The organism is Micromonospora lutea, from assembly GCF_016863535.1.
Taxonomy (GTDB): Bacteria; Actinomycetota; Actinomycetes; order Mycobacteriales; family Micromonosporaceae; genus Micromonospora; species Micromonospora lutea.
Genome location: NZ_BOPB01000005.1, coordinates 168,503 through 226,173, shown reverse-complemented (window position 1 = coordinate 226,173; position 57,671 = coordinate 168,503). Strand labels below are relative to the sequence as shown.

The following is a 57,671-nucleotide window of genomic DNA, read 5'->3' as shown; positions in this document are numbered from 1 at the left end:
GCAGCAGGTGCGTGGTCTCCGGGTGGCGGTGGTCGACGTCGATGCGGACCGGCGTGTCATCGTAGGTGGTCTGCCACAGGGTGCGGGCTGCGCCGAGCATGCGACGGGCCGAGGTCTCCCCGACACCGGGCAACGCCTGAAGGGACGCGCCGACACGCAGCACATCCTGCACGGTGGTGATTCCCGCATCGGCCAGTGGCCCGAGCCGGAACCGGTCACGGGTGACGGTCCGCAACGCCTCCACCGGCATGTCCCGTACGACCCGTCCCACCTCGACCTGCCTGACCTTCTCAGCCGCTGCCCGGGCCGCCGAGCGGTACGAGGCCTCCCCCGCCACGACCTGCTCGATGGTCGCCAGCGCCGCCGGCAGAGCCGCGAAGACCGACCGCTCCACCAGCTCGGGCTCCGGGCCGGTCCGCTCGGCGAGGAGGGCGAAGCGTAGGACCGGGTCGAGCAGGTCGTCGATGCTCGTCCGAGCCGACTCGACGGATGCGGCATGGACGCGGAGGTGGGCCAGACGCTCGGGGCCGGCGGTGGCGATGACCTCCGCGTGCCGGTGACGCAGGAACGTGGCCGCGGTGACCGCCGACTGTTTCCGTGCCGGCCCGGTGAAGTACCGGCGTACGTCGAGCATGGGCGCCAGGTCGACGACGGCGCTCGGCGCATCGTCGGTGAGGAGGCGCAGCAGGGCACGATCGGCGGCCGTCATCGCCGGGAGCAGGGCGCGTTCCCGTAGTCGCCGGGCCGCGTCGCGGTCGCCCTCCCGCAGGGCGAGTACGCGCCACGCGGCGTGGCCGGCTCGGTCGACCACGACACTGCGGGTACGCATGGTTTCCTCGGCACTGCTGGCCGCGTGCTGGACGGCCTGGTGCCGGTCGCGCACATCCTCGGCGAGTTGCCTCCATCGCCTGAAGTCCGCCACAACACGACGCAACTCGTCCCGCTCACCCCGCCCCACACCCACCCGGTCCCGATACCCGCCTCCCTACCCCGCCATACCGCGTCACGCGATCATGCAGTTGTGGCACCTGCCAAAGTGGTGCATTCACCGTATTTCTGGTGCCACAACTGCATGATCAGCAAAAAGGGGGTGGGGGCAGGGGTTGCTCGATGGTGTTGGCTCGGCGAGCGGTGTGAGGTGCGTTACCTGTGCGCGTGTCGGGAATCAGGGTGGCGGTGCGGGGTTGCAGGCAGATATGACCATCGCACCACGTCCCGCCCGCTCCTTGATGCTGCGGGAGACCTTCCGGTGAACGGCGTCGACATCGCCGACCCGCCACCGGCGTCGCTGATGCCGGGCGACCTAATGAGCTCCCGTCAGCGCCTACGCCTCATTCTCGTCCTCGGCTCGCTGATCGCGGTGGGCCCGCTCACCATCGACATGTACCTCCCGGCACTGCCCTCGATCGTCGACGACCTCGACACCACCTCGTCGGCGGTCCAACTGACGCTCACCGGCACCCTGATCGGTCTCGCCCTGGGACAACTGCTGATCGGTCCGCTCTCGGACGCCGTCGGCCGACGTACTCCGCTGATCGCCGGCACGGCGCTGCACATCGTGGCCTCCGTGTGTTGCGCCCTCGCCCCGAACATCGCGGTCCTCGGCACGCTGCGGGTGGTCCAGGGTCTGGGCGCCGCGGCGGCCGCCGTGATCGCCACGGCCGTGGTCCGCGACCTGTTCAGCGGTGCGGCCTTCGCCCAGCTACTGTCCCGTCTGCTGCTCGTGATGGGTGCCGCCCCGATCCTCGCGCCGACCCTCGGCAGCGAACTGCTGCGGTGGACACAGTGGCGGGGTGTGTTCGCCGCTCTCGCGGTCTTCGGCGTACTGCTGCTGTTGATCGCGATGCTGGGCCTGCCGGAGACGCTGCCGCCGTTGCGGCGACAGCGCGGCGGTGTGCTGCCTACCCTCCGGCTGTACCGTTCGCTGCTGCGTGACCGCGCCTTCGTCGGGCTGGTGCTGGTGGCCGGGCTGGCCATGGCGGCCCTGTTCGCCTACGTCGGTGGTTCCTCGTTCGTGCTGCAAGGGCAGTACGGGCTCGACGAGCAACAGTTCGGGTTGGCCTTCGGTGCCGGGGCGATCGGGTTGATCGCGGCCACCCAGGGCAACGTACGCCTGCTGCGCCGCTGGTCCCCGCAGCAGATCCTGCTGACCACCCTGATCGTGGGTTCCGCCGCCAGCCTGGTGCTGCTCGGCCTCGCCGCGACCGGGATCGGTGGCCTGGCGGCCCTGCTCGCCGCACTCTGGGTGGTGCTCGCCACGGCCGGTCTGGCCCTGCCGAACGCCCCCGCGCTGGCCCTGAGCCGGCACGGCGAGGCGGCGGGTACCGCATCGGCCCTGCTCGGCGCGGTGCAGTTCGGCATCGGTGCGATCGCCGCGCCGCTGGTGGGTGTGTTCGGCACCGGTGCCGTGGCGATGGCCCTGGTGATCGCCGGTGGGATCGTGTCGGCGCTGATCGTGCTCCTTGTGGTGGTCCGCCCCGGCCAACTCGTCGTGCCCGACTCGGCGGAGGCGGTGACCGTCGTGGCGCACTGAGGGGTGTCGCGCCGCCGTCGGTGTCGGAGGTCTGCCCTACCGTACGGCGGCGTGAACGCAGTCCAGACGTACCGTTATCTCGCCCCCTCCACCCTGACGCAACGATCGCTCGCCTTGCAGACCAGTGGTGGTCCGACGCCGAATCCCCGTTTCTTCACCGGTTTTCTCACCACCGGGCAGGCGGCTGCGGTGGGTTTGCTGGCCGTGGCCGAGGTGGCCCGCACCCGCTACCACCGGCCGGTCACCCCGGCGAGTCTGGATCCGGTGGTCACCGGCAGCCGTGACCGGCTCCGCTTCGAGTCCTTCTCCGGGTGCTGCGGGGTGTACGCGCGGCTCGACGCGTTGCCCGAGGGTCTGGATGGCGATGTCGCCGAGCACGGCACCACCAACGTCGACGTGAACAATCCGCTGCGCGAGGCGCTGGCCCGGGTGAGCGGTCTGGACCCGCTGCACCTGTCGGTCGGTCCCGACGACCTCACCGTCTCCACGTTGGATGGTGCGGTGGTGGAGAAGAAGGTGCCGCTGCCGGTGCGCTGGCTGCGTGGCTTCGCCGAGGTGCAGGTTCTGGCCGCCCGGTTCGAGCCCCGGGCCGAGCTGCCGGCGACCGAAGCCGCCGCCTTCCTGCGTCGGCTGCCCCGGGGCGGTGACCGGTCGGTGCTCTGGGTGGTGCCGGCGGGCCGGTCCCTGCGGCTGACCGCCCGACCGGTCGCGGGGGCGGTCTGCCTGGCCGGGGCGGGCCGGCTGGTCGCGCTGCAACCGATGCTGCGCTTCGCGAAGACCCTCCGGGTGTACGGCCCGACGGTGGCACCCGGCTCCGGTCCGGCCCCGAGCGTCTGGGAACTGGACACCGGCGCGCTGCGGCTGTCGCTGACCCTCTCCCCCGAGCCGTACCGCGGCTTCTCCGGTGAGGGCGCCGTTCTCGCCGCGCTCGCCGGTGACGATGTCGTCGACGACGCCAACCTCATCTCCGCCCTGCTCTCCTGGGATCCGACCATCGACACCGATCGGCTGGCCGAGCAGGCCGGCATCGACGCCGACCGGGTACGTGGCGCTTTGGCCCAGCTCGGCACCGCCGGTCGGGTCGGCTACGACGTGGCCGACGCGGCGTACTTCCACCGGGTGATGCCGTATGACGCGGGCCGGGCCGAGCGGGACAATCCTCGGCTGGTCGGTGCGCGGGCGCTGCTCGACGCCGGAGCGGTGCAGCGGGACGGCACGGCGGCGACGGTACGCAGCGGCGATCAGGTGTACCGGGTCCGTCAGCTCGCCGATGGCGGGCTGACGTGCACCTGCCCATGGTGGGCGAAGCATCGGGGGCAGCGTGGGCCGTGCCGACATGCCCTGGCCACCCGGATGCTGATCACCGAGCAGGTCGAGGAGCCGGCATGAGGCACACGGAGGACACCATGCGGCGTCGGCAGGAGCTGGCCGCCGGCGGCACAAGCGATCTGTTCGACCTGGTGGACAGGGGTGCCATCGACGCGGTCGCGGCGGCGCTGCACGGGTTGCCGGAGCAGCGCCGCCGAGAGATCGGCGTCGAGCTGACCGCCTGGTTCAAGCAGCACGAGCGGCGCACCTGGTGGTCGGCCGGCACCGGGACCGCCCTGGCGATCGCCGTGGTCGGTTGTCTGCCGACCGCCGCCCAGGCCGCGCAGATCCTCGGTCGTCCCTCGGTCAACCCGAATGGTCGCCTCGCGGCCGAGCTGGTCCGCGTCGTCGCGCAGGAGCGGGGGGTCGACTGGCTCGTCGACCTGGCTCATCGGATCGCGGCCCGGTTCCGTCAGGACACCTGGGTCGGCCGCTGGCATTTCGTCGCCACGCTGCTGCACCACGAGGGCGGCGAGCCACCGACGGACGACGTGTCCGTGCAACTGTGGTTGACCGCGGTGGAGTCCCCGGCCCAGTTCCACCAGGGTCAGGCACCCCCGGTGGTGGACCGACTGCGCGACGATCCCTTCCTGCCCGTCATGCTGCCCCGGCTCTTCGAGGTGGACGGCATCGGTAACCAGATGATGTTCATCGCCGGGCACCGCGACTGGGACGACCCGGGCCGGCCCGCCCTGCCGGCCGCCCTGGCCCAGCTCGCCGCCGAGGGCGTGGTCGACCGGTTGCTCCTGCTCGACGGTTGCCTCAGTCGGCTGCTGCGCGGCGACCGACCCGTCGCGCTACGCGCCTTCACCACCCTGCTCGACGAGCTCGCACCGACCGACGCCGAGGTCACCGCCCGGGTCATGGACTATCTGCGGCTGCTCGTCGACGCTCCCGCGTCGGTGGCCACGATGGCGCAGAAGACGCTGCGGAAGCTGCCCGAGCTGGAGCTGGAGTCGGTCCTCGACGCCTCCCGCCAGATGCTTACGCGACCCGACAAGACGCTGGTCAAGGCTCAGCTCGGCTGGCTCGACCGGCTCGCCCGCCAGCACCGGGACCGGGCCAGCGAGATCGCCGAGGTGATCGCGGTCGCCGCCGAGCACCCCGCCGTGGAGCTACGGGAGCGTGCCGTGGCGCTGGCCGCCCGGCACGGCTTCGACCCGGAACCGGGCGGGGCGGCGCCGGCGGTGACCCGGCCACGCGGCGACGACCTGCCCCCACCTCCCCCACCCGCACCGGCATCCGCGCCCATCACCGACCTGGACGAGTTGACCGAGGAGGTCGCCGCGCTGCTCGCCACGCCGCAGCAGGGAGTTGCGCTGGAGCGGATCCTCGACGGGCTGGTCCGGCTCGCCACGACCGACGGAGACCGGATCCGCACCGCGCTCGGCCCGGTGATCGAACGACGGCACTGGTCGTGGGCGGACCACCGCTCCGATCCACTGTGCCTCTGCGGCATGGTGGTCGAGGTGTTCACGAGCGCCGGTGCCGGCCGCACCGACCGGCAGCGGGAACGGTGGAGCAAACTCCTCACGGCGACACACCGGGCCGACGCGACACCGGAGCTGGTGGTCACCAATCCCCATACGCCGCCGGTCCACCGGCTGTTCCGCGCCCGGCTGGTCGAGATCGGCGCGTACCTCAACGAGCCGGGACGACCGGGCCTGCTGGCCACTCCCACGTCGACAAACGGGCTGCTCGACCCGATGACGCTGGTGGAACGGCTCACCGCGCTCGGTGATCGGGAACCGGGCCACTGGGATCTCACCCAGGCGCTGCTGCGGTTGCCGGCCGACGTCGACGAGTCGATCGCCGACAAGGCGGCGGCCCTCGGCACGGCAGCCGGCCTACGGCTCGCCACCTGGTTGCGCGACGGCGGCCTGCCGCGGCCGGTCGTCCGGTCCCGCACCGTCAACCAGAGCAGGCGGCACTGGGCGTACGCGCACATGCCGGCCGAACGGATCCTGGCCGAGCTGGCCCCGCCCGCCGGGACAGTCGACCGGTACGGGCTGTTCACCGCACCCGCCACCCCACTCAGCGGCGACCACGCCGGCTGGGTGCACCTGTGGCCGTCGATGTTGCCCGGGCATCGGGGCATGGTCACCGCGTACCTGCTGCCACTGGTCGCCGGTGCCGCGGACATGGACGAGCGTGGCGGCGCCGCGGTGCTGCCCCTGCTCGCCGAGATCGGTGGGCCGGGCGGGGTGGCCCTCGACCTGGCGGTGGCCTACGGCCTCGCGGCCCGACACGCCCCGGACCGGGTGGCGGCGCTGGACGCGTTGCTCGCCCTGGCCGCCGCCGGTGACATCGACGTGGCCGGCATCGGGGAGCAACTCGGGGCACTGGTCGCCCGGCAACTGGTGAAGCTGTCCCGGGTCGGCGAACCGCTACGCGACGCCGCGCAGGCCGGTGCGCCACTCACGGTGTGGCGGCTGCTGGCCGCCGCGCTCCCGGCGGTGCTGGCCATGCCCACCGCACCGCGCGGCCTGCCGGAGCTGCTGACCGTGGCGGCGGAGACGGCCACCGCGACCGGCGTACGCATCGAGGTGCCCGGCCTGGCCGACGTGGCCGGGCGGGGCGGGTCCGGCCGCCTGGTCACCGAGGCCCGCCGCCTGCACCGCGCACTCGACGCGGCGTGAGCCGCTGATCGACGGTTCGCCCGTCGCACCGGTCGACGGGCGGGCCGGGCGGTGGCAGGGGCCGGCACGTCAGATCCTGGCGACGGTGATCGCCGTCGCCAGGATCTGACGTCGTGAAGCGGTATGGCTCGGATGCGGGGTCAGGCGACCGAGGCGGGGAACCTCTCCCAGACCCGGTGTGCGGCCATGAGCTGCTGGACACCGGCCAAAACCTCACTCGCGGCGTCGCCGGTGACCACGCCGGACGTGCCGAGGACACCGGTCTGCTCCAGGGCCACGACGCCGGTCCCCCACGCGCCGATGGCCTTGGCGTGCCGCCAGCACTCCTCGACCATCAGCAGCACCCGAGGGTCGACGCTGGCCGAGCCGGTCGCGCCCGCCTTGGCGTCGCGGGCCGGCAACGCGTCCGGTGCCGGCGCGGGTGCCGAGGCGAGCAGGAGCGCGTCGAGTTCGACCGAGCGGCCGGTGGCGAAGCTCCGCTGCGCGGGCAGGTCGCCGATCGTGCCGCCGTGCGGCGCGATCAGCAGCGGCACCATGTCGGCGGCGAAGATCGCCTCGCGGGCCGCCCGGACGCTGTCGAGGTCGGCCTCGGGGCCGACGACGATGCCGACCATCCGGCCGTCGGCCGGCCACTCCCGCCCGACCTGGGACAGCGCGGGGCTGGGCTCGACGTCGGCCAACGGCACGGTCGGCTCCGGCGCGGGCAGACCGAGGCCGGTGGCGACCTCGGCGCAGAGCACCGGGTCGATGTTGGCCAGGCACTGGAGCTGACGTTCCTTGATCGCCTGGTGGTAGCACTTGCCCAGCTCGAAGGTGTACGCCCGGATGATGTGTTCCCGTTCGACCGGGGACATGCTCAGCCAGAACAGGCGGGCCTGGCTGAAGTGGTCGTCGAACGAGACCGGATTGGCGCGCACCTTGGGGGCCTGCGTGACCTGCACCGGCAGGTCGACGAAGGGGTGGTCGTCGTCGCCGGCCGGGAACGGGTTGCCACCGTCGAGGGAGTTCGGCCGGTACGGTGCCACCCCGGCGTGGACGGCGTGCTGGTGGAAGCCGTCGCGCAGCATGTCGTTGACCGGGGCGTGCGGCCGGTTGATCGGGATCTGTGCGAAGTTCGGCCCGCCCAGCCGGGTCAGTTGCGTGTCGACGTACGAGAAGAGCCGGCCCTGCAGCAACGGGTCGTTGGTGACGTCGATGCCCGGCGGCAGGTGCCCCACGTGGAAGGCGACCTGCTCGGTCTCGGCGAAGAAGTTCCTCGGGGTGCGGTTCAGGGTCAGCTTGCCGACCGGCTGTACGGGTGCGAGCTCCTCCGGCACGATCTTCGTCGGGTCGAGCAGGTCGATGCCGGCGAACGTCTCCTCGGGGGTGTCGGGGAAGACCTGGAGGCCGAGTTCCCACTCGGGGAACGCCCCGGCCTCGATGGCGTCGTAGAGGTCACGCCGGTGGAAGTCCGGGTCGATGCCGCCGAGCAGCTGGGCCTCCTCCCAGACCAGGGAGTGCACGCCCAACTTCGGCTTCCAGTGGAACTTGGCCAGCGCCGTCTCCCCGGCGGCGTTGACCAGCCGGAAGGTGTGGACGCCGAAGCCTTCCATCGTCCGGTAGGAACGCGGGATGCCCCGGTCGGACATGTTCCACATGGCGTGGTGCTGCGCCTCGGTGTGCAGCGAGACGAAGTCCCAGAAGGTGTCGTGCGCGCTCTGCGCCTGCGGGATCTCCCGGTCGGGGTGGGGCTTCCCGGCGTGGATGATGTCGGGAAACTTGATGGCGTCCTGGATGAAGAAGACCGGCATGTTGTTGGCGACCAGGTCGAAGGTGCCCTCGTCGGTGTAGAACTTCGTGGCGAAGCCCCGGGTGTCCCGGACGGTGTCGGCCGATCCGCGCGAGCCCAGGACGGTGGAGAAGCGGACGAAGACCTCGGTGGTCCGCCCCTTGGCCAGGAAACCCGCCCGAGTCACCGCCTCGGCGGTGCCGTACGCGGTGAACTCGCCGTGGGCACCGGCACCCCGGGCGTGCACCACCCGCTCGGGGATGCGCTCGTGGTCGAAGTGGGTGATCTTCTCTCGCAGGTGGTGGTCCTGGAGCAGGACCGGTCCTCGCGGCCCGGCCTTGAGGGAGTGGTCGGTGTCCCGCAGCCGCGCGCCCTGCGCGGTGGTGAGGAAGGCACCCTGCTGGCCGTAGGCGGCGGCCGGCGCGCCGGTCTCCGCCCCGGTCGGCGTACGGGTCTGCGGGGCACCCTGTTCGGGTTTCGGCGGCAGCGGTTCGTGTGGCGTCGTCGGCTCGTCGAGGGGCGGCGGGGCGCTGCCCGGTGCACCGGGCACCTCCGGGGTGAGGGCGTCGGTCACTTTCTCCGCCGCGGCCTCCACAACATCCTTGACCGCCTTGGCGGGGTTGCGGGCATTCATGTTGACGGGTACCTCCTGGGACACGAGAGCCAGATGCCAGGGCGGTACCCGGAGCAGACCGAGCAAAACGGAGCGAATCGAGCGGATGTGGGTAGCCTCGATCACTCCGGCCGCAGCTGCTCGTAGTACGCCTTCATCGGCGGGTGGTAGTCGTCGAACGCCGGCAGCGCCGTGCCGTCGCGGGCAGCCACCAGGCAGTCGAGGTAGTACTCCCAGCCCGGCCCCACCTCACCGATGCCGGTGGTGTCGACGAGGTGGTGGACGAACCGCAGCTCGGTCCGCTCGCTCTGTGGGGTCAACAGCAGTTCCAGCGCCCAGTGGCCATGGTCGTCGCGCATGGTCACGGCCAGCCGCCGGGGTGGCTCGCACGCGTCGATCGTCATGTCGGACCAGGGCGCGCCCTCTTCGAGGGCCATTCGTACCCGGATGGTACGGCCGGGCGCGGCGTCGCCCTCCCAGGGGCCGAACCATCGTGCCGTGCGTTCCGGCTCGGTGAGGCTGGCCCAGACGTCGTCGATCGCGGCGGGGAAGGTACGGGTGAGGACCAGGTCGATGCCGTCGTCGACGCCGAAGAGGCGGCCGGTGGGTGTGCGGCTCATGCGGTGCGCTCCTGTGGGTTGGAGGGCGAGTCGCCGGTGCGGCGGTCGCGGCGGGCACGGAAGACCTCGGTCTCCAGGGCGTCGAAACGGCGTTCCCAGAGGTCGGTCCGGGTGAACTGGGTCAGCCACCGCGCCAGGTCGGCGAGCCGGGTCGGGTCCAGCTCGTAGCGGCGCTGGCGGCCAACGACGGTGTCGCGGACCAGACCGCTGTCGCGCAGTACGCGCAGGTGCCGGCTGATCGCCGGTCGGCTGATCTCGAACTGCTCGGCGATGCGCCCGGCCGGAAGCCGGCGCTCACGCAGCAGTTCGAGGATGCGTCGCCGGACCGGATCGGCGATCGCGGCGGCAATGTCGTCCACGATTGAAGCGTAACCCATCGGTTACGCTTTTGTCGGTCAGCTCGTTCGACGGGCGTGCACGCGTTCGATGGCACCGTGCGTCAGGCGCTCCGAGGCCACCACCGTGAGGTCGAGCTGGCGCACGACGTCCAGCGGACGTCGGGTGTAGTGCTCCCCCTGGGTCGGCACGCTGACCAGGTCGACGAGATGCTGAACGGCGCGCAACAGCACGTTGGACGCCACGACATGATCGGCGAGCAGCAGGCTGCCGCCGGGCCGCAGCACCCGCACGAACTCGGCGAGGGCGGCCCGCTCGTCCGGAACGCAACAGAGGGCGAAGGTGGACACCACGGTGTCGAACCGGCCGTCGACGAACGGCAGCGCGGCGGCATCCGCCGGCAGCAGCGTCATCTCGCGACCGAGCCCGACGGCCCGCTGTCGGGTGACCCGCACCATCCGTGGACTCCAGTCGACCCCGACGAGGTCCACGTCGTCGGGGTAGTACGGCAGATTCAGGCCGGTGCCGACGGCCACTTCGAGAGTGGATCCGGTCGCCCGCTGGCACACCCAGCGCCGGCTGTCGGCGAGCAGGCGTCGCTCGACCGAGGCGACCTTCCGGTCGTAGCTTGCCGCCTGACCGTCCCAGTACCGGACCAGTCGCTCCCGTCGTGGCATCCACCGCTCCCGCCCGTCCCGCCCGGCGAGCGGCCGGCGCGCGGTGGCCGGCAATCCGACGCGACCACCGGCCGCATCGTGTCACGACGGCGCTCATCGACCCGGCCCGTCAACGTTGACAGCCCGACGACGACGTGATCTGCTCGGCACAGATTGGTAACGACAATCGTTGTCATTATCGAAGGAGGATCATGTCTCTCACCGTGTCGCCGAGCCTGCTGCGGGCCGCCGAGTCCGGACCCGTCGACGACGAGGCGTTCTTGGCCTGCGTCCGCGAGTCACTGCCGTACGCCTGGCGGACCGTCCACCGGGTGGTGTCGGAACTGGCATCCTCGGACGCCGAGTTCACCGACAACCAGGTGCCCCCGCCCAGCGAGGCGGAGCGGGGCCAACTGCTGCGGGCGTTGGCCAGTGACGCCATCAGGTCCAGCCTGGAGCGTCACTTCGGTGTCAAGCTCGCCTTCCAGAACTGCCACCGGATCGCGGCGTTCCGACCCTCCGCCGTCGACTCCGACACCTACCGCCGGTTCATCTCGGTACGGGGGCAGTTGCTCAACCAGTCACCGGAGCTGCGCAACTGCTGATCTGAGCCAGGCCCGGCGGGCCGGCCGAGCCTCGGCCCGCCGGATGGCAGGTCTGGCGCGCAGTGGCACACCTTTGCGACGCTGGCGATCATGTATGACTACGACCTGTTGGTGCTGGGCTCCGGGCCCAGCGGTCAGAAGGCCGCCATCGCCGCCGCGAAGCTGGGCCGGCGGGTCGGTCTGGTGGAGCGCCGCGACATGCTCGGCGGAGTGTGCATCAACACCGGCACCGTGCCGTCCAAGACCCTCCGTGAGGCCGTGCTCTACCTGACCGGCCTCAGCCAGCGAGATCTCTACGGCAGCAGCTACCGGGTCAAGGACGAGATCACGGTCAGCGATCTGGCCGCCCGGACCCAGCACGTCATCAACCGGCAGACCGATGTCATCCGTCACCAGCTCGCCCGCAACCGGGTCGCGATCATCACCGGCACCGGGCGGTTCGCCGATGCCCACTCGGTCTGGATCGACGGCGACTCCGGCCGCGAATCCAGGATCACCTTCGACAAGGCCATCATCGCCGCCGGCACCCGACCGGCCCGACCGGACAGCGTCGACTTCGACGACCGGACGATCGTGGACTCCGACGGGGTCATCAACCTTCAGACCGTCCCCCGCAGCATGGTGGTGGTCGGCGCGGGCGTGATCGGCATGGAGTACGCCTCGATGTTCGCCGCCCTCGGCACGAAGGTGACCGTGGTCGAGCGCCGGGAGCGGATGCTCGACTTCTGCGACGAGGAGGTCATCGAGTCGCTGAAGTACCACCTGCGGGATCTGTCGGTGACGTTCCGCTTCGGCGAGGAGGTGGCCTCGGTCGAGAAGCACCAGACGGCCGCGTTGTGCGTCCTCAAGAGCGGTAAGAAGATCGTCGCGGACACCGTCATGTACTCGGCCGGCCGGCAGGGCCAGACCGACGGGTTGGACCTGGCAGCGGCGGGGCTGAGCGCCGACCGGCGCGGGCGCATCGAGGTCGACGCGAACTACCGCACCGCGGTGGAGAACATCTACGCCGTCGGCGACGTGATCGGTTTCCCGGCGCTCGCCTCGACCTCGATGGAACAGGGACGACTGGCCGCGCAGCACGCCTGCGGTGAGCCGGAGCGCCCGATGCACGAGCTGCAGCCGATCGGCATCTACACGATCCCGGAGATCAGCTTCGTCGGGAAGACCGAGGAGGAACTGACCGACAGCGCGACCCCGTTCGAGGTAGGCATCGCCCGCTACCGCGAGCTGGCGCGCGGCCAGATCGTGGGCGACTCGTACGGCATGTTGAAGCTGCTCGTCTCGCCGCAGGACCGCCGGCTGCTCGGCGTGCACGTCTTCGGCACCGGCGCCACCGAGATCGTCCACATCGGGCAGACGGTGATGGGCTGTGGTGGCACGGTGGACTACCTGATCGACACGGTTTTCAACTACCCGACGCTGGCCGAGGCGTACAAGGTGGCCGCCCTGGACGCGGCCAACAAGATCCGCAACATCACCCGCCTCGACCGCTGACGCGACACCGCGAGTGACGGCAGGCCCTCCGGGCGCAGCCACCATCCGTGACGGCGATACCCCACCGACCCACTCTCCCCCATCCGCACTTTGCTCTGCTTCAACGGACGCAACAGCGGTCTGAGCTGGGCCTTTCCACGCTCGTCGCGCCGGCCGCACCCGACCGGCCAGTCGCGCTGGGTGACCGTTGCGTGAGTTGAAGCAGAGCAAAGCGTGCGAAGGAACATAGGCGAGGAGAGGCGGCAAACGCAGACAGTGACGGCCGAAGGGTTGCCGGTCCGGGCACGGGTCGCGGCCCCCGGCGAGGACCGGGGGCCGCGATCCGGAACCTGGATCCGGCCTGGCTAGCGCGCCAGCGCCGGCTCCCGGGTGACTCCCAGGTGCCGGGCGTACGCGCTGGTGGTGAAGAACGACGGCAGGTCCTCACCGAGGGCGGTCTCCTCGACGATCCGCGCGGCCTGCTCGGCGCGTTCCCGGTCGGCCGCCTCACGCTCGGCGACCAGGGCGGCCAGTTCCTCGGCGAGCATCGAGCGAACCAGTTCCTCGGTCACCGCACCCCCACCGGCCAACGGTGTGCTGTGGTGCAACCACTGCCAGAGCTGGCAGCGGGCGATCTCGGCGGTGGCGGCGTCCTCCATCAGGTTCCACAGCGCCACCGCACCCGCGCCACCGAGCCAGGCGTCGATGTAGCGCAGCGCCACCGCGACGTTGGCCCGCACCCCCACCTCGGTGACCTGGCCCGGGGTCTTGTCCACCGAGAGTAGTTCGGCGGCGGTGACCGTCACCTCGTCACGACGCCGGTCGAGCTGGTTCGGGCGCTCGCCCAGCACCCCGTCGAAGACCTCCCGGCAGGTCGCCACCAGGCCGGGGTGGGCGACCCAGGAGCCGTCGAAGCCGTCACCGGCCTCGCGCTGCTTGTCCGTCCGCACCTTGCCCAGTGCCGTCTCGTTGACCTGCGGGTCACGGGCCGGGACGAAGGCGGCCATGCCGCCGATCGCGTGCGCGCCGCGCCGGTGGCAGGTGCGCACCAGCAGTTCGGTGTACGCGCGCATGAACGGCACCGTCATCGTCACCTCGGCGCGGTCCGGCAGGACGAAGTCCGACCACTGTCCGAAGTTCTTGATCACGCTGAAGATGTAGTCCCACCGTCCGGCGTTCAGGCCCGCCGAGTGCTCCCGCAGCTCATAGAGGATCTCCTCCATCTCGAACGCTGCGGTGATCGTCTCGATCAGCGTGGTGGCCCGGATGGTGCCCTGCGGCAGCCCGATGTAGCGCTGGGCGAAGACGAAGATGTCGTTCCACAACCGCGCCTCACGGTGGCTTTCCAGCTTCGGCAGGTAGAAGTACGGGCCTCTGCCGGCGTCGAGCTGCCGCCGGGCGCAGTGGAAGAGGTAGAGCCCGAAGTCGACCAGGCTGGCCGAGATCGGCCGCCCGTCCACCACGATCCCCTTCTCCACCAGGTGCCAACCGCGCGGCCGGACCACGATCGTGGCCAGCTCCTCGCCGAGCGCGTACCGCTTGCCACGGGCGTCGGTGAAGTCGATCCGGCGGTCCAGGGCGTCGATCAGGTTGAGCTGACCGTTGATGACGTTGTGCCAGGTCGGCGCGGTGGCGTCCTCGAAGTCGGCGAGCCACACCTTGGCGCCGGAGTTCAACGCGTTGATGGTCATCTTGCGGTCCGGCGGCCCGGTGATCTCGACCCGCCGGTCGACCAGGCCGGGGGCGGGCGGTGCCACCTGCCAGGTCGGGTCGTCGCGGACAGCCGCCGTCTCCGGCAGGAAGTCGGGCAGCTGGCCGGTGGCGTAACGGTCGCGGCGGGCCCGGCGGGTGTCCAGCAGGGCCACCCGGCGGGCGGCGAACTCACTGTCCAGCGCGACCAGGAACTCCAGCGCCTCGGGCGTGAGCACCTCGTCGAACCGTTCGGCCATCGGGCCGATGATCTCGTATCTCACGCGAACTGCTCCTCTTCGGTCGACCCCCGCAGGGCGGTGGTCTCGGCGGCGGGGTTCAGCACCGTGCTGATCAGGTCGAAGTAACCGGTACCCACCTCGCGCTGGTGCTTGACCGCGGTGTAGCCGGCCGGCTCGGCCGCGAACTCCCGCTCCTGGAGCGAAACGTACGCCGACATGCCGTCCGCCGCGTAGCCCCGGGCCAGGTCGAACATCGAGTAGTTGAGGGCGTGGAAGCCGGCCAGGGTGATGAACTGGAACTTGTAGCCCATGTGGCCGAGTTCCCGCTGGAACTTGGCGATGGTCGCGTCGTCGAGGTGCTTGCGCCAGTTGAACGACGGCGAGCAGTTGTAGGCGAGCAGCTGGTCCGGGTACTCGGACTTGATCGCCTCGGCGAAGCGGCGGGCGACCTCCAGGTCCGGCGTGCTGGTCTCCATCCACAGCAGGTCGGCGTGCGGAGCGTAGGCCAGCCCCCGGGCGATGCACGGCTCGATGCCGTTGCGGACCCGGTAGAAGCCCTCGGCGGTGCGCTCGCCGGTGACGAACGGCTGGTCCCGCTCGTCGACGTCGGTGGTCAGCAGGGTGGCGGCCTGCGCGTCGGTGCGGGCGATGACCACTGACGGCACACCCGCCACGTCGGCGGCCAGCCGGGCCGCTTCCAGGGTGCGAATGTGCTGACCGGTGGGGATGAGCACCTTCCCGCCGAGGTGACCGCACTTCTTCTCGCTGGCGAGCTGGTCCTCCCAGTGCACCCCGGCGGCACCCGCCGCGATCATCGCGTTCATCAGCTCGTACGCGTTGAGCACGCCGCCGAAGCCGGCCTCGGCGTCGGCGACGATCGGCGCCAGCCAGTCGACGCCGGAGGTGTCGCCCTCGGCGGTGGTGATCTGCGCGGCGCGCAGCAGGGCGTTGTTGATCCGACGCACCACTGCGGGCACCGAGTTGGCCGGGTAGAGGCTCTGGTCGGGGTAGGTGTGCCCGGCCAGGTTCGCGTCGGCCGCCACCTGCCACCCGGAGAGGTAGATCGCCTTGAGCCCGGCCCGGACCATCTGCACCGCCTGGTTGCCGGTGAGGGCACCGAGGGCGTGGATGTAGTCCTCACTGTTCAGCAGCCGCCACAACCGGTTCGCGCCGTGCCGGGCCAGGGTGTGTTCCTCCTGGATCGCGCCACGCAACCGCACGACGTCCTCGGCGCGGTAGCTGCGCCGCACACCCCGCCAGCGAGGGTTGGTGTCCCATTCGTGCTGCAACTGCTCGACCGCGGTAACCATCGTTTCTCATTCCCTTCGAATTCCGTCAGCACCCGGTGACGCTGCGCCAAACACCGGTCGCCGGATGTGCAACCCACGGTCACACGGCACGCCGAAGCTGGTCGAGAGACGGAAAGAGCCAATTATTGAAAAGTCGACGAGCCATTCTGCGAAGTTGTGAAAGCACCTATTCGCAGCAGTGCTAATGTTTCCGGATCAGTTCGCCGGACAGGGAGGTGAGGACCATCGCCAGGACCTTCGCCGGGGCCCGGCTACGCCGGATGCGCGAGGAGCGTGGGCTCAGCCAGACGGAGCTGGCCCGGCACCTCAGCATCTCCCCGAGCTACCTCAATCAGATCGAGCACGACACCCGGCCACTGACCGTCCCGGTGTTGCTGCGCATCACCGAACTGTTCGGCGTCGACCCGACCGTGTTCGCCGCGCACGACACCCCTCGACTGGTCGCCGGGCTCCGCGAGGCGCTGCCCGGGCGCGCCGGTCTGGCCGAACTCACCGAACTGGCCACCCGGCTGCCGGAGGTCGCCGCGGCGGTCATCGAGCTGCACCGCCGCTACCAGCAGGCCGACGAGCAACTCGCCGAGCTGGTCGGCGACCGCGAGCGGATCGGCCGCAGCCCTCACGACCAGGTCACCGAGTTCTTCTACCGGCGACAGAACTACGTACCGGACCTCGACGAGGAGGCCGAGCGGCTGGCCGGGCGGATGGGGTTGCGTCGTGGCGAGGTCCGCGCCCTGCTGCGCGACCGGCTGGCGCAGCGGCACGGTGTGGACGTCGTTCGCGAGGACGCCGCCGCACTCGCCGGGCAGCTGCACCGGTACCGTCCGCAGAACCGCACCCTGCACCTGTCCACGTCGCTGCGCGCCGGGCAGGAGGCGATGCGGATGGCGGCGCAGATCGCGCTGTTGGAGTTCGCCGACGTCATCGACGAGATCGTCGAGTCGGAGGAGTTCGACGACGTGCAAACCCAGATCCTCACCCGGGTCGGTCTGGCCAACTACTTCGCGGCGGCGCTGATCCTGCCGTACGAGCAGTTCCTGACCGCCGCCGAGCAGCGTCGCTACGACATCGACCTGCTCACCCAGCACTACGGCATGGGCTGGGAAACGGTCTGCCACCGACTCAGTACGTTGCAGCGGCCCCGGGCGCGCGGAGTGCCGTTCTCCTTCGTCCGGGTCGACCGGGCCGGCAACATGTCGAAGCGTCAGTCAGCCACCGGCTTTCCGTTCTCGCGTACCGGCGGCACCTGTCCGCTCTGGACGGTGTACGAGGCGTTCGGCGCACCGGGGCGGGTGGTGACCCAGGTCGCCGCCATGCCGGACGGGCAGCGTTACCTGTGGATCGCCCGCACCATCACCCGGCACCACGGCGGCTACGGCCAACCCGGCAAGGTGTACGCCATCGGACTGGGCTGCGAGGTGCGCCACGCCAGCCGGCTGGTGTACTCCACCGGAATGGACCTGCACGCCGCCGAGGCCGCCACCCCCATCGGTCCCGGCTGCAAGACCTGCGAACGGATGACCTGCCCCCAGCGGGCCGCCCCGCCCATCAGCCGCCAACTCGACCTCGACGAGAACCGCAGCACCTTCATCCCGTACCCCCTCCGCGACTAACCACCCCGCCCACTCCCCCGGGGGGGGGGGACGGGGCACGCCGCTTACGGCCGGTCGGGCCGCGGGTGCCGGTACGCTTGCGGTCTTCACGAGCATGGGGCAGGTGCATGGCTGGTCGTCCGTACCGGGTTCCACCGCCACCACTGGTCGTCAGCCTGATACTCGTCGCCGCGGTGCTGGCCGGTTGTTCGGTGGCACGTCCCGCCGAGACCACCCGGTTGCGGGTGCTCCAGATGAACCTCTGCAACAGCGGCATGGCGAAGGGCTGCTACACCGGACGGTCGGTCGACCGGGCCGCCGAGGTGATCCGCGCCGAGCGGCCCGACGTGGTCACCCTCAACGAGATCTGCTCCGGTGACATGGCGGCGTTGGAGCAGGCGATGACCCAGGTGCACGACGGTACCGTGGTGGCCGCCTTCCAGCCGGCGCGCAACGGCCGCACCGGCGACCCGTACCGCTGCGTCAACGGGCAGCAGTACGGCGTCGGGGTGCTGACGCACATCGCGGTGCCGGAGGGTGGGCACACCGTGCACAACGGGTTCTACCCGGCGCAGGACCCGGCGGACCCGGAGCAACGGGCCTGGCTCTGCGTCGAGGCCAGCACCGTCTACTTCGCCTGCACCACGCACCTGGCGTACACCAGCGCCACGCTCGCCCTCGCTCAGTGCGCGCACCTACTCGACGTGGCCATTCCCGGATTGCACGCCCGGACCCGCTACCAGCCCACGGTGGTCAGCGGCGACCTGAACCTTCGGCACGGCGGCTCCCCCGACGTGAAAACCTGCGTGCCGGCCGACTACCGGCACCGGCACGACGGCGGGGTGCAGCAGTTCATGGCCACAGCCGACGTCACCATCGATTCGACCAGGTCGATCGGCATGGCCGGCACCACCGACCACGCCGCCTTCCTGGTCACCCTCACCACCAGCCGACAGCCGGACCCCGCTGCCTGAGCGGACCGTTCAGTCCCACCAGAATGCCCAGGTCGGGGCGTCGACGAGACGATCGGCGTAACCCGCGAGCGTGCACGGACGCTGGCCCTGCCAGATGTTGTCCGGGCAGAAGGCGAAGTGCTCGGCGGCGATCGGCAGCGCCTCGGCGAGGTCCCCCGGCGGCGCGGCGACGCTGAGGTACAACTCGGCCGACCCGACGCCGATCACCCGTACCCCGAACCGGTCCTCCCAGCTGGCCAGCACCAGGGAAAGCTCGCTGGTGCTGCTGGCGTAGTTGATCGCCCCCTGCCAGCCCATGGGGGCCAGCGCGGCGCTACCCCGCTCCGCAGCGACCAGGCCGAGGCGCATGGTGGGCTGGGTCTGCGCCAACTGCTCGGCCCAGTGGTCGGCGTGCCGCTGCGGCGTCACCCGCGGCCGGGCCGACGGCGCCGGACCGGGCCAGTCCTGACCGTACGGGGCGGTGATGGCGATCCGTTCCGCCGGCGAAAACATGTCGTCCTCGTCGTCGGTGCCGGTATGGGACGCCCACCAACCGGCGAGGAGCCGCTCGACATCATGCTGGGCGAACGAGGATGTCCGTTCCAACCAGAGTTCGCCAGGCCAGGAACGGTCACCGTCGAGCTGGTCAAGCAGCAACGGCCAGAGCCCGGACGCCTCGTGTGCCGCGTGCAGTTGCGGCCACAGCCCGGCCGGCGCCGGGCCGTCGCTCACCCACAACACCGGCCGCTCACCGTCACCCTTGTCACCGCGTACCGTCCGCCCAGGCGGCAACGGCACGGCCAGCGTCAGCGTCCGGGACTCCCCGTCCGCGAACAACTCCACCAGGTCAGCGGGCATCTCGTTCAACGGCGACGTCACGAGGCGTGAGGATAGCGATCGGATCGAACAGTCAGCACCCGACGGGCCGGGACAGCGGAAAGTCGGTCCCTAGTCAGGATCGTGCCAGGCGTCGCGTACCAGGGCGGGAAGCAGTTGGGCGGCCGGGCCGCGCAGGTTGACCCGGGACACCTCGTCCAGTGGCGTCGGCAGCGGATTGATCTGGATCACCGTGGCACCGCGTCGTGCGGCGACCTGGGGAATCTCGGCGGCCGGATAGACCAGGCCGGAGGTGCCCACGGTCAGCAGCAGGTCGCAGTTGGCGGCGGCCTCGACGGCGGCTTCCAGCGCCTCGGGCGGCAACGCCTCGCCGAACCACACCACCCCCGGGCGGACGGGTGCCGCGCAGCGCGGACAGCGCGGCGGTGGGATGCGACGCCCCTCGGTTGGCTCGAGCGTTGTGTCGTCGGCAACCGGTACCGGGTGGGAACACCGGGAGCAGCGCGGCGCGAACAGGCTGCCGTGCAGGTGCAGCGGGGCGACCGAACCGGCCCGCTCGTGCAGGTCGTCAACGTTCTGAGTGACCAGCACGGCCTGCGGAACGCGCTTTTCGATCGCCGCTACGGCCCGATGTCCCGCGTGCGGCTCAGCCAGCCGCACCGTCTGGCGTCGCCATTCGTACCAGCCGTAGACGAGTTCCGGGTCGGCGTGGAACGCCTCCGGTGTGGCGAGCGCCTGCGGATCGTAGCGCTGCCAGAGACCGGTGAGGGCGTCGCGGAAGGTCGGCACGCCACTCTCGGCGGACATGCCCGCGCCGGTGAACACCACCACCCGCGGTGCCTGGCCGAGCAGCGCCGCAGCCCGAGCCGTTTCCGGTTCCGTCATCCGTGGAGCCTATCGGGGCTCGCGTGCTGCGGGCCTGCGGGCGGCGACGACGTGGGCAGGCTGTTCGCCAAGGTCGTTTACAGTGTCGGCCACCGCGCCGCCGCCACCAGACGATGCCGATCGGAGGGCCGTTGCGTCGGATCCGCGAACTGGAGTTTCACGACTGGTTGCTGCTTCCGCTCGTCGCCGTCTGCATCGGTTGCGCGATCTGGCTGTCCACCACCGCAATCGACTCGTTCCGTGCGGAGCACGGCGGGTTGGCCGGTGAGATGACCGTCGAGGACTGCGTGTACGCCGACACCGACGACGGCCCCGAGTGGACCTGCTCGGGCCCGTTCGTCTCGGCCGACGGTGCCGTCCACATCGACGTGGTGACGATTCACGATCGCTTCCGTGAACCTCTGGAAGACGGTACGACCGTGGCAGGCACGGTCAGCAGCCCGTCGGCGGACACCCTCTACACCGACGAGCAGCTCTGGATGTGGCTGGCCGGGGGCTCGGTCGTTTTCTTCGGTATCGCCCTCTATCACCTGCTGCCCATTGTGCGTGGCCGGGCCGAGGAGGTGGCGCCGCCACCTGCTGTTGATCCCGAGCAGGCAGCGGTTGCCGAACGGATCCGCGGCTTCCTCGAAGAGTGGGACCACGTGTTCCAGCCGCCGGCCCCGGTGCGGGTCGCAGCGGCGGTCGACGAGCCGAAGCGGACGAACCTCGCCATCTGGAAGGTCATGGCCGGCTGGCTGCTGCTCGGGCTGACCATCGCCGGCATGGTCTGGCATCTGGCGCTCTGGGAACGGCAGCAGGACGCGCTGCTCACCGGCAGCGCGCTGGGCACGGTCACCGCGACCCGGCTCGGTGCGGATGACCGGATCGAGGTCACCTTCTCCGACGGTACGGGTGTCGACTGGTGGGTGCGGTGGACGCCCCGGGACGCCGACAGCTATCCCGAAGGCGGTCAGGTGCCGCTGCGGTACGACCCGACCCGACCAGACGAGGCGGTGCCGGAATACCGCGAGTTCTTCGAGATCGAGCCACGGGGCCGCAGCGTGCTTGTCCAATTGGTGCTGCTGCCCGGCATCGTGCTGGCCTGGGCGTGGACCTGGCGGCTCGGCCGCTGGGCGCTGGGCGCGTTGCGCCGTGGTCGGCCCGCCGAGGCCCACGTCACGGTGGCGGAGCTGCACTGGGGCACCGAACCCACGTCGTTCTGGCTCAAGATCCGCAGCGATGGTCGAACCTGGTACCAGCGGATCGTCTGGGATCGCCGACTGGTGCGCTGGCTGGACCGCAACCCGTGGCACGGTGGCCGGGCACCGCTACGGGTCGAGTTGCGGCGCTGTCCGGGACTGCGGCGCATGTACCTGGTCGACGCGGCCGGGGTGGGACGGCTCTGGCCGGCGAGCACCGCCCGCAGCCGGCCGCCCCGCAACTACGAGCTGAGCCCGGTCAGACTCAGTTCGCTCGGCTTCTCCGAGCCGGCCGTCAGGCACCTGAAGATCCTGCTGGCACTGGCCGTACTGGCCGGGGGAGGCTGGCTGCTGGCCGGCTTTGCCGGTGCCGCTTACCTGCTGGCGCTCATCGGCGGCTACCAACTGTGGGGTGGCGGCGCGCCGTGGCGGGGCTTCTACGCCGTGCGGCCCGGCCGCTGACCAGGGCGACGAGCATGCGGCGCGGGCGGGGTCACTCGGACAGGATCTGCTCGCGGAGGATGTCCGCGTGCCCACAGTGCTGGGCGAACTCGCGCAGCACGTGCAGGTAGATCCAGCGCAGCGGAAGCGGGCCGCGGCGCGATGCTCGTCGAGGAACGCCTCGAACTGGGCCCGCAACGGCTGGTCTTGCACGTCGTCGGCGGTGATCAGGGGGAAAGCCATGGCCGAAGCATGCCAGCGTTCCGCCTCGGTCAACGCCCGGCTCCGGCCACTGCGGCACCTTCGGGCTCAGCGTTGCACGCGGGCACCGGCTCCACGCACCAACGCCTCCACCTCGGCCAGGCTGGCCATCGACGTGTCACCCGGAGTGGTCATCGCCAGCGCACCGTGCGCGGCACCGTACTCCACCGCGAGCGCCAGGTCACCGTCGCGTTCGAGCAGGCCGTAGATCAGCCCGGAGGCGAAACTGTCGCCGCCGCCGACCCGGTCGAGGATCTCCAGGCCGGGCCGGTGGGTGGCCTCGGCGAACGCGCCGCCGGCCCAGGCCACGGCGCCCCAGTCGTTCACGGTCGCGCTGCGCACGCCGCGCAGGGTGGTCGCCACCACCTTGAAGTTGGGGTACGCCCGCACGACCGCCTCGATCATCGCCTTGAAGTTGCCGGCGTCCAGCGCACCACTGTGGATGTCGGTGTCCGGCACCGGGAAGCCGAGGCAGGCGGTGAAGTCCTCCTCGTTGCCGATCATGACATCCACCAGGCGGGCGAGTCGCGCGTTCACCTCTCGCGCGCGGTCCTGGCCGCCGACGGCATTCCAGAGACTGGGCCGGTAGTTCAGGTCGTACGAGACGATGGTGCCGTGCCGGCGAGCAGCGGTCATCGCGGCCTCGGCGGTCCGCGCGGCGGTCTCGGAGAGGGCGGCGTAGATGCCGCCGGTGTGCAGCCACCGCACCCCGAGCGTGCCGAAGAGGTGGTCCCAGTCGACGTCGTCCGGCTTGAGCTGGCTGGCGGCGGAGTGGCCCCGGTCGGAGGTGCCGACGGCGCCGCGGACGCCGAAGCCACGCTCGGTGAAGTTCAGACCGTTGCGGACGGTGCGGCCGATCCCGTCGTACGGCAGCCAGGTGACGAAGCTGGTGTCGACGCCGCCTTGCAGAATCAGGTCCTCCAGCAGCAGACCGACCTCGTTGCGGGCGAACGCGGTGACGACCGCGGTGCGCAGGCCGAAGCAGCGGCGCAGGCCCCGGGCCACGTTGTATTCGCCGCCGCCCTCCCAGACCCGGAACTGGCGAGCGGTGCGGACCCGGCCCTCTCCCGGGTCGAGCCGCAGCATGACCTCGCCGAGCGAGACCAGGTCGTAGCGGCAGTCGGCCTTCGGGCGGGGGTTCACCGCGCTCACGCCGCACCTCCGGCGGCGGTCAGCGCCTCCCGCGTGCGGGCGGTGATCTCGTCCCACTGCTCGCCCGCGATGAGATCGGCGGAGACCATCCAGCTCGCCCCGACTGCCAGGACCGCTGGCAGGGCGAGATAGTCCGCGATCACCGCGGCGGTGATGCCGCCGGTGGGGATGAACCGGACGTCGCGGAACGGTGCCGCGAGGGCCTTGATCATCGCTGCGCCGCCGAGTTGCTGGGCGGGGAAGAACTTGACCACGTTCAGGCCGGCGTCGAGAGCCATCTGGATCTCGGTGGCGGTGGCGGCACCGGGCACCACCGGCACGCCGGCCTGCTGGCAGGCGCGGACCACAGCCGGCGCGAAGCCGGGGGTCACCACGAACCGGGCACCGGCCGCGATCGCCCGCTCGGCCTGCTCGACGGTGAGCACCGTGCCGGCGCCGACGGTCAGGTCGCCGCGGGCGGCGAGCGCCGCGATGGCATCCAACCCCGCAGCGGTACGCAGGGTCACCTCGACCGCCGTCAAGCCACCCTTGACCAGGGCGTCCCCGAGCGGATCGGCGAGTCGTGCGTCGTCGAGCACCACCACCGGCAGCACCCGGCCAACCGGGAGGTGTTCAGAGTCATGAACGTTGGTCACATACGTGACCTTACTGGAGGCGTACGCCCTTCGCTAGAGTGGCCCCGTGTCCACCGCGCCCGACGACTTCCAGCCCGTCAAGTCGGCCGGGCGCACCCTCGACCTGCTCGAACTGCTCGCCGATCAGCCACACCCCTGGACACTGGGTGATCTGGCCCGTGCGCTCGGCATCCCGAAGAGCAGCCTGCACGGCCTGCTACGGACGCTGACCAGCCGCGGCTGGGTGCGGACCGACGCGACGGGCACCCGGTTCCGGCTCGGCCTGCGCGCCCTGCGGGTAGGTGCCGCCTACCTCGACGGGGACGACCTTGTCGGTCTGCTGTCCGGCGTTCTGGACGAGTTGTCCCGTCGCTTCGGCGAAGCCGTTCACCTCGGTCGACTCGACGGCGACCAGGTTGTCTACCTCGCCAAACGGGAGTCGGTCCACCGGCTGCGCCTCTACAGCGCCATCGGGCGTCGGCTCCCGGCCCACGCTACCGCGCTCGGCAAGGCTCTGCTCGCCGAACGTCCCGAGCACGAGGTGGACCGGACGCTGTCCTGGCCGCTGCCCCGACTCACCCCGCACACGATCACCGACCGCGAGGGCCTGCATGCCGCACTGGCCGCCGTGCGGACGGCCGGCCACGCCGTCGACCGCGAGGAGAACGCCGAGGGCATCATGTGCTTCGCGATGGCCGTACCACTGGCGACCCCCGCGGCCGACGCGGTGAGCATCTCGGTGCCGGTGACCCGGCTGCGGCCCGGCCTCGACACATCGATCGTCGCCGCGCTACGGGAAACGGTCGGCGGTCTCGCCCTGGCCCGCAACATGCTGACCGCGTAGCCGGCCCTCCCCGCCGCCGCTCCCAGTCCCGTTCGGCCTCCGCCGTCGACCTTCTCAACGCGCGGGCGACGACCGCGGTCGTGACCGGTGCAGCCGTAACGGTCAGCAACATCCGCCGCCCCCGCCCCTCGTACCCTGTCGCGCTTTGCTCTGCTTCAACCCACGCAACGGTCACCCTCGGTGTCGAACGCGGGCACTGTCTTGGTTTCTGACCGCCGGATCGCCGCAGCTCAGCTCCCCTGTGCGTCGGTTGAAGCAGAGCAAAGGCGGTGGAAGCACTACCCGGGAGTCGGCGGCGACCTCACGTTCCGTCAGCTAACTGCCAGAAGACCGACCACCGTCACGCAACGTCATGATGGCTCGGCCGGCCAGTGCGCTCACTGGCCGGCCGCCCGGTCGAACTGGGAGTAGGTGTAGTAGCCAGCCGGCTGTAGAAGGGCACGCCGGGAACGGCCTTGCTGGCCGCCGATGGCGATGGAGACCTTGACGTTGTTCGCCCGGGCCAGACCGCCTGCGCGGCGGTGGGGGCTACGGCGAGGGTGGCACCGGCGGTGACCAGCGTGAGCAGACCGGCGGCCAGGGCCGAACGCGGCCGGGGACGTGGTGAGGACATCGAGGACCTTCCCCAGGCAGGTGAGGGTGCCGCACCGCCACGACCGGTCGCTGTTGAGCCGCCGATGACCGGCCGTGACGTTACGGGTGCTGGGTTCCTCGAGCAGCCAAATCTTGAAGAGTGTTAACGGTAGCGGTCAATGATGCCCTTCGATCACACCCGGCCGGCTCGGCTCAGCCGACGGTGACCTGGTACAACGTCGTGTTGACCTCGCCGCTGCCGGTGAAGATCTCCGGTCCCGCCTGGACGCTGGTCAGGTACTTCGAGCTGCTCATCCAGCCCCGGGAGACCACGTCGTTGGTGAAGTCGCGGATGTTGAGGGTCGCGCTCGTGGTGTTGCTGGTCCGCACGTAGGAGTAGACGTTCCAGGTGCCCACGTAACCACGCCAGACCTCCCAGGTGGTGCCGGCGATGGTGACGGTGCCCTGGCGGCTACCGGCGGGCGACGCGTTGGAACGGTAGAGCCAGATCATCAACTCGTCGGTGGGCTGGTCCGCGGAGCCCGGGTCGGCCATCGGGTGGAACCACATGTCGTACGCGACATTCATGTTCGAGACGCCGTTGGAGGTGACGGTGAACTGCCAGTTGGTGGTGACGTCACGGTTGGTCGAGACCTGCACCGGTAGGCCCGTGTTCGATCGCCGCCAACCCCAGTGCCAGCCGAGGATCGCTGCCGCGTACGACTTGACGCTGCTCGGGTCGCCGCTCCAGTGGTAGCTGGTCCCCCACCGGATGGGGTTCCCGGGCCCGCCGTGGGACCAGATGCACTGGCTGCCCGTCGCGTCGGCGGCACCCCACTGGTTGTTGGGAATCCAGTACCTGCCGACCTCGATCACGTCACTGCTGTCGCACAGCGGCCCGACCGGCGGCCAGTCGGGTATGGGACCAGGGGTGGTACGGCTCGGCGTCGGGGTCGGACCTGGGTTGCTGGAGCCGGTGCAGGTGACTCCGTTGAGTGCGAACACGGTCGGCACCGGGTTGCTGCCGCTCCACGAGCCACTGAACCCGAAGTTCGCGGTGCCGTTGAGGCCGATCGTCCCGTTGTACGGCATGTTCGCCGCGGTCACCTGCGCGAGGTCCTGGGTCACTGTGGCGTTCCACGCCTGCGTCACCCGCTGCCCGGCGGCGTACGCCCAGGTCAGGCGCCACGACGTCACCGGCTCGCCGAGGTTGGTGATGGTCACGTCGGCGTTGAAGCCGCCTTGCCACTGCGCGGAAACCGCGTACCGCACCGCGCAACCCACCCCTGCGGCGTGCGCGACAACGACTCCGACGGCGGCGGTGACGACGGTGCTGGCCACCGCGGCGGCGAGCAGGGCGATGCGCTTCCGTTTCACCATTGCTCTCTCCTTCAGTCCCGGCCGCCGTCCGGGCGACCGGGACTGTTCGCGCTCACAACCGATTCCTGCCAGGCAGGTTGTGACCACGTACGGAGGCGGCAGCCGGCAGCGGCGTGTGCGTGGCCGGACCGTGCCAACGGCGCTGGCCTCGGCCGTCGCGGCCCATCGCGCCTGGCGACCGTGCCCTGGAAAGTCGCCCGGCGGACACGGCGCCGGCTCGGTCGCCCTGCCCATCAACGATGGCTGACGCTGCGACGGTACGACGACAGACAGACGGCAGTCAATGAATGCCAGGTCGCCGCCGGGCGCGCCGACGACGCTGTGACCGAACGAGGGCCGGCCGTGCGGGGCGAACCCCGCACGGCCGGTGTGCTCGGCTCGATCAGCCTGCGGTGCAGGACCTGATCTGCGGTCGAGCGCTGGAGTTGCCGTTCATCATCGTGGTGAAGCCGAACGTGTTGCCGCTGCCGTTGGAGCGCACGGTCATGATGTTTCCGCTGCCGTCCCAGCTGAAGCTGCCGCTCCAGGTGGAGGAGACCCTCTGCGGCGCGGTGATGGCGACGACCACCGACCAGGTGCTGGCCCCACTGACCGTCACGGAGGTGTTGTAGCGGTCACCCCAGACCTGACCGGGCGTCACCGTCGCGGTGCAGCTTCCAGCGGGCGGCGGGGTGGTCGGGTTGCCGGTGGGCGGCGGGGTGGTCGGGTTGCCCGTCGGCGGCGGGGTGCCGGAGTTCAGCGCCGCGAGCACGGCGTCGTACGCCGGCTTCTTCTGGCCGCTGCCGTTGAACAGCAGCGGGCTCTCGTTCGAACGCCACGAGTCCGAGTCGCGGATGCCCCAGACGGTGATGCCCTTGCAGCGCGCGACAGCGAGGCAGTCGTTGACCACGTTGCGGTAGGCGTCGGACGGCGCGTTACGGATGTCCAGTTCGGTGATGTGCACGTCGACGCCGAGGGCGGCGAAGCTGGACAGCGTGGTGCGGTAGTTGCTCGGGTAGTTCGAGCCGCCGGTGAAGTGCGACTGCAGGCCGACGCAGTCGATCGGCACGCCACGGCTCTTGAAGTCCTGGACCATCCGGTAGACGGCCTGGGTCTTGGCGTCGTTCCAGTTGTCGATGTTGTAGTCGTTGTAGCAGAGCTGGGCGTTCGGGTCGGCCTGACGTGCGGCGCGGAAGGCCGCCTCGATCCAGTCGTTGCCGGTGCGCTGGAGGTTCGAGTCACGGCGGGCACCGCTCGACCCGTCCTGGAATGCCTCGTTCACCACGTCCCACCAGGCGATCTGACCCCGGAAGTGGGTGGCGACCTGGGTCACGTGGTTGAGCATGGCGTTGCGCAGGGTGGTGCCGGACATGTTCTGCATCCAGCCGGGCTGCTGCGAGTGCCAGGCCAGGGTGTGCCCTCGAACCTGCATGCCCTGGTTGCGGGCGTGCTGGACCAGCCGGTCGGCGTTGCCGTAGTTGAACTGCCCCTGGTTCGGCTGGAGCGCGTCGATCTTCATTTCGTTCTCGGCGGTGACCTGGTTGAACTCGCGGTTCAAGATGGTCGTGTACGCCGAGTCGTTGAGCCTGCTCACCGCGACGGCGGTGCCGAAGTACCGACCGCGCTCAGCCGCCGAGGCACCGAGGGTGCTCGCGGCGCTGGCGCTGCCGGGCAGAACCACGGCGCCCGCAGTGGCGAGCAGTCCGACGGCGGCTGAGACCACGAGCGCGGTGCGCAGTCGCCTCGACCGTCCGGGTGCTCGGGAAGAGTTGGCCATGTGACGCTCCTTCCGGGTCCGGTGGCCCGTCTCAGGGCAGCATGAATCCGGACTGTGGGTGAGGAAAGGGATTGACGACGCGATCCCGGCCAAAGGGTCGCAGCGCCCTTACTGGGCCGAAGTATTGCAGCGGGATTTCACGCACGTCAATCATTTCCGAAACTTTGCCCGGAAGTTTCGGAGCGTCACCGGGTGCGGCGGCGATCATCGCCGGGCCCGGTGACTGACTCGCCACGCCGGGAACTAGCCGGCGGTGCAGGTGGGCGTCATCCCGCTGGCGGTGCCGGTGCCCTGGAAACCGAACTCGGTCGACTGTCCGGCCGCGATGGACCCGTTGTAGCTGACGTTGCGGAAGGTGACGGCGCCACTGGAGCCGCTGCGCTCGGCGTTCCAGGAGTTGGTGACGCTGACGCCGGAGGGCAGTGTCATGGCCACCGCCCAGCGGTTGACCGGGGCCGAGCCGGCGGTGACCCGTACGGTGGCGACGAAGCCACCCGTCCACTGGTTGACCGACACCGACGCCGAGCAGGCACCGCTGGCCGGAGGCGTGGTGGGCGGCGGAGTGGTGGGCGGCGTCGTCGGCGGGGTGGTGGTGGGCGGCGTCGTCGGAGGCGGCGTGGTGGGCGGCGGCGTGGTGGGCGGCGGCGTGGTGGGCGGCGGGGTGGTCGGGCCGTCGGCGAGGGTCGGGGTCTGCCAGTCGCGCCACTCGGACAGGTTGCCGGCCTTACGGCTGGAGATCCGGAAGACGCCCGCCGAGCTACCCGTCTTGTGCAGGAATTTCTGGATGTGCTGCTGCAACGGGGTACGCCACTCCGACCGGGAGGCGCAGTGCGTGCCGTCCTGGACGTCTGACCAGTAACTGATGTTGTCGCCTGCGCCGAGCGCCCGGTAGACCTCCGCGCCGGCCAACGCCGCGACGCTGGAAGAGCGCGCGGCCAGCCAGTCGATGTGCGGGTTGTCCATGATGAACAGTCCCCGCGGAGCCACCATGGCCACCGTCTGGTGGGTGTCGATCGGCAGATTCGCCGGATTGCCGGTGTACGAGCCGAAGGCGTCACCCAACCACGGCTGCTCACCGTAGGCGCTGCTCAGCGGTTGGGCACCGGACTCGCCAGGGATGCCACGGAAGATCGGCGAACCGGCGCTGCCCGACTCAATGGGCATGGTCAGCGCGATGCGCTGGTCGAACGCCCCGGTCACGAAGGCACCCTTGCCGTAGCGGGAGCACCCCGTGACGCCGGTCGCGTCCGCGCGCAGGATGCCACCGCCCGACTGCTCGATGACGTCGATGATCCGACTCACGCCCCAGGCCCAGGCGACCAGCAGCCCGCTTCCGCTGGAGGAGCCGTAGATGTTGTAGAAGGCGCCCTGCTTGTTGTTGCGGGGCGTGCCTTCCCGCCCCACCGCGAGCGGGTCATAGCTGATCACCGCAGCGCCGGCGGACCTGATGGTGGCGGTGTCCGCGCCGAATCCACCCAGCACGACCACGGCCGGATACGGTGCACTGCCACTGGTGGGCAGTTGCACGCTAGCCGAGAAGCTCGCGGTACGGCCGTTGTGGGTCACATTCACCGTGATGGCGGTGTTCGAGACCGTGCCGCTGACGGTCTGCGGTTTCGCCGGCTTTTCCCCGTAGACGTACCGTTGCGCGAGGTGCTTGGTCTCGGCCCGTTGGCAACGCCAGTCGGACTTGGTGGAGATCCGGCTCCCGTCGAGCTTACGGAAGGGATCGGGCAGCCTGGGATTCGACGAGGGCGAACTCGGGTTCGATGTCGGGCAGTCGAAGCCCTCGTCCTCCACCGGCGAGACGGCCGCGAGCCCGGCGGTGGCCCGGGCCATACCGGCCGGCGCCACCAGCCAGGCCGTCGCGGCGAGAGCGAGTGCCGTTACCGCCGCCAGCACGACGGCCGTCGAACGAGTCCGGGAACGGCCCTGCATCGTGATCATTGAAGACCTCTTCGGGCAGACGGCGAAGGTGGCAGGTTCAGATCGACGGACATCGATGACCAGCTCCGGCAAGTTTCGGCCTGGACGACGAAACATGTCAATATGGTTTCGGTGATTATCGGCCACCAACCCGCAGCGACCCGGCCAACCGCCGCCGGGGCTGCCGGCCGCCACCGCGGCGGGAGGCGACCGGATGCGTCGTCCATCGCTTCAGGTTGATCCGCGCCCGACCCTCCCCCGCAGTCCCCCGCAAACCCGCGCCAACCAGCGACATTGCGGCGAGTGGGCCGATCTCGGTTGCGCCGGACGCGCCAAAAGTCCAGATTGCCACCGGCAGGTTATTGACCCTGTTCGATAGGTCTGCCAATATTCTCGGAATAGTTGCCGCAAGTTTACCGAGATTTTCGGTTGCGTTTGGTCACCTGGCCGCAGCTCGTGCCGACGAGATGGGACGGTTCCGGACCGGCGCGACAGCGACCCAGGAGGAAGACAGCAGATGTCGCAGCTCATCCTGTTCGCGATCGACATCGGCGCGGTGGTGCTGCTCGTCTTCGGGCTCTACTTCCCGAGACACCGCCGCCGCGACCTCGTCGTCGCTTACCTCGGCGTCAACGTTGGTGTCCTCGCGGTGGCGAGCGCGCTCAGCGCCAGCAACGTCGGCGCGGGGCTCGGGCTCGGGCTGGCGCTGTTCGGCGTACTGTCGATCATTCGCCTGCGGTCGACAGAGCTCGATCAGCACGAGGTCGCTTACTACTTTTCCGCGTTGGCCCTGGGCATTCTCGGCGCGTTGAGCACCACGTCGATCTGGCTCAGCGCCGGGCTGATGGGCCTCATCGTCGTGGTGATGTTCCTGGGCGACCATCCCCGGTTGCTCCGCCACTACCGGCACCAGATCATGGTGCTCGACTCGGCCGTGACCGACCACGTGACCCTCGTCGCCCAACTGGAGCAACTGCTCGGCGGCCGCGTGCACGTCGCCACCGTGCAGCGACTCGACCTGGTCAACGAGACCACCTGGGTCGACGTCCGGTACTCGGTCAAGGGCCGCTCGGCCAGGGCCGCCGCGGCCCCGGCACAGGCGGGAGTCCACTGATGAGCAACCAACAGATCACCACGGCGCTGGCGGGCATGGACACCATCGGGCTGGCCGAGCTCATCGACCGGGCCGCGCTGCAAACCAGGGTGGACCGCAAGTACCTCGTCCCAGTCGACCGGCTGCCACACCTGTTGGACCAGCTCACCCCGCACGCCCGGGTGCTGGAGATCGACGGTGCGCGGAGCTTCCGGTACGAGTCGGTGTACTTCGACACGGCGCGGCTGGTCAGCTACCACTGTGCGGCCTACCGGCGGCGACGCCGCTTCAAGGTGCGCACCCGCACCTACCTCGACTCGGCCCAGTGCTGGCTCGAAGTCAAGATCAGCGGGGCACGGGACAGCATCACCAAGCACCGGTTGCCGTACGATCCGCGCGACCGCACGACCGTCGGCCCCGGCCGGGACTTCGTCGACGAGGCGCTGATGCGGGAGGCGATCTGCCCACCCGCCGGCAGCGTGCTCGATCCGGTGCTGGTCACCACCTACCGGCGAGCCACGCTGCTGCTGCCGGCGACCGCCAGCCGGGTCACCATCGACACCGGGCTCGCCTGGCAGGCCGGAGACACCTCACTGCACCTGCCCGACCTCGCCGTGGTCGAGACCAAGACCAGCGCCGCCGCATCGCCCGCCGACCGGGTGCTGTGGCAACGCGGGCTGCGGCCCGCCCGCATATCCAAGTACGCGACAGGCCTGGCCGCGCTGCGTCCAGACCTGCCGGACGCCCCCTGGCGCCGGACCCTGCGCCGCCATTTTCGCACCACTCCGTCGGTGGGCACGGCACCGACCGCCACCACCCACCGTCCCGTTCAGGAGGCATCGTGCGTCTGACCGACCGCAGCGCCGACACCTCGGCGGCAACCCTGCGCATCGCGGGGATCGCGGCCGTCGCCGTGCTGGTCGCCGGGATTCTCGTCCCGTCGCCGGCACCGGCTGGTGCGGAACCCATCGCCGACACGTCCACCAGTTCCAGCAGCCAGGTCGACCGGACCGCTGGTTCCAACACCGCTGCGGACGCTGCGGCGGCCGCGGCTGCCGCCGAGGACCTGGTCGGCGACATCGGCTTCTCCGTACCGAGTGGCACCTTCTCCGGCGAGGTCTCGGTCTCGCTGACCACCACCGTCAGCGGCGCCCAGATCCGCTACACCACCAACGGAAGCCTGCCGAACGCGCAGTCACCGCTCTACTCCGGATCGGCGTTGCGGTTCACGCGTACGACGGAGCTGCGGGCCCAGGCATTCGTCGGACAGACCGCCTCGGGCGCACCTGGCACCGCCATGTACGTCGCCCGCAACACCAGCAACGCACATGACCTGCCGGTCATCCTGATCGACTCGTACGGCGCCGGCCGGCCTGGCCGGGAGGAGTACCTCGACGCCAGCACAATGATCTTCGAACCGAATGGCGGGAGCACCTCGCTGGCGACCGCACCCGCCGTGGCCACCCGGGCCGGGTTCCGGCTGCGCGGACAGTCGTCGGCGATGTTCGACAAGACGCCGTTCCGCCTCGAGTTCTGGGACAACGATGACGATGACGCCGACTACCCGGTGCTCGGCATGCCGGCCGACTCCGACTGGGTGCTGCGCGGGCCGTTCAGCGACAAGTCCCTGATTCGCGACGCGTTCGTTTACGACCTGGGGCGGCAGATGGGCCTGCCGGCGCCCCGGTACGCCTTCGCGGAGTTCTACCTGAACACCGACGCCGGCCCGGTCGGGTCCGACGACTACATGGGTGTCTACATGATCGTCGAGACGATCAAGAACTCCAAGAACCGTCTCGACCTCAAGAAGTTGCGCTCCGACGACCTGACCCTGCCCAGGATCACCGGCGGCTACATCTGGAAGTTCGAGTGGATGGCTGCCGAGGAGCCCACGCTGCCCTGCACCGGGCCGGCGGCGAGCTGCTGGAACTACCTTGAGGTGGCCGATCCGTCGCCGCTGCAACCCGAGCAGCGTGACTGGTTGCGCAACCACATCCAGGAGTTCCACAACGTGCTCCGGGCACCGAACTTCGCCGATCCGGTCAGCGGTTACCGGGCGTACATCGACGTGGGTTCCTTCATCGACCAGCTCATCATCAACGAACTGAGCCGGGAGATGGATTCGTACATCCGCAGCGCGTACTTCTACAAGGACCGCGACACCAAGATCTTCGCTGGTCCGCTCTGGGACTACGACCTCAGCTTCGGGGTGGGCGGCTTCTTCCAGAACGACCAGACCGCCGGCTGGCAGTACCAACAGATCCGCCAACCGCTGGCCAACGACTGGTACACGCAGTTGATGCGCGACCCGGCCTTCGTCAACGAGGTACGGCTGCGGTGGCAGACGTTGCGCCGTGGCCTGCTCTCCGACGCCTCGTTGCAGTCCCGCATCAACACCCTCAGCACACCGCTGACCGCCGCCGCGCAGCGCAACTTCCAGCGCTGGCCCAACCTGAGCACCCGGATGGTCGGGCCCTTCATCACGCCGACCTCGCCGACCTGGCAGGGGCAGGTCCAGTTCATGCGGGACTGGATGCTGCGCCGCGCGGCCTGGCTCGACTCCACGGCCGGCTGGGGTGGATCGACGACTCCCCCGCCGACCACGCCGCCACCGACCACGCCGCCACCGACCACGCCCCCGCCCACCACGCCCCCGCCGACCACGCCGCCACCCACCGTTCCCCCGCCGACCACGCCGCCGCCGACCGGAAGCGGATGCACCGCGACCTACACGGTGACAAACCAGTGGTCCGGTGGCTTCCAGGGCGAGGTGCGGGTCACCGCAGGTGGCTCCGCGATCCGCGGCTGGACGGTCACCTGGACGTACCCGGCCGGCCAGGCGGTCACCCAGGCCTGGAACGCGACAGTCACCAGCCAGGGTTCGACCGTGACCGCCCGCAACGTCAGCTACAACGGCAGCCTCGCCGCGGGTGCCAGCACCACGTTCGGCTTCCTCGGCTCCGCCACCGGCACGCCCGGCACACCGACGCCAACCTGCACGGCCAACTGACCGAGACCCCTGGGCCGCTGCCCGCCACGCTGCCGCCGTCGGGGCGGAAGTGCCCGGCACCAGACCACTGTTGCTCTGGTGCCGGGCGGCCCCGTCTCGGTGGGCTGGCTCGCGGCCGAGCCTGACCACGGCGCACCGCGAATGGCGTTCCGCGAGGAGAGCGGGTTAGCCTGCCCTAACTTCTCGGGACGTGAGGCGGGGGCATGACACAGACCACGGGGCGACTGATCCGCCGGATGTTCTGGCGGCAGCGACGCGACACCGCCCTGTGCGCCGCGTTCTGGTCACTGCATCAGGTGTGCGAGGCCCTCGTCCCGGTGGCCATCGGCCTGGTCATCGACCAGGCCGTCGGAACCGGCTCGACCTCGGCCATGGCCTGGTCCGTTCTCGGCATCTTCGCGCTGTTCACCGCCCTCACCATGGGCTGGCGGTCAGGCTTCTGGTTCCTGTCCCGGGCGGTCACCCAGGAGTCCCACGAGTTGCGGATGCGGGTGGTCCGACGCGTGGTCGGCGGTCAGGGTATCCGGACCACACGCCAGAGCGGAGAATTGCTCTCGATCGCGACCTCCGACACCCAGTCCGCCGCGGAACTGCTCGAACTGGGCACCCGGGGCGTGAGTGCGCTCATCGGCCTGACGGTGTCGGCAGTTGTGCTGCTGCGGATCGACTGGTCGCTCGGGCTCGGTCTGGTGGTGGGCGTGCCGATCCTGGTGCTCGCGCTCAACGCGCTCGGGCCGGTCGTGGGCCGCCGCACGTCGGCGCAGCAGCAGGCGGTCGGCCGGGCCGCCGCCACGGCGTCGGACCTGCTGCGGGGGCTCCGACCGCTGCGCGGATTCGGTGGCGTCGACGAGGCCGTCGGCCGTTACCGCACGGCCAGCCGGACGTCGCTACGCGCCGGCATCGGCACGGTCAAGGCCGGTGCCACGTTCATCGGTGCGTCCACCTTCACCACCGGCCTGCTGATCACCGCGGTGGCTGCCCTGGCCGGCTGGTTCGCCCTGGAAGGGCGGATCACGGTCGGACAGCTCATCACGATCGTCGGGCTGGCCACGTTCCTCAGCGATCCGGTGCTCAATCTCGCCGACTGCGTCTTCCGACTGGCGACGGCACGGGCCAGCGCGACCCGCGTGGCCGAGGTGCTCGCCGCCCCGGAGCGGGTTCCGTCCGGGACGCGGACGGCCCTGCCGGGGACGTTGACGCTCGACGCGGTGCACGCGCCGGGCCTGGACGGCGTCGATCTCGCCGTGATCCCCGGTGAGCTGCTCGGCATCGTCACCGGGGAGACCGGCACCGCCGACACCGTCACCGAACTGCTCGCGGGCGCGCGATCGCCGGACCGGGGCGAGGTGCGGCTGGCCGGCGCCCCGATGCGGGAGTTGGACCTCGCCTCGTTGCGCCGGACCGTGCTGGTCGAACCACACGGAGTCGACCTGTTCGGCACCACCTTGCGCGAGGCGCTCCAGACCGACGACGACCGGGACGACGAGGCCCTGCGCACCGCCATGGCCTCGGCTTCCGTCGGTGACCTGCTCGCCGACGAGGGCGGCTTCGACCGCGAACTCGTGGACCACGGACTGAACCTCTCCGGTGGCCAGCGGCAGCGACTCGCCCTGACCCGCGCGCTGCTGGCCGATCGCCCGGTCACCGTCTTCCGCGACCCGACCACGGCGATCGACGCGGTCACCGAGCACGCCATCGCCGAGGGCATCCGCGCCCACCGGACCGGCGACGGCCGGGCGACCGTACTGGTGACCACCAGCGCACCGCTGCTCGACCGGTGCGACCGGGTCGTCTTCCTCCGCGATGGTCGAGCGGCGGCCGTCGGACGTCACCGCGACCTGCTCGCCGACTGGTCGTACGCGGAGGTGGTGCTGCGATGACGCCCAACGCCTCGATCCTGCCGGTCGCGACCGGGCGGACGACCCTCACCGCCTTCTGGCGTGCCCTGCGGCGCTACCCGCTGCTCGCTTGGACCTCGGTGGCGGCGGCGACGGCGGCGAGCGTCGCGGCCGTCGTCGTGCCGATCCTGCTCGGCCGGCTGGTCGACCTTGTGGTGGCCGGTGGCACCGTCGGATCGCTGCTGCTCACCTCGGGGCTGATCCTCGGCGCGGGCCTGGTCGCCGCGGCCCTCACCGGGGCCGCCAACTGGCTGGTCACCGAGTGGGGCATGCGTGCCTGCGCCGATCTGCGCGAGGAGGTGCTCGACCGGGCGCTGCGGATGGACGCGGCACGGCTGGAGAGCGCCGGGTCCGGCGACGTGGCCTCACGGGTCACCGAGGACGTGGAGCGGGTGACCGACTCGGTGCGGCTGGCGGCCGGAATCTTCACCGCACTGGTCACCGTCGTCATCACGTTCGCCGGTTTCGCGACGCTCGACTGGCGCATCGCCGTCGCGTTCCTGGTCGTCTTCCCGGTGTACGTCATGAGCCTGCGCCGTTTCGTGCCGCAGGCGAAACGGCTGTACGCCGCCGAGCGGGAAGCCGCGGCGGTGCGGACGCAGAGCCTGTTGACGACCTTCACCGGTGCCCGGACGGTGCACGCGTACGGCATGCAGGAACGGCAGAGCCGAAGGGTCGAGCAGGCCTCTCAGCAGGCCGTCGTTGCGCGACTGCGAGCGGTTCGCGGCTTCCTCTGGTTCGCGAACACGATGAACTACGCGGAGGCGCTCGGCCTGACCGCCGTGCTGCTCACCGGGTTCCTGCTGGTACGCGCGGGCGACAGCACGGTCGGCGACGTCACCGCCGCGGCGCTGCTCTTCCACCGGCTCTTCGGCCCGCTCGGTCTGCTGCTGATGTCGTTCAACGACATCCAGTCGGCCGGTGCGGCGCTCGCGCGGCTGGTCGGCATCTCCACGCTCGACGTACCCGCGACACGACCGGCCGGACCGGCGTCCGCGTGGCTACCGACGGGCGTCACCGCCAAGTCGGTGTGGCACCGCTATCCCGGCGGCCCCGCCGTGGTGCAGGACGTCTCGATCGAGATCGCCGAGGGTGAGTCGTTGGCGATCGTCGGCGAGAGCGGAGCCGGCAAGACCACGCTCGCGGCCATTCTCGGCGGTGTCTTCCCCGCCGCCGAGGGCGAGGTATGGCTGGCTGGCCGTCCGATCGGCGAGTTGCATCCGGTCGACCTGCGCCGCACCGTCGGCGTCGTGACCCAGGAGGTGCACGTTTTCGCCGGCACCCTCGCCGATGACCTGCGGATGGCCGCGCCGGACGCCTCCGACGAGGAGCTGCACGCTGCGTTGCGGCTGGTTGGCGCCGACGATTGGGTCACCGCCCTGCCCGACGGGCTGTCGACCCGGGTCGGCGACGGCGAGCACCCGCTCACGGCCGGTCAGGCCCAGCAGGTGGCGCTGGCCCGCATCGCCCTGCTCGACCCACCGATCGTCGTTCTCGACGAGGCCAGCGCCGAGGCTGGTAGCGCGGGTGCCCGGCAGCTCGAACAGGCCAGCGCCGCACTGATCCGGGGTCGCACCGCTGTCGTGGTCGCGCACCGGCTCAGCCAGGCGCACACCTGCGACCGGATCGCCGTGATGGCGCACGGCCGGATCGTCGAAATCGGCACCCCGGACGAGCTGGTCGCGGCCGGCGGCCGGTACGCCGAACTCTGGTCGGCCTGGCGGCGCTGACCTCTCTCGATTTAGTTTGTATGGAAGTCAATCTATCTTTTAACATCGATGCGTCTCTATATATGTTGTCGTGGTGACCCCTGGCCGACCACGATCCCGGCAGTGGAGGACCATCGATGAGATCTTCACGAACAGGCACTCGGCTCACGGTGGCGATCGTCGCCACGCTCGCCACCGTCGGTGGCGCGGCACTCGCGGTCACCGGCGCACAGGCGGCCGCGCCCGGCTGCCGGGTCGACTACCGGATCACCAACCAGTGGTCGGGCGGCTTCGGCGCCGACGTCACCATCACCAACCTCGGTGATCCGATCGACGGCTGGACCCTGACCTGGACGTACACCGCCGGGCAGCGGGTCGGCCAGGCATGGAACGCCACCGTGACCCAGACCGACGGTCGGGTCACCGCCACCAACGCCGGCTACAACGGCGCGCTGGGCACCGGGGCCGGCACCTCCTTCGGCTTCAACGCCTCGTGGAGCGGCAGCAACCCGGCGCCGACCACCTTCGCGCTCAACGGCGTGGCCTGCACCGGCGTGCCGGGCACTCCGGCGCCGACGACGCCCGCGCCGCCACCGCCCACGACCCCACCGCCGACCACGCCGCCCCCGACGAGTGGCTGGAACCCACCGGCCCACCTGGTCAGCCCCCTCGACCAGGTGTGGCAGCACGTCGAGCAGACCTACCACAACGGCAACCCGTACGGCTTCCGCAACTACGGCTGGGACCAGGTCATGGCCAACCGCGGGTACCTCAACTTCTGCGTCCGGTGGGACTCCAGCGCCACCGTCACCGCCGCCCAACGCGACCAGATCCACGCCACCCTCGCCCGCCAGTACAAGAAGTGGATGGACCTGATGGTCGGCCACAACGCCTGGCCGTACCGGGAGGTGCCGATCCGTGTGGTCGGCTGGGCGGTACGCGACCGTAACCAGTTGCAGTGGACGGACAACTCCGTCGACATCTACGTCAACAACATCAGGGAGAACGCCCCGCAGTGCGCCCCCGAGTGCGGTCGCTTCTTCAACCAGGGCGGCCAGTACCCGAACTGTCCGGGCGGAGCGGCCCGTCACTACGACCAGTCGCTGTGGCTGACCGACGGCTTCGGCGGCGGCGCCGGCGGTGACTGGGGTCAACGCATGGGCCGCGAGTACTACATGAACAACCTCAACGCCGAGAACATGACCATTCTGCTGCACGAGATCGGCCATACCTTCGGCCTCGACGACTTCTACGACTGGACCCCTAGCGGCGTCGGCGGCTTCATCATGAAGGCCGGCAGCGCCAGCTCCATCACCGAGTTCGACACCTGGATGTTCCGCGACTGGTGGCGTCACCTGAAGAGCCGCTACGGCTACTGAACCGGGTGGGCCCGGCGCCGCGCCGGGCCCACCCGCGTGGCCGCCGGGTGAGGGCGACCCGCGGCGGTAACGGTCGTGGGCGCCGCACTAAGGTCGTCCGCGTGGATCTGGACGACATCGCCGCCCGCCTCGGAGTACCCGTCGAGGAGGTCGACCGCGTACACCGGCTCGCCGGTGACCAGCCGTCGGCGCCGCTGCCCGCCAGGGCCGACGCGCCCGCGCTGCTCGACCGGCTCGCGGTGCGCCCCGATGACGCCGCCGAGATCATGGCCGGCTGGCCCGACCACGACTCCACCCTGTGGACGCCGGAGCTGCGCTGGCTGCTGGACCGCTCGATCGCCCTGGTCCGCGCCGATCTCGGAGGCCACGAGTGGCTGTCCCCCGGTCCGGCGCTGCCCCGCGATCGAGGTCCCGCCTGGCGGCACCTCTACGTGTACGCGTACCTGGCCCTGGTCGACGTGGTCAGAAAGTACCACCGCGACCACGGTGTCACCGACGGCGTCTCCTGGGTGACCCTCGCCGACCTTGGCCGCAACCTCGCGATCGACCGGCGGATGAACCGCGAGGGCTGGTCGGTGATGCAGAGCTGGCTGACGCTTCACGCGCGCGGCGGCGTCTACGAGCTGGGCCGGCTGCAACACCATCGCGGCGAGACCGCCATCAGTCTGCACATCCCCGAGTCGGGGCCGATGGACCCGGAGGCGATCGACGCCTCGCTGGAGCAGGCTCGCGAGTTCTTTCCGCGCCACTTCCCCGATGAGCGCTACACGGCCTTCGCCTGCGGCTCGTGGCTGCTCGACCCGCAGTTGCAGGAGTACCTGCCCGAGAATTCCAACATCGTCCGCTTTCAGCGCCGGTTCGAGTTGGAGCCCTACGAGGAACCGGAGGGGCTGGACGCCGACGTCGAGGTGCTGCGGTTCGTGTTCCGCAGCCTCAGCACACCGCTGGACCAGCTACCCCGTCGCACCGCGCTGCAGCGCGCGGTCATCGACCATCTGAAGGCCGGCCGGCACTGGCAGTGGCGTTCGGGACGATTCCCGATCTAACGCCTTCCCGGCCTGCCGGCCACCCGGTCCTCACCGGACGGCTCGGCCAGGTGACCGGCCTCCGGACGCTGCGAGCCGATCCGGACGGCGACGGCACCGGCCAGCAGGGCCAAACCAGCGACGTGCAGTGACCGGACGATGGTCGCGGCGAGGACGGTGGCGCCGGGCAGCAGCGGTACGAGTGCCAGGCCGACGATGGCCACCAGCGTGGCAGCACCCCAGAACAGCGCCGGACGCCGAGGTGGCGGCGCGCCCCGACCAGGTCCGACCGTCGCCGCTTCCCGCCGGCCGAGGCGCGCGGCGAACACCACGGCGACCCCGGCACCGACGAGGGTGCTCGTCAGGTCCGACACCGTCCACCAGGCGATGTCCGTGATTGTGGACCAGCGAAGACCGAACGCCACCCGCAGCCAGTCGTCGGTGTGCGTGAGCCAGTCCCATCCGAGATGGCTCGCCGCGCCGAGCAGCGCCGAGCTGATCGTGATCCACCATTGGTGCTGCCGCCGGGTCAGCTGGCCGTGGCGGCGGTACCAGCCAAACCATCGATCGCCGGGCAGGTGAGCCAGGATGGTGCCGGCGCAGGACCGGAAGACCGCCGCGTACGGCAGCGCCACCGGCAGGGACCACCAGAGCAACGCGGACCAGGAATGGTGTCGGCGAAGCCTCGTCCGGTCGAGGCGGTCGTCAGGTAGGCGACGTCCGGCGCGATCGCGCCAGTGCTCAACGCGACGCCGTCGAACCACCGTGGCCGCCACCACTTCAGCGCCAGCACCGGTGCGAGATGTGACCGAAAGGTCAGCGGCGCGTCCGAAGCATAGGGTCCGCGTCACCGGCACCGGCCCGGTATTGCGGGCCGGTGCCGGCCGGTAGGGCGCGCCAGCAACCGGTGCTCCCGGGGAGGTACGCGGGCGCGTCTCCCCGGGAGCACCGTGGGTGTCAGGCGATGGTGCAGGTGGCGCCGTTGAGGGTGAAGGAGGTGGGTTGGGCGGTGTTGCCGGTGTGGGTGGCCTGGAAGCCGATGGTCAGTGATCCGTTGGTGGGGATGCTGGCGTTGTAGGAGACGTTTCTGGCGGTCACCTGTCCTGAGGTGGGGGAGTAGGTGGCGTTCCAGCCGCCGGTGATGGTCTGGCCGCTGGGCAGGGTGAAGACCAGTGACCAGCCGTTGATGGCGCTGGTGCCGGTGTTGGTGATGGTGATGTTCTCGGTGAGGCCGTTGTTCCAGGCGTTGACCGCGACGCTCACCCGGCAGGCGCCCGACCCGGGCGGCGGCGTGGTCGGGCCCGGCGGCGGGGTGGTGGGGCCCGGCGGCGGGGTCGTCGGACCGGGCGGCGGGGTGGTCGGACCGGGCGGCGGCGTGGTGCTGTCGAACTGGGTGAAGAAGCGCCAGGTCTCACCCGGCAGCCAGGTCCGGGAGCCGCTGTCACCGGGTGCGCCGTCCTGCGGTGCGGCGATGTGTCCCTCGTCGAATGCTGCCCAGACCACGGGGTAGCCGGATGCGCAGCCGGAGTAGGTGGTACTGCGGTGGGTCAGGCTGCCCTGCGACGGTTCCGGCGGATTCTGCGCGGTGCAGCCGTTGTTGCGGACGAACCGGTCCCGTAGTGACCGTCCGTTGGAGATGTTGAGCACGCTGTCGCGGATGCCATGCGCACCGAAGTAGGCGACCGGCTGGGTGCCGCCGCTGCAACCACTCAGTTGCGCACCGCCGTAGACGGCGACGGCGCGGAAGATGTTCGGCCGGGCACAGGCGACGGCGTAGCTCATGGCGCCGCCGTAGCTGAATCCGAGCGCGAAGCGCTGCGAGGTCTCGACGCAGAGGGCGTTCTCGATCTGCCGGAGCATGTCGTCGACGAAGGTGACGTCCTCGCCACCGGAGTTGGCCCAGCCACTGTTGAGGCCCTGCGGCGCGACGAAGATGGTGCTGTTGTTCGACAGCGGCAGCAGTCCGTAGTAGGCCCAGGTGTCGCGCTGCACGGTCTGACCGGTGGCGACGTCGGTCGCTGACCCGTTGAGCCAGTGGAATCCGAACACCAGTCGGTACGGGTGGTTGTTGTTGTAGTTGTCCGGCACCCGCAGGATGTAACTGCGGTTCTTGCCGTTGCTCTGGATGGTGTGCGTACCGCTGCGCAGCGTGGGTGCCTGGCCGCAGCCGGCGGTCGCGGCCAGGATGCCGGACTGTGCGGCCGGGACGCTGCGGGGGTGCGCGCTCAGAGCTGTGCCGGCGGCGGCCAGCACCATCAGTGCCGCGAGCGCGACAGGCCCGAAAATCGATTTACGCCTGGACATCGTGTACTCCATTCCGCGCCCGCTGGGACGCGCGGTGGTGCGGCGCATCGCGGTGGTGGCAACGCCGGGAACGGCCGACGTACCGCGAGGGATGCGCCTGGATACGGTGCGACACCGGCCCGGGCTGTCAGGTCAGGTGGGCGGCCCGGGGACGGCATTCGACGTGTGCCACGGCTCCCGCGACGTACCGTCAGCCACCTGGGCTGACGGCGTGGACCGTCCCGCACGGGGCCCGCAGTGCCCGTCAGCCGGCGCAGCGCGCCTCGGCTCGCCTGGTCACCGACCGGGCGGGGGACGTCGGAGCGTGCCCTTCGCTCCTGCCCCCGCAACCTAACCTGTGAGCGATAACATCACAAGATGTAAATATTTGATTCTTTCCGGCTCGACCGGTCGCAGCTCGGACGGTCACCATACCGCCGCCGCGCGGCATAGCATGTCATCGATGGTCGCCATCCCTGGCGGACTCCGGCCACCGAAGGGAGACGCACGTGCGTCGCTCCCCCCACCTGCTGGCACTACTCGGCATCGGGCTGTCCGCTGCGCTGGCACTGAGCGCGGCTCCGGCGGCGGCGCGGCCCGCACCCACCACCACACCGGGCATCGTGGTCGTCGACGGCATGACCCAACCGGTGTTCTCGCTCGCCGACGCGATCGAGGAGAGGGTGTACGTCGAGACCACTGTGGACACCGACGGCGACGGCCGCCTCGACCGGGTGGCGATCGACATATCCCGGCCCCGAGAGACCGCCACGGCCGGGTTCAAGGTGCCGGTCATCTTCGAGCACAGCCCGTACCGCAAGGACGTCTGGTACGACGTGCCGTACCCGAGCGTCCTGGTGGACGAGCTGCCGCAGAACGACGTCGACCGCCGGTCCGGCCGCCGGACCTCCGACGTGGCGGTGCAGCGGGCGGCGGCAAAGGCCAACCTGCCCGGCTCGCTGGACGACTACTACGTGCCCCGGGGGTACGCGGTGGTCCTCGGCCAGAGTGTCGGCACCGGCGATTCCGACGGCTGTCCGACCAGCGGCGACCAGGCCGAGACGCTCGGTACCAGGGCGGTGATCGACTGGCTGAACGGACGGGCGAAGGGGTACGACGCGGCCGGGGCGGCGGTCACCGCCGACTGGACCACCGGGGCGGTCGGCATGACCGGCGTCTCCTACAACGGCACGCTGCCCAACCAGGTGGCCGCCACCGGCGTCCCGGGGCTGCGGACCATCGTGCCGGTGGCCGCCATCAGCAGCTGGTACGACTACTACCGCGCCAACGGCCTGGTGGTGGCACCGGGGACGTACCAGGGTGAGGACACCGACGTGCTGGCCGGGTTCACCGCCGGCCAGGCCCGGGCGGAGGGCCGCTGCGCCGAGGAGATCGCCGCGCTGACCGCCGGGCAGGACCGCGTCACCGGCGACTACTCCGCGTTCTGGGGCGACCGGGACCACCTCGACGCCCGCAAGGTACGGGCCAGCGTGCTCGTCGTGCACGGCCTCAACGACTGGAACGTCAAGACCGAGCATTTCGCCGGCTGGTGGGACGAGCTGACCCGGCACCGCGTTCCGCGCCGCATCTGGCTGCACCAGGGCGGACACGGCGGTCCGGGCAACACCGCCTCGGTGACCCTGCCCGACGGCCGCACCTGGACCTGGAAGCAGACCGAGAACCGGTGGTTCGACCACTGGCTGTGGCAGGTGCCCAACGGGATCATGGACGAGCCGACCGCCGTGGTGCAGCGCGAGGACCGCACCTATACGACGTACGCCAACTGGCCCGACCCGGACAGTCGGCAGGTCGCGCTGCGGCTGGCCGCCACCGACGCCAGCACGGGCACGCTGACCTCCGGAAAGCCGCCGAAGGCAAAGGTCGAGCAGCGCTTCGTCGACGAGGGTCGCACCATCCACCCGGACGATCTGGTCGCCGATCCGGACGCCGCCAACCCGCACCGGTTGGCGTACCTCTCCCCCACGCTGACCCGCGACGTCCGCATTTCCGGCCGCCCGGAGCTGCGGCTGCGCCTGGCCGTCGACAACAAACCGGACGCGAACCTCACCGCGTACCTGGTCGATTACGGCCCGCCCGGCTCGGACGCCGCGCCGGCGGTGGTGACCCGGGGCTGGATGGACCCGCAGAACCGCCACGACGCGTCGCGCACCGATCCGCTGCGCCAGGGCAAGCTGTACGACCTGCGGTGGACCCTGGAACCCAAGGACCACATCTTCCCGGCGGGCCACCGGATCGGTCTGGTGATCTTCTCCACCGACCAGGAATACACCCTGCTGCCGCTGGGCGGCACCCGACTGCGAGTCGCACCGCACCACAGCGATCTACGCCTCCCGGTGGTGGGCGGGAGGGCCGCCCTGGGCTTCTGACCCGGACGCCCGGCCCCAACGACTGGCCGAGCCCGACCTACCGCGACACCTGCCGCAGGTAGTGGTCGAGGGTGACCCGACCGTCGGGCACGAAGGGCCAGGACGGATCGGCGAGCCGGGAGACCAACTCGGCCAGGTCGCACCACCACCCGTCAGCGACCTCGCTGGGCTGGTGCACCACCGGACCGCAGCGGTGCCGCTCATAGCGTGCCTCGAAGACGTACGCGAGGTAGTTGGTGCGCGTGTCGGCGTACCAGTACCGCAGGCAGGGCTGGATCTCGCAGTTCGTGACGCCCAGCTCCTCGGTGAGCTCCCGGGCCGCCGCCTCGGACGGGTCCTCGCCGGCCAGCACGACGCCTCCGGCGAAGGCGTCGTGCATACCCGGGTAGACGTCCTTGGTGTCGGTCCGGCGGTGGACGTAGACCCGGTCCCGCTCGTCGACCAGCAGCACCGCCGTCGCGGCGTGCGGCAGGTTGCCGGCGCGTACGGCACTGCGTGGCGCGGTGCCGGTGACGGTTCCCGAGGTGTCACCCTCCAGGTAGAGGGCCACGAGTTCGTCCATCGACCCACCGTAGCGCCGGTGCCCGGTCGCGTCCGGGTCAAGTTCGCGCCCCGACATCACGGTTTGAGAAGTCGGAACGCGATGAAACCCGGCGCGTGGGCCAGCTTGTCGTGGACCTCGGGATGCCGGGCGGCCATGGTGCTGGCCGGCTGCGGCTCGACCAGCCGCTCGATCAGGAATCCCGCCTCCGCGAACTCCCGGCACCATGCCTCCAACGGCTGCCGCCAGTAGCGCACCCGCCACGACGTCTGCCAGGTCTCCTCCACCGGCGCCCGATCGAAGTAGCCGCCCCCGGCGAGCAGCCAGTCGCTGGTGGGGTGGGTGGTCGAAACGACCAGGTGACCGCCCGAGCGAAGCACCCGGTGCACTTCGGACAGCGCGGCCGACCGGTCCTCGATGTGGTGGATCACCAGGGCCATGAGAACGACGTCCTGTGTCGCGTCCGGCAGCCAGGTCAGCGGCCGTTCCAGATCCCACACCCGCACGTCGGCCTGCCCACCCAGACGCCGCCCGGCCAGCTTCACCATCTCCGGACTGGCGTCGAACGCGGTGACGACGGCGCCCCGGGCCAGCAGTTCCTCCGCGTACAGACCCGGTCCGCAACCGGCGTCCAGCACCCGGGCACCCGTGACGTCGCCGAGCAGATCGAGCACCGCCGGCCGGTCGTAGTGGGCGTTGTAGGCGCTGTCGCGGGCATGAGCCTCGAACTCGGCGGCGAACGGTTCGTACATCGGCTGGGCTCGCTGATTCACCCGGCGATGGTGTCACGGGTCCCGTCGTCGAGCAGGTGGGTTTCCCGCCACGGGCCGCCGTACGCCAGGTGACCGGCCGCGATGGGCAGCAGTAGCGGACTCTCACCGGGACGGCAGGCCGGCCAGCCAGCGTTCGAGGGCCTCCGGAGAATCGAGCAACAGCACCGGCGGTCCGGTCGGATCGGCGTGCCAGGCCCGCAGCCGACGCCGTTCCCGGCCGAACCCGGTCACGTGCCACATCAGGACCGAGTCGGTGGAGAGCACGCTGCCCAGCGACTCCCGGTTGCCGTTACAGATCCTCTCCCCCGTCGACAGCCGACGCAGGGTGCGCCGCAGCAGCCATCGGAAGGACAACCCACGCGGGTAGTCCAGGCCGATGACCAGGTCCGCGCGGGCCAACGGCACGTCCCGCCAACCGTGATACGCCCCGTCGAGGATCCAGCGGTCCCGACGGCAGATCGCCTCGATCCGGCTGCGTTGCACCGGCACGGGCACCTCGACCCAGTTGGGTTCCCAGAGCAGGTCGTCGACCGGGTACCAGGGCAGCCCGAGCCGCTGCGACAACTGCTGCGCCAGGGTCGACTTGCCGGAGCCGTGGACCCCGTAGACCAGGATGCGAGACAGCCTCTTGCTCATCGGGCGGCAGCCTAACCGGCCCACGCCATCAGCCCGCTGGATTGCCGGGCGGCCGGTGACCGACCGCCCGGATCCGGGATCAGCGGTTCGCGGCCAGGTCGCCGCAGTCGGTCTCGTCGGGCAGCAGCGGCCGCAGCGTCACCGTCCACCGCTTGCCGTCGGAAACCCACGGGGTGGCCGCGTTCGCCGCCGCCGCGGCGGTGAGCACCTGCTGCGCCTCGTCACCGGTCACCGTGACGCAACCCAACCCCACGCCCTGGCCGAGTTCGGGGCCGGGCAGCGCCGGCCCAGGCCAGGCCACCTCGGGCTGCTCGCCGGCATCGGCGTTGGCGGTCCAGGGCTCGGCCACGGCCGCGACAGCGCTCGGCGCGTACGGCTGCGTGTCCGCCTGGCCGGCGGCGAGTGGACCGGACCCGGCGGTCAGCGAATCCGCGAACTCGCGCAGCTTGTCCCGGCCCGCCCGCTGGTCGGCGGTGAGGCCGGCCTCCGCGCCGTCGGACTCGGCGAGGGCGTAGACCTCAGACTCCTCGACCCCGTTGTCACCGAGGACTGTGAAGCGGGTCGAGGGTGCGTCGGAGACCGGTGGCCTGCCCAGGTCGGCCGCGCTGCCCACCCCTGCGGCGCGGGCCGCCTTGAGCAGCTCGTCGACCTCCGTGGCACTGATCGTGGCCACCTGAAGGTTGGGCAGCGCCGGTCCCGGATAGATCAGGGTGACCGGGCCCTGGGTGATCACGCGGCCGTCACCGTACACGCTGATCGTGGGCAGCCGGGTGGCCAGCATGGCTGGCGTCACGAAACCGCCGGTGTGATCCATCCGGAACACGACCGCGTCGGCGGAGTAGGACCGCTCGGGCGAGTCCGCCTCTCCCGACCCGACGCCACCGGCCTGCTGGCCGCAGGCCGCAGAGGTCAGCAACAGCAGGGGGACGACCGCCAGTCGCCCGCTTCGACGAATGCTCATGCCGATCGGACGTGCCAGAACCCGGATCGGTTGCGTCCCATCGTCACCCGAACGGTCAGCCCGCCAGGACGACCATCACTGACGCGGCCAGGACGAGGCCGACGAACGCGGCGAGGGGCCGCGAACACCGCCTGCCCGGCACACCCCTCGCGGTGCCGTTCTGGCGGCCGGTGATCCGGTCGCGGTGGGTTCCCGGTTGGACGAGGACGTCAGGGCAGGTTGATCGTGAACGCCGCGGTGTGCACCTTCCCGTCGACCTGGAAGTCGAAGAACGCCCGGTAACGGCCGGTGCTCGGCGCGGTCAGCCAGAACGTGACGGTGCCGTCGACCAGTTCCGGTTCCGGGTGGACGTGCAGGTAGCCGAGGTCGCCCTCGCGTACCACGACCAGATGCCCGTACGCACCCAGGTAGCGCTCCAACCGCGCCGGCTCGGTCGCGCCGTCGCGGTCGACCCGGAAGGTCAGCGGAACGGTCATGCCGATGGTGGGTGTGCCGGCCATGGACACCGTGTACGGACCGGTCGTCGCCTGTGGCTGCGACGGGGGCAACCCGGCCGGCTCGTAGTTGCCCGGCACCTCGTGGTCGACGCCGAGCACCAGCGGCAGTTCCCGGCCGTCGCCGGTGGTGACGGTGAAGTCCGCGTAGATGCGGTAGCCGCCGGGTCGGGTGAGTTTCAGCGGCACGCTCCAGGTGCCGTCGGCCGCCATCGTCGGGTGCAGGTGCTGGTATCCGCCAAGGTCACGGCCAACCACGATCAGGTGCAGCGGCTTGTCGTGCACCACCGCGAAGCCGGTCACCGGCTGCCGGTCGACGCCCACGATCCGGAACCGGTAGTCGGTGGTCGCGCCGGCCGGTTGGGTGCGCAGCACCGGCTTCAGCGTGTACCCGGCGACGCTGACCGTCGTACCGATGGCCTGGTCCCGGCCGTCGCCCGGATGGGTGTGCGGGCCGGTCCCGGGCGCGTGCTGGTGCAGGTCGCCGGCCGACACCGCCTGCCCCGCGTCCCGGTTGCCACCGCCCGGGGCGGCGCCCGGTGGTGGCGCGGTGGCGGTGGGGCCGTCGGTGGCGCCGATCCGGCCGAGGGCGAAACCGGCCAGCAGCGTCAGCACGAGCCCACCGACAAGCAACGCGAGACGCGTGTCGCTCAGCCGAGGCCACCGGCGGGTCGACGCCGATCCGTCCGCCGACGTCTCGCGGACGGTCTCCCCGGCGGCAGCCTCCACGGCGGTGGCTTCCGCCGGGACGGCGGTCGCCGCCGGGTGCGCCGTCCGCTCGGTCGTTGCCGCCACCGACGCGGTGGCCGCCTTCGCGCCTCGCCGGGCCGCCGGGGCCACCGCCCGGCGTTTGTCGCCGGTGGCGGCGGCTGGGGTGCGGCGTCCCTTGGTGGGGCTGACCGGCCTGGCGCGAGGTCGGGCGGCACCGGGCCGACGCACCGCCTTGCGGTTGCGTTCGCCGTGGGCAGGCCGTAGCCGCCACCCGACGAGACCGGCGATGGCAGCGACGCCCAGCGCCACGACGGCCCAGCGAAGCGGACCGGTGTCCCCCGGGTCGTCCGAGGCGGGCGGGGCGGCGGCGACCGACGGGACCGGTGCCGTCGGTGCCACCGGCGTCGTGCCGCCGGCCGTCGCATCCGGCGCCGCCTGCGGTTCGGAGTTCCCGTGCTGTTCGGCAGCGGCGAGCAGGGCCGGATCGGGCTGGCCGGTGGGCGGTTGCCAGTTCTGCGGCGCAGCCGTCGGCTTCCCGGTGTACCGGAAGGTGAGGGTGCCGCGCACCGGGTCACCGTCCGAGGCCACCGACAGGTAGCTCACCGAGTACTGGCCGGCCGCCGGCAGGTGCGCGACGGTCACCACCGCGGGGAATCCGGTGGTGTACTCGTGCGGCTCGAATACGCCGTCGACCAGGAAGTACTCCCGCACCGGGCGGTTCAGCGTGCGGGGTTCGCCATGGGTCCAGCCGTTGTCGACCCGCCCGCCCCCGGGCGCGGTGACGGTGAAGTACGCGTCCTCTCGGACTCTCTCGGTGAAATAGAGCTGCACGGCCGTCACGGCCTCGTCAACGGTCGCGCCCTCGGCCGGAGTGGACATCGCCAGGGTGCCGTGCGCCGACGCGGGCGTGGCGGACCCGAGCAGGATGACGCCGGCGACGAGGCCCAGAGTGAGCAGAGCGGCGGCCACACGGCCGTGGGCCCGAGGGAGATGACGCATCGAATCATCCTCACGATGGCGACGCTTCACGCAATAGGCCGTCATCTTTTTGTTCACATGGGAAAAGTTCGGGCCGACCTGAGCAGTTCCACTGTGGTGGTCCACGACGGTGCGCCTGATCAGTCGGCGGTGATCACGGAGGTGCGACCCTCGGCCCGGCCTTCAGCGCGGGCCTGGTCGAGCAGCCGGGCGAGGTGCCGGCGACGTCGGCGGGTGCTGGTCAGCCAGCCCAGGATCACCGTGCCGATCAGCACCGTGATGACCAGGTGCGGCCAGGGCACCGCCCAGACGGTCACCGTGGTGGTGGTCGGTCGCATCTGGGCCCCGGCCGGGTCGCCCGACACGACGGCCGGCGTCACCTCGACGGTGGTGGTGAGCCGACCCAGCCCCCACACCCCGCCGACCCGGGCCGCGACCTGTCGACCGTCTCCCGGCATCAGTTCCGGCACCTCGGTGGACGCGTTCCGGCCCCCCGATCCGACCATCTCGTCCACCCGGACGGTGCCGTCGCCGGTGACCGCGACGTTGCCGTTGTTCCGCGCGGTGAAGGTCAGGTGGACATCGCCGGCGGTGAAGGGATTCCACGACCTCTCATACCTGACAATCAGATCCTCGACGCCGATCGTGGCCGTGACGGTGCCACTGGCCCGCAGCATGACCCGGAACCCGACCCGACTCTGCACCGCCACCGTCCCACCGGTGCTGGTCACCGTGGCCGCTACGCCGGCCGGATGATCTCCCGGCGTCGCGTCCGGCGGCACGGTGATGGTGAACGGCACCACCTTCGTCTGTTTCGCCCCCACGGTCACCGTCTCGGGCAGCATGATCCAGGTACCACCGTCCACGGACTCCTGGCCGGAGGTCAACATGTTGAACCGCCCCTTGTCGGTGAGGTAACCGTCGGCGGCCTGCAGCGCGAACACCACCGGCGAGTCACCGAAGTTCCGCACCGCCAGGTGCTCGGTCACCACCGCACCCGGATCCAGCGTGTGCTCGATCCACCGACGGCCGTCCGGGCCCCGCGCGTCCGCCGGCTGCACCGCCCAGGTCACCGTCGCGCCGGTCGGCTCCGCCGACGCGGCGACCGGGGTGATCGACACGATGGCCGACATCACGCCCAGCACGGCCACCCACCGCGGCAGAAATCGGATCATCACAGTCCTTCGAGGTTGGCCGGATGCGGACCCGGGGGCCGCCGTGCGGCGACCCCCGGAATGTGCGGTGACCAGGCCACCGCACCGTTGTCACTCGAACAGGGACAGGGTCAGGGTGGAGGTGTACGAACCGGCCGCGACATCCGCCGGGGTCCGCAGGAACAGGTCGGCGTCGACCGAGTACGCGTCCGGGGCCACCGCATCGGAGGCGAACGTCGACACCAGCAGTTCCTGGTCGACCAGACCCACGTTGTTCCCCGGTTGCGTCGGCTCGTCCAGCACCGTCACGACCTCCTCACCCGCGCTGACCAGGCCGGTGTCACCGCCGTCGAGCAACCGCGGCTGCCAGCCCAGATGCTCGGCACCGATCGCCGCCTGACCAGCGCTACCGACGAAATCGGTCGCGCTGCCCAACACCGCCCATGCCGCGCTCCCGGGCACCTCGTCGGCGGTGCGGGTGTCGGTGACGGTGACCCTCGGCAGACCGCCCACGAACTGGCGGACCAGCAACGTCGACCCGTCCTCGGTCAACGCCACCGAGTCACCGGCGATCGACATCGCCAGCACCCCCGGCTCCTGAATCTCCTCGATGTCGACGGTGACCTTCACCTCGCCGCTGTCACCCGGCTCGGCCAGGGCCGGCGACGGCACCACCGCCGACCCGACCAGCAGGACGCCCGCCGCCCCCGCCGCGACCAACCGCTTGCGATTCCATGTGCTCATCCGTTGCTCCGTTGTCGTGTGGTGGATGGACCGGGAGTCAGCCGCCGCAGGTGGCGGCGGGGTGGTCGACGGTTCGCACGGTCGTCCCCGTGACACCGTCGGCGGTGACCCGCACGGTCACCGTCCCGGCCGGCACTGCCGCCGTCCGCGTGTTGAACTGCTGGTACGCGTTGGCGCCGGGTGCCACGCCGGTCACCGACCGCTGCCCGTACGCCGTCTCCAGCACCATGTCCACCGGGGTGTCGTGGTCGTTGCGTGCCTGCACCGCCACGTACGCGTTACCGCCCACGCACCGCGCCTGGGCACTGACCGTGACCGGCACCTCGGCACCGGTCCCGGCCTCGAAGGCCCACGTGTCGAGTTCGAAGAGGTCGACACCGTCCGGCCCGGTGTAGGTGAAGTACACGTCGTGCACGCCCGCGACACCGTCGAGTTCGGCGGTCAGCTCCGTCCACTCGCCCAGGGGCGCGTCGACCGGAATGGTCGCGACCACCGGAGCGGTGACCTCGTCCAGCCGGATCTGGATCGCTCCACCGCTCGCGAGCGGCCGCACCTTCGCCGTCACGCTGCGGGCGCCGTCGCCGAAGTCCACCGACGACAACCCGGTCCAGTCGCCGTCGTTGATGTCGCCGACCACCAGGTTCGGCGCCGCGTCGCCGAACTGGCTGGACCCGCCGTCGATCTTGCGGGTCGCGATGCCCTTGCTCCAGCCGAAGGTTTCCGCCTCGAACACCCGGTACGGGTCGAAGTCGCGGACCTGGTCGACGCCGGCGTAGGTGCCCACCACCTGCTGGATGGTGCCGTCCGGATTGAAGGTGAGTTCCTGGATGTGCGGGCTGCGGTACCCCTGGGTGGTGTTGCCGTTGATCCGCTTGTTCAGCGTCGGGGCGTGATACGTGAAGTAGTACCTGCCCTCGAACTCGAAGACCGACTGATGGTTGTTGCCGCCGGTGCCGGCGCCGAAGAACTGCGACTGGTTCGGGAACAGCACGCCGGCGTAGGTTTCCTTCGGCCATTCCATCGGGTCGTCGGAGATCAGGTAGCCGATCTGGCCGCCGCCGGGGTACCCGGGCAGTGGGGTCTGGTTCCCGCCGAAATCGTTGCCGCCGAAGTGCGAGGAGTACGAGAGGTAGTACTTGCCGTCACGCTCGAAGACGTGGGCCGCCTCGAAGGCGACGGGGGCGTCGACCACGGCCGCCGTGCCCTGGGTCGACACCATGTCGTCGCCGAGCTCGATCGCCCGTAGGTTCTTCGGGTTGTTGAACCGCTCGGCCGGCGGCATGCTCGTCGACGCGGGACCACCACCGAAGTAGAGGTACGGCTTTCCGTCGGCGTCCACGAACGGCGCCGGGTCGAACTTCCAGGCCACGTCCTCGGCGCCGGGAGTGCGGCCGTCGATCAGCGTGCTGGTGCGCTCGCTGCGCCACGGGCCGAGCGGCGAGTCGCCCGTGATCACGTTGCTGGATCCGCCGCCGTTGGCGTAGTAGAGGAAGAACTTCTCCTGCCCGTCGACCACCTTGCGGGCCATGCCGGGTGCCCACGAGTTGTTGGTGAACGGCGCCACACCGTTCGGGCCGGCCACCTGGATCTCGCCGTGGTCGGTCCAGTTCACCAGATCGGTCGAGGAGATCAGCGTGATCTGGTTGATGTCGCCGTAGTTGATGCCCGGCGAGACACCGGTGACCGGGTCGGGCGCGTAGCCCTGGGTGTCGTTGGTCAGATACAGGTACACCCGGCCCTCGTGCACGAAGCCGAAGCCGTCGGCGCCGAACTTGTGCCCGATCAAGGGGTTGTGCTCGCCGGGCAGCTTGCCGACCACCTCGATGGTCTTCGACGGTGCGGGCGGCGGCGCGGCGCCGACCACCGACACACCGTCCAGCTTGAAGTCCATCAGGTGCACCTCCGGGTCCGATGACGGCGTGCTCGTCCACGGCGTCTCGAAGAACAGTCGGGCCGTGGACACGTTCTGCCCGGCCGGAATGGTGAAGGTCCCGTTGAACTGCGCCCACTGTCCCTTGGTGGCCACGACGCTGACGAGGTTGGTGTAGTTCGCCGCGCCGTAGTGCATCGTGGCGAAGAACTGTTTCGTCGCCGGCCCGTTCGGGTTCTCGTACTTGATCCGGGCCGTCAGGGCGTAGGTCTGCCCGGCCTGTACCCGGCCACTGAGGTCCTGCATCGGGCCGGACCCGGTCGTCGTCCGGTTGGTGACGAGCACGGCACTCGATCCCGAGTGGGCGTCCGCCGTGAGCGACAACGTGGCGCTGTCGGTCGCGTTGCCGTTGTTGACGAACCAACCGGTGAGCCCGTCCTCGAATCCGCCGTTGACGACGAGTTCGGTGTCGTCCGCCTGGGCCGGCGACGCGGCGACGAGCCCCGTGGCCAGCATGAGCCCGACCGTGACGAGAGCAGCCGCCCTTCGCACGCGATGTGTCACTGACATCCTCCTTGAGGGTGGATCCGGGGGTTCGGTACCGACGACGGCCCCTGCTGGCCAGCCGTCGCGGGTGTCGGAACGGACGGTCAGCAGTCCACGGCCGGGTGGTTCGCGGTCCGCACGGTGGTCACCGTGCGGCCGTCGACCGACCCGCTGACCCGGACCGTCACGGTGCCCGCCGGCGCCGCCGCCGCCCGGACGTTGAACTGCTGGTAGGCGTGGGCGCCCGGCGCGACGTCCGGCACCGACCGCTGGCCGTACGCGGTCTCCAGCACGATGTCGACCGGAGCGTCATGGTCGTTACGTGCCTGCACGGCCACGTACGCGTCACCACCGACACAGCGTGCCTGCGCGCGGACGGTCACCGGCAGCTCTGCCGGGTCGACCCGGAGCACGCCGAGTCGGGCGAGCTGGTAGCTCAGCGCCCGCTCCGGCGCGTCGATCTGGTTCTGGGTGCCGAAGCCGCGCTCCCGTGCCGCCTGCGCCTCGGCCAGCCGGGCGAGCATCACGGCCCAGGCGTCGGCCGGGTGGTCGGCCTCGTCCAGCGTCGCGGCGTACGCGATGGCGGCGTCGAGCCGGCTGGTGTCCAGGGACCGGCCCTGAGCCGTCAACGTGTCGCTGAGCAGGAAGTGGTCGAAGTCGACGTGCCCGCCGGCCTGCTGGGTCGCGTAGCTGAACAGACCGACCCGGTGCCCCATGAAGTGGGCGAGGCTGCCGTCCAGCGTCTGCGGACCGACCCGGTTGCCCAGCTGCGACCAGCTGCGCCCGTCGAGGCTGTAGTGGAAGGTGGTCCAGAGCTGACCGCTCGGCGCGGCGAAGTCCAGGTCCGCCTTCAGGTGCACCTCGGTCGCCTCGCCCAGCGACGCGGTGCTGCCCGGCAGGAAGTTCTCCAGCGTCGCCTGGTCCAGGTCGACCGCGAACGGTTGCCCCCGGTTCACCACGCCGATGGTGTTGACGCCACCGGTCCGCTTGACCGCGACGTAGGAGAAGCCGCGGTTGTAGGCGGCCAGTCCGGCGACGTCGCCGTCCTTCATCCCGGAGATGTCCATCCTGGTCTCCACCGACTGTCGTGGCCCGAACGTGCGCTGCGACAGGGTGTTGCGGGCCTCCTCGAACCAGGCCAGTTCGGCACGGTTGGCGAGCTTGGTGTAGACGTAGTCGCCGGTGACCACCGTGCCGGTGGTGAGTCGCAGCCATCCGGTGCGATCGGTCAGCGACCAGTACCGGTTGTCCGGGGCGTGGTTCCACTGCCACGCCAGGTCCAGCCGCGACCCGTTCGGCGCGATCTCCTGCTCGCCTCCCGGCGGTGGCGTCCACTGTTCGTCCAGGTAGGGCTTGTGCGCCGCGTCGTTGGCGAAGTCGTCGGAGACCACGATGCTCTGCTGCCGGGCGAACAGCTCTTCGGCGGGGCTGAGCTGGATCGGTTTGATGAAGGTGCCGTCCACCGCCACGACGCCGTTGGCGCCGAAGGTCGGCCAGCCGTCGGACCAGGTGGCGGGAATGAGCGCCGGGATCCGGCCGATCGGGAAGGTGTCCCGGAAGAACATGCCGTACCAGTCGGTCGTTCCGCCGTCGCGTGCGATCGGGACCAGGCTGCCCTGCGCGAAGCCGTTGGAGTTGAGCACTCCCCGCGCCTCGTAGGTGTTCACGCCACCGGTCGCGGTGTAGCGGCCGAGCAGTTCCCGGGAGCGGAACATGACGACCTGTCGACCCTGACCGGAGGGCCAGGTGATGATCACCGCGTAGTACCAGCCGTCGATGTGGTAGAACTGGGCGCCCTCGAACAACCCACCGATGAACGGCTGGCCGGCGTAGTCACCGGCGGTGAAGATGTTCGGGTAGTTCGCGGTGATCGCGGTCAGGTCGGCGTTGAGGCGTACCGCGCTGGTACCGCCGGAGCCATGGAAGATGTACGGCGTGCCGTCGACGTCGAAGAAGAGCGAAGGGTCGTGCAGGCCCCGGCCCAGTGCCGTGCGCTGCCATGAGCCGTTCTCGATGTCGTCCGTGCGGTAGATGTACGCGCCGCCGAGGTTGTTGGTGTTGAACACGACGTAGAAGACGCCGTCGTGGTACCGCAGCGACGAGGCCCACTGGCCCTGCCCGTACGAGTTCTGCCCGTTGCGCAACGAGAACGCGTCGCCGACGCTCGCCCGGTTGAACACGTAGTTGACGATCTCCCAGTTCACCAGGTCGTGGGATTTCATGATCGGCGCACCCGGGCTGAGGTGCATCGTCGTGCTGATCATGTAGTAGACGTCGCGGCCCTCGTCGTTCTCGGCGGCCGGCACCCGTTCCACGCTGATGTCCGGGACGTCGGAGCGCAGCAGCGGCACGCTGTACGTGCCGTCGCCTCGGTCGGTCGAGGTGTACGACGACGGAGGTGACCACTCGTCGGCGGCGTGTGCCACGCCGGTTGGGGAGATCACGGCAGCGCAGAGCAGCATGCCGGTCATCACCAGTGGGGTCCGTCGTGGCGCGGGAGGGCCGTCAGACACCTGCATGGAGGGGCTCCAGACGCGAGTGTTACGGGGAGCCTCCATGCTGTTAGCGCTAACATAGATCGTCAAGACCTTGGCCGAGATCGATCCGAAATATCCGGGAAACCGTCTCCGGCCAGGTCTCGGTGCGGCAACTGCGCCCAGAACTACGGACGCCCACCCGCAGATTCGAGGCTTTTCCCGGCGTCTGGCTCGCGATTGCATGGCGTAAGGTGGCCGGCGTGGCGATGTTTCGCATGGGCGAGGCGGCGGAGTTGCTGGGTGTCAGCGCGGACACGGTGCGGCGCTGGGTGGATGCCGGCCGGCTCACCGCTGCCCGCGACGACCAGGGGCATCGCGTGATCGACGGCGTCGACCTGGCTGCTTTCGTACGGGCGCAGGCCGGTGACCCGGACGACCGGGCCGACGAGTCATCGGCCCGTAACCGGTTGCGGGGCATCGTCACCGCCGTGGTCAAGGACGCCGTGATGGCTCAGGTGGACATTCAGGCCGGTCCGTTCCGGGTGGTGTCGCTGATGAGCCGCGAAGCCGTCGACGACCTGGGGCTGGCGGTCGGCTCGGTGGCGATCGCGGTGATCAAGTCGACCACGGTCGTGGTGGAGCGGCCCTCGGCCCATCCGGACAGTAGGAGGAACGGCTCGTGACGGCACGACGGCTGGCTCTGTTCACCGTCATCACCGTTGTCGCGTTGGTCGGCTGCGGCAGCGACCAGAGCACCG

General features: G+C 70.5%; 45 protein-coding genes and 1 pseudogene (2 of these 46 running past the window's edge). 20 read left to right on the top strand and 26 right to left on the bottom strand.

Annotated elements, in window-relative coordinates; genetic code table 11:
• Window positions 1-964, bottom strand: partial view of a DEAD/DEAH box helicase gene (locus Vlu01_RS27770; RefSeq protein WP_275409259.1) — the 5' portion only. It extends 1,706 nt beyond the left edge of the window; only the first 964 of its 2,670 coding nucleotides appear in the window; the start codon lies at window positions 962-964; its stop codon lies beyond the left edge, outside the window.
• Window positions 965-1,249: 285 nt separating this feature from the next.
• Between Vlu01_RS27770 and Vlu01_RS06305 the strand changes: the two genes are divergently transcribed.
• The 3 genes from Vlu01_RS06305 to Vlu01_RS06295 are packed head-to-tail and all read left to right on the top strand — an operon-like array spanning window position 1,250 to window position 6,540.
• Entirely contained in the window at window positions 1,250-2,533 is a 1,284-nt protein-coding gene (locus Vlu01_RS06305; RefSeq protein ID WP_308440928.1) for a multidrug effflux MFS transporter, read from the top strand.
• Between the two features lie 51 nt (window positions 2,534-2,584).
• Complete coding sequence (locus tag Vlu01_RS06300; protein WP_203995333.1) at window positions 2,585-3,922, top strand: SWIM zinc finger family protein; 1,338 nt, start codon at window positions 2,585-2,587, stop codon at window positions 3,920-3,922.
• Window positions 3,919-6,540, top strand: coding sequence for a DUF6493 family protein (locus tag Vlu01_RS06295; protein ID WP_239095730.1), 2,622 nt, complete (start codon window positions 3,919-3,921; stop codon window positions 6,538-6,540). Before Vlu01_RS06300 ends, Vlu01_RS06295 begins: the two co-directional genes overlap by 4 nt.
• A 140-nt stretch (window positions 6,541-6,680) precedes the next feature.
• Here Vlu01_RS06295 and Vlu01_RS06290 read toward each other — a convergent pair whose 3' ends face one another.
• The 4 genes from Vlu01_RS06290 to Vlu01_RS06275 form a co-directional block, all read right to left on the bottom strand.
• A complete protein-coding gene (locus tag Vlu01_RS06290; protein WP_203995332.1) occupies window positions 6,681-8,942 on the bottom strand; it encodes a catalase in 2,262 nt (753 codons plus the stop codon).
• A gap of 101 nt (window positions 8,943-9,043) precedes the next feature.
• Window positions 9,044-9,541 carry an SRPBCC family protein gene (locus Vlu01_RS06285; RefSeq protein WP_203995331.1) on the bottom strand — a complete coding sequence of 166 codons (498 nt, stop codon included), beginning with the start codon at window positions 9,539-9,541 and terminating at the stop codon, window positions 9,044-9,046.
• Window positions 9,538-9,900: a metalloregulator ArsR/SmtB family transcription factor gene (locus Vlu01_RS06280; protein ID WP_239095729.1), complete on the bottom strand. Its 363-nt coding sequence runs from the start codon at window positions 9,898-9,900 to the stop codon at window positions 9,538-9,540. Before Vlu01_RS06280 ends, Vlu01_RS06285 begins: the two co-directional genes overlap by 4 nt.
• 36 nt (window positions 9,901-9,936) lie before the next feature.
• Window positions 9,937-10,554, bottom strand: coding sequence for a class I SAM-dependent methyltransferase (locus tag Vlu01_RS06275; protein WP_203995328.1), 618 nt, complete (start codon window positions 10,552-10,554; stop codon window positions 9,937-9,939).
• 191 nt (window positions 10,555-10,745) lie between these two features.
• Between Vlu01_RS06275 and Vlu01_RS06270 the strand changes: the two genes are divergently transcribed.
• Complete coding sequence (locus Vlu01_RS06270) at window positions 10,746-11,138, top strand: SCO5389 family protein (protein WP_203995327.1); 393 nt, start codon at window positions 10,746-10,748, stop codon at window positions 11,136-11,138.
• A gap of 90 nt (window positions 11,139-11,228) precedes the next feature.
• Window positions 11,229-12,632 carry a Si-specific NAD(P)(+) transhydrogenase gene (sthA, locus tag Vlu01_RS06265; RefSeq protein ID WP_203995326.1) on the top strand — a complete coding sequence of 468 codons (1,404 nt, stop codon included), beginning with the start codon at window positions 11,229-11,231 and terminating at the stop codon, window positions 12,630-12,632.
• A 344-nt stretch (window positions 12,633-12,976) separates the two neighbouring features.
• Here sthA and aceB read toward each other — a convergent pair whose 3' ends face one another.
• On the bottom strand, window positions 12,977-14,584 hold the full coding sequence (gene aceB, locus Vlu01_RS06260) for a malate synthase A (protein ID WP_203995325.1): 1,608 nt from the start codon (window positions 14,582-14,584) through the stop codon (window positions 12,977-12,979).
• Window positions 14,581-15,852 (bottom strand): isocitrate lyase, encoded by a 1,272-nt coding sequence (gene aceA / locus Vlu01_RS06255; protein ID WP_203995319.1) that lies wholly within the window; start codon window positions 15,850-15,852, stop codon window positions 14,581-14,583. The genes aceB and aceA overlap by 4 nt, the downstream gene beginning before the upstream one ends.
• A 215-nt stretch (window positions 15,853-16,067) precedes the next feature.
• Between aceA and Vlu01_RS06250 the strand changes: the two genes are divergently transcribed.
• Entirely contained in the window at window positions 16,068-17,462 is a 1,395-nt protein-coding gene (locus Vlu01_RS06250) for a short-chain fatty acyl-CoA regulator family protein (RefSeq protein WP_203995316.1), read from the top strand.
• A gap of 107 nt (window positions 17,463-17,569) precedes the next feature.
• The gene (locus tag Vlu01_RS06245) at window positions 17,570-18,415 is read left to right on the top strand and encodes an endonuclease/exonuclease/phosphatase family protein (protein ID WP_203995314.1); all 846 of its coding nucleotides are present in this window, start codon (window positions 17,570-17,572) and stop codon (window positions 18,413-18,415) included.
• Window positions 18,416-18,424: 9 nt separating this feature from the next.
• Here the strand turns inward: Vlu01_RS06245 and Vlu01_RS06240 are convergent, their stop codons facing one another.
• Window positions 18,425-19,273, bottom strand: a complete 849-nt coding sequence (locus Vlu01_RS06240) for a DUF4253 domain-containing protein (RefSeq protein WP_203995312.1) — start codon at window positions 19,271-19,273, stop codon at window positions 18,425-18,427.
• A 69-nt stretch (window positions 19,274-19,342) separates the two neighbouring features.
• Window positions 19,343-20,116: an SIR2 family NAD-dependent protein deacylase gene (locus tag Vlu01_RS06235; RefSeq protein WP_203995311.1), complete on the bottom strand. Its 774-nt coding sequence runs from the start codon at window positions 20,114-20,116 to the stop codon at window positions 19,343-19,345.
• 113 nt (window positions 20,117-20,229) lie between these two features.
• Here Vlu01_RS06235 and Vlu01_RS06230 point away from each other — a divergent pair, with 113 nt between their 5' ends.
• Window positions 20,230-21,759, top strand: a complete 1,530-nt coding sequence (locus tag Vlu01_RS06230) for a hypothetical protein (protein ID WP_203995302.1) — start codon at window positions 20,230-20,232, stop codon at window positions 21,757-21,759.
• A gap of 31 nt (window positions 21,760-21,790) precedes the next feature.
• Here Vlu01_RS06230 and Vlu01_RS27470 read toward each other — a convergent pair whose 3' ends face one another.
• The 3 genes from Vlu01_RS27470 to eda are packed head-to-tail and all read right to left on the bottom strand — an operon-like array spanning window position 21,791 to window position 23,786.
• On the bottom strand, window positions 21,791-22,039 hold the full coding sequence (locus tag Vlu01_RS27470; RefSeq protein ID WP_239095728.1) for a mycothiol transferase: 249 nt from the start codon (window positions 22,037-22,039) through the stop codon (window positions 21,791-21,793).
• 8 nt (window positions 22,040-22,047) lie between these two features.
• Window positions 22,048-23,151: a sugar kinase gene (locus tag Vlu01_RS06220; RefSeq protein ID WP_203995293.1), complete on the bottom strand. Its 1,104-nt coding sequence runs from the start codon at window positions 23,149-23,151 to the stop codon at window positions 22,048-22,050.
• Window positions 23,148-23,786, bottom strand: coding sequence for a bifunctional 4-hydroxy-2-oxoglutarate aldolase/2-dehydro-3-deoxy-phosphogluconate aldolase (gene eda, locus Vlu01_RS06215; protein WP_203995290.1), 639 nt, complete (start codon window positions 23,784-23,786; stop codon window positions 23,148-23,150). Before eda ends, Vlu01_RS06220 begins: the two co-directional genes overlap by 4 nt.
• Window positions 23,787-23,832: 46 nt before the next feature.
• On the opposite strand from eda, the gene Vlu01_RS06210 reads away from it, so the two are divergent.
• Complete coding sequence (locus tag Vlu01_RS06210) at window positions 23,833-24,609, top strand: IclR family transcriptional regulator (RefSeq protein WP_203995288.1); 777 nt, start codon at window positions 23,833-23,835, stop codon at window positions 24,607-24,609.
• Window positions 24,610-25,395: 786 nt separating this feature from the next.
• Here Vlu01_RS06210 and Vlu01_RS27825 read toward each other — a convergent pair.
• The 3 genes from Vlu01_RS27825 to Vlu01_RS06195 form a co-directional block, all read right to left on the bottom strand.
• Window positions 25,396-26,562: a glycoside hydrolase family 12 protein gene (locus Vlu01_RS27825; RefSeq protein ID WP_203995287.1), complete on the bottom strand. Its 1,167-nt coding sequence runs from the start codon at window positions 26,560-26,562 to the stop codon at window positions 25,396-25,398.
• Between the two features lie 382 nt (window positions 26,563-26,944).
• Window positions 26,945-28,318 carry an endo-1,4-beta-xylanase gene (locus tag Vlu01_RS06200; protein ID WP_203995285.1) on the bottom strand — a complete coding sequence of 458 codons (1,374 nt, stop codon included), beginning with the start codon at window positions 28,316-28,318 and terminating at the stop codon, window positions 26,945-26,947.
• A 243-nt stretch (window positions 28,319-28,561) separates the two neighbouring features.
• Window positions 28,562-30,265 carry a glucuronyl esterase domain-containing protein gene (locus tag Vlu01_RS06195; protein WP_203995281.1) on the bottom strand — a complete coding sequence of 568 codons (1,704 nt, stop codon included), beginning with the start codon at window positions 30,263-30,265 and terminating at the stop codon, window positions 28,562-28,564.
• Between the two features lie 496 nt (window positions 30,266-30,761).
• Here Vlu01_RS06195 and Vlu01_RS06190 point away from each other — a divergent pair, with 496 nt between their 5' ends.
• The 8 genes and pseudogenes from Vlu01_RS06190 to Vlu01_RS06160 all read left to right on the top strand — a co-directional run bounded on the left by Vlu01_RS06190 (window position 30,762) and on the right by Vlu01_RS06160 (window position 40,379).
• Window positions 30,762-31,358, top strand: coding sequence for a DUF4956 domain-containing protein (locus Vlu01_RS06190; RefSeq protein WP_203995278.1), 597 nt, complete (start codon window positions 30,762-30,764; stop codon window positions 31,356-31,358).
• A complete protein-coding gene (locus Vlu01_RS06185; protein WP_239095727.1) occupies window positions 31,358-32,188 on the top strand; it encodes a polyphosphate polymerase domain-containing protein in 831 nt (276 codons plus the stop codon). The genes Vlu01_RS06190 and Vlu01_RS06185 overlap by 1 nt, the downstream gene beginning before the upstream one ends.
• Window positions 32,179-32,610 (top strand): annotated as a pseudogene (locus tag Vlu01_RS28095) (chitobiase/beta-hexosaminidase C-terminal domain-containing protein); the annotation flags it as partial. The gene Vlu01_RS06185 and the pseudogene Vlu01_RS28095, both read left to right, overlap by 10 nt.
• 24 nt (window positions 32,611-32,634) lie before the next feature.
• Entirely contained in the window at window positions 32,635-34,347 is a 1,713-nt protein-coding gene (locus tag Vlu01_RS06180; RefSeq protein ID WP_308440929.1) for a CotH kinase family protein, read from the top strand.
• 203 nt (window positions 34,348-34,550) lie between these two features.
• Complete coding sequence (locus Vlu01_RS06175; RefSeq protein ID WP_203995276.1) at window positions 34,551-36,227, top strand: ABC transporter ATP-binding protein; 1,677 nt, start codon at window positions 34,551-34,553, stop codon at window positions 36,225-36,227.
• On the top strand, window positions 36,224-37,975 hold the full coding sequence (locus tag Vlu01_RS06170; RefSeq protein ID WP_203995273.1) for an ABC transporter ATP-binding protein: 1,752 nt from the start codon (window positions 36,224-36,226) through the stop codon (window positions 37,973-37,975). The genes Vlu01_RS06175 and Vlu01_RS06170 overlap by 4 nt, the downstream gene beginning before the upstream one ends.
• A 116-nt stretch (window positions 37,976-38,091) precedes the next feature.
• On the top strand, window positions 38,092-39,333 hold the full coding sequence (locus Vlu01_RS06165; RefSeq protein ID WP_203995271.1) for a cellulose-binding domain-containing protein: 1,242 nt from the start codon (window positions 38,092-38,094) through the stop codon (window positions 39,331-39,333).
• Window positions 39,334-39,434: 101 nt separating this feature from the next.
• The gene (locus Vlu01_RS06160) at window positions 39,435-40,379 is read left to right on the top strand and encodes an acyltransferase domain-containing protein (RefSeq protein ID WP_203995269.1); all 945 of its coding nucleotides are present in this window, start codon (window positions 39,435-39,437) and stop codon (window positions 40,377-40,379) included.
• Here Vlu01_RS06160 and Vlu01_RS06155 read toward each other — a convergent pair.
• A complete protein-coding gene (locus tag Vlu01_RS06155) occupies window positions 40,376-41,122 on the bottom strand; it encodes a DUF4184 family protein (RefSeq protein ID WP_275409257.1) in 747 nt (248 codons plus the stop codon). The genes Vlu01_RS06160 and Vlu01_RS06155 overlap by 4 nt on opposite strands.
• Before the next feature lie 193 nt (window positions 41,123-41,315).
• The gene (locus Vlu01_RS06145) at window positions 41,316-42,662 is read right to left on the bottom strand and encodes a CE1 family esterase (protein WP_203995262.1); all 1,347 of its coding nucleotides are present in this window, start codon (window positions 42,660-42,662) and stop codon (window positions 41,316-41,318) included.
• Between the two features lie 488 nt (window positions 42,663-43,150).
• Here Vlu01_RS06145 and Vlu01_RS06140 point away from each other — a divergent pair, with 488 nt between their 5' ends.
• Complete coding sequence (locus tag Vlu01_RS06140; protein WP_239095725.1) at window positions 43,151-45,028, top strand: Xaa-Pro dipeptidyl-peptidase; 1,878 nt, start codon at window positions 43,151-43,153, stop codon at window positions 45,026-45,028.
• 37 nt (window positions 45,029-45,065) lie between these two features.
• Here Vlu01_RS06140 and Vlu01_RS06135 read toward each other — a convergent pair whose 3' ends face one another.
• The 9 genes from Vlu01_RS06135 to Vlu01_RS06095 form a co-directional block, all read right to left on the bottom strand.
• On the bottom strand, window positions 45,066-45,590 hold the full coding sequence (locus tag Vlu01_RS06135; protein ID WP_203995259.1) for an NUDIX hydrolase: 525 nt from the start codon (window positions 45,588-45,590) through the stop codon (window positions 45,066-45,068).
• Window positions 45,591-45,646: 56 nt separating this feature from the next.
• A complete protein-coding gene (locus tag Vlu01_RS06130) occupies window positions 45,647-46,342 on the bottom strand; it encodes a class I SAM-dependent methyltransferase (protein WP_239095724.1) in 696 nt (231 codons plus the stop codon).
• A gap of 102 nt (window positions 46,343-46,444) precedes the next feature.
• Complete coding sequence (locus Vlu01_RS06125) at window positions 46,445-46,978, bottom strand: AAA family ATPase (protein ID WP_203995255.1); 534 nt, start codon at window positions 46,976-46,978, stop codon at window positions 46,445-46,447.
• 79 nt (window positions 46,979-47,057) lie between these two features.
• Window positions 47,058-47,939, bottom strand: coding sequence for a hypothetical protein (locus tag Vlu01_RS06120; RefSeq protein WP_203995254.1), 882 nt, complete (start codon window positions 47,937-47,939; stop codon window positions 47,058-47,060).
• A 209-nt stretch (window positions 47,940-48,148) separates the two neighbouring features.
• Entirely contained in the window at window positions 48,149-50,143 is a 1,995-nt protein-coding gene (locus tag Vlu01_RS06115; RefSeq protein WP_203995253.1) for a copper resistance CopC family protein, read from the bottom strand.
• 119 nt (window positions 50,144-50,262) lie between these two features.
• Entirely contained in the window at window positions 50,263-51,297 is a 1,035-nt protein-coding gene (locus Vlu01_RS06110; protein ID WP_203995252.1) for a hypothetical protein, read from the bottom strand.
• A gap of 90 nt (window positions 51,298-51,387) precedes the next feature.
• Complete coding sequence (locus Vlu01_RS06105; RefSeq protein ID WP_203995249.1) at window positions 51,388-52,020, bottom strand: hypothetical protein; 633 nt, start codon at window positions 52,018-52,020, stop codon at window positions 51,388-51,390.
• 37 nt (window positions 52,021-52,057) lie between these two features.
• Window positions 52,058-54,454 (bottom strand): family 43 glycosylhydrolase, encoded by a 2,397-nt coding sequence (locus Vlu01_RS06100; RefSeq protein WP_239095723.1) that lies wholly within the window; start codon window positions 54,452-54,454, stop codon window positions 52,058-52,060.
• Window positions 54,455-54,540: 86 nt separating this feature from the next.
• A complete protein-coding gene (locus Vlu01_RS06095; protein ID WP_239095722.1) occupies window positions 54,541-56,955 on the bottom strand; it encodes a glycoside hydrolase family 43 protein in 2,415 nt (804 codons plus the stop codon).
• 218 nt (window positions 56,956-57,173) lie between these two features.
• On the opposite strand from Vlu01_RS06095, the gene Vlu01_RS06090 reads away from it, so the two are divergent.
• Window positions 57,174-57,596, top strand: a complete 423-nt coding sequence (locus Vlu01_RS06090; protein ID WP_203995243.1) for a TOBE domain-containing protein — start codon at window positions 57,174-57,176, stop codon at window positions 57,594-57,596.
• On the top strand, window positions 57,593-57,671 hold the start of the coding sequence (gene modA, locus Vlu01_RS06085; RefSeq protein WP_373307290.1) for a molybdate ABC transporter substrate-binding protein. The gene runs 707 nt beyond the window's last position; the window shows 79 of its 786 coding nt (coding positions 1-79); the start codon lies at window positions 57,593-57,595; its stop codon lies beyond the right edge, outside the window. The genes Vlu01_RS06090 and modA overlap by 4 nt, the downstream gene beginning before the upstream one ends.

Coding starts and splice junctions, on each gene's coding strand:
- Vlu01_RS06200 (WP_203995285.1), bottom strand. CDS start 28,318: ATGGCCAACTCTTCCCGAGCACCCGGACGGTCGAGGCGACTGCGCACC.
- Vlu01_RS06230 (WP_203995302.1), top strand. CDS start 20,230: ATGCCGATCGGAGGGCCGTTGCGTCGGATCCGCGAACTGGAGTTTCAC.
- Vlu01_RS06095 (WP_239095722.1), bottom strand. CDS start 56,955: ATGCAGGTGTCTGACGGCCCTCCCGCGCCACGACGGACCCCACTGGTG.
- Vlu01_RS06120 (WP_203995254.1), bottom strand. CDS start 47,939: ATGAGCATTCGTCGAAGCGGGCGACTGGCGGTCGTCCCCCTGCTGTTG.
- Vlu01_RS06245 (WP_203995314.1), top strand. CDS start 17,570: ATGGCTGGTCGTCCGTACCGGGTTCCACCGCCACCACTGGTCGTCAGC.
- Vlu01_RS06270 (WP_203995327.1), top strand. CDS start 10,746: ATGTCTCTCACCGTGTCGCCGAGCCTGCTGCGGGCCGCCGAGTCCGGA.
- Vlu01_RS06295 (WP_239095730.1), top strand. CDS start 3,919: ATGAGGCACACGGAGGACACCATGCGGCGTCGGCAGGAGCTGGCCGCC.
- Vlu01_RS06180 (WP_308440929.1), top strand. CDS start 32,635: ATGTACGTCGCCCGCAACACCAGCAACGCACATGACCTGCCGGTCATC.
- Vlu01_RS27825 (WP_203995287.1), bottom strand. CDS start 26,562: ATGGTGAAACGGAAGCGCATCGCCCTGCTCGCCGCCGCGGTGGCCAGC.
- Vlu01_RS06275 (WP_203995328.1), bottom strand. CDS start 10,554: ATGCCACGACGGGAGCGACTGGTCCGGTACTGGGACGGTCAGGCGGCA.
- Vlu01_RS06135 (WP_203995259.1), bottom strand. CDS start 45,590: ATGGACGAACTCGTGGCCCTCTACCTGGAGGGTGACACCTCGGGAACC.
- Vlu01_RS06195 (WP_203995281.1), bottom strand. CDS start 30,265: ATGATCACGATGCAGGGCCGTTCCCGGACTCGTTCGACGGCCGTCGTG.
- Vlu01_RS06175 (WP_203995276.1), top strand. CDS start 34,551: ATGACACAGACCACGGGGCGACTGATCCGCCGGATGTTCTGGCGGCAG.
- Vlu01_RS06145 (WP_203995262.1), bottom strand. CDS start 42,662: ATGTCCAGGCGTAAATCGATTTTCGGGCCTGTCGCGCTCGCGGCACTG.
- Vlu01_RS06125 (WP_203995255.1), bottom strand. CDS start 46,978: ATGAGCAAGAGGCTGTCTCGCATCCTGGTCTACGGGGTCCACGGCTCC.
- Vlu01_RS06105 (WP_203995249.1), bottom strand. CDS start 52,020: ATGAGCACATGGAATCGCAAGCGGTTGGTCGCGGCGGGGGCGGCGGGC.
- aceA (WP_203995319.1), bottom strand. CDS start 15,852: ATGGTTACCGCGGTCGAGCAGTTGCAGCACGAATGGGACACCAACCCT.
- sthA (WP_203995326.1), top strand. CDS start 11,229: ATGTATGACTACGACCTGTTGGTGCTGGGCTCCGGGCCCAGCGGTCAG.
- Vlu01_RS06190 (WP_203995278.1), top strand. CDS start 30,762: ATGTCGCAGCTCATCCTGTTCGCGATCGACATCGGCGCGGTGGTGCTG.
- Vlu01_RS06290 (WP_203995332.1), bottom strand. CDS start 8,942: ATGAATGCCCGCAACCCCGCCAAGGCGGTCAAGGATGTTGTGGAGGCC.
- Vlu01_RS06285 (WP_203995331.1), bottom strand. CDS start 9,541: ATGAGCCGCACACCCACCGGCCGCCTCTTCGGCGTCGACGACGGCATC.
- Vlu01_RS06235 (WP_203995311.1), bottom strand. CDS start 20,116: ATGACGGAACCGGAAACGGCTCGGGCTGCGGCGCTGCTCGGCCAGGCA.
- Vlu01_RS06170 (WP_203995273.1), top strand. CDS start 36,224: ATGACGCCCAACGCCTCGATCCTGCCGGTCGCGACCGGGCGGACGACC.
- Vlu01_RS06110 (WP_203995252.1), bottom strand. CDS start 51,297: ATGATCCGATTTCTGCCGCGGTGGGTGGCCGTGCTGGGCGTGATGTCG.
- Vlu01_RS06115 (WP_203995253.1), bottom strand. CDS start 50,143: ATGCGTCATCTCCCTCGGGCCCACGGCCGTGTGGCCGCCGCTCTGCTC.
- Vlu01_RS06165 (WP_203995271.1), top strand. CDS start 38,092: ATGAGATCTTCACGAACAGGCACTCGGCTCACGGTGGCGATCGTCGCC.
- Vlu01_RS06185 (WP_239095727.1), top strand. CDS start 31,358: ATGAGCAACCAACAGATCACCACGGCGCTGGCGGGCATGGACACCATC.